57 protein-coding genes (1 of these 57 running past the window's edge) are annotated in these 57,356 nt (G+C 45.0%); 33 read left to right on the plus strand and 24 right to left on the minus strand.

The annotated features are described in order from the left end of the window. The first annotated feature begins 1,183 nt into the window (after window positions 1-1,183). Complete coding sequence (locus RIB93_RS01530; protein WP_446369624.1) at window positions 1,184-1,846, plus strand: hypothetical protein; 663 nt, start codon at window positions 1,184-1,186, stop codon at window positions 1,844-1,846. An 870-nt stretch (window positions 1,847-2,716) separates the two neighbouring features. Here RIB93_RS01530 and RIB93_RS01535 read toward each other — a convergent pair. Continuing rightward, window positions 2,717-2,899 carry a hypothetical protein gene (locus RIB93_RS01535; protein WP_446369626.1) on the minus strand — a complete coding sequence of 61 codons (183 nt, stop codon included), beginning with the start codon at window positions 2,897-2,899 and terminating at the stop codon, window positions 2,717-2,719. Window positions 2,900-3,467: 568 nt separating this feature from the next. Here RIB93_RS01535 and RIB93_RS01540 point away from each other — a divergent pair. Then, a complete protein-coding gene (locus tag RIB93_RS01540) occupies window positions 3,468-5,726 on the plus strand; it encodes a PAS domain S-box protein (protein ID WP_446369628.1) in 2,259 nt (752 codons plus the stop codon). A gap of 46 nt (window positions 5,727-5,772) precedes the next feature. On the opposite strand, the gene RIB93_RS01545 is transcribed toward RIB93_RS01540, so the two are convergent. The 3 genes from RIB93_RS01545 to ndhN all read right to left on the minus strand — a co-directional run bounded on the left by RIB93_RS01545 (window position 5,773) and on the right by ndhN (window position 7,674). Next, the gene (locus RIB93_RS01545) at window positions 5,773-6,225 is read right to left on the minus strand and encodes a salt stress protein, Slr1339 family (protein WP_446369630.1); all 453 of its coding nucleotides are present in this window, start codon (window positions 6,223-6,225) and stop codon (window positions 5,773-5,775) included. A 252-nt stretch (window positions 6,226-6,477) separates the two neighbouring features. Next, window positions 6,478-7,083 (minus strand): vWA domain-containing protein, encoded by a 606-nt coding sequence (locus RIB93_RS01550; protein WP_446369632.1) that lies wholly within the window; start codon window positions 7,081-7,083, stop codon window positions 6,478-6,480. A 108-nt stretch (window positions 7,084-7,191) separates the two neighbouring features. Continuing rightward, complete coding sequence (ndhN, locus tag RIB93_RS01555) at window positions 7,192-7,674, minus strand: NAD(P)H-quinone oxidoreductase subunit N (RefSeq protein ID WP_446369634.1); 483 nt, start codon at window positions 7,672-7,674, stop codon at window positions 7,192-7,194. 340 nt (window positions 7,675-8,014) lie between these two features. Between ndhN and RIB93_RS01560 the strand changes: the two genes are divergently transcribed. Beyond that, window positions 8,015-8,878 carry a Uma2 family endonuclease gene (locus tag RIB93_RS01560; protein WP_446369636.1) on the plus strand — a complete coding sequence of 288 codons (864 nt, stop codon included), beginning with the start codon at window positions 8,015-8,017 and terminating at the stop codon, window positions 8,876-8,878. Between the two features lie 158 nt (window positions 8,879-9,036). Here the strand turns inward: RIB93_RS01560 and RIB93_RS01565 are convergent, their stop codons facing one another. Then, window positions 9,037-10,203 carry a SpoIID/LytB domain-containing protein gene (locus tag RIB93_RS01565; RefSeq protein WP_446369638.1) on the minus strand — a complete coding sequence of 389 codons (1,167 nt, stop codon included), beginning with the start codon at window positions 10,201-10,203 and terminating at the stop codon, window positions 9,037-9,039. Window positions 10,204-11,087: 884 nt separating this feature from the next. Between RIB93_RS01565 and RIB93_RS01570 the strand changes: the two genes are divergently transcribed. Together RIB93_RS01570 and RIB93_RS01575 are read left to right on the plus strand one after the other, a co-directional pair. Next, window positions 11,088-11,561, plus strand: coding sequence for a hypothetical protein (locus RIB93_RS01570; protein WP_446369640.1), 474 nt, complete (start codon window positions 11,088-11,090; stop codon window positions 11,559-11,561). A 241-nt stretch (window positions 11,562-11,802) separates the two neighbouring features. Next, complete coding sequence (locus RIB93_RS01575) at window positions 11,803-14,385, plus strand: NB-ARC domain-containing protein (RefSeq protein WP_446369642.1); 2,583 nt, start codon at window positions 11,803-11,805, stop codon at window positions 14,383-14,385. An 810-nt stretch (window positions 14,386-15,195) separates the two neighbouring features. On the opposite strand, the gene RIB93_RS01580 is transcribed toward RIB93_RS01575, so the two are convergent. Beyond that, entirely contained in the window at window positions 15,196-15,396 is a 201-nt protein-coding gene (locus RIB93_RS01580; RefSeq protein WP_446369644.1) for a hypothetical protein, read from the minus strand. On the opposite strand from RIB93_RS01580, the gene RIB93_RS01585 reads away from it, so the two are divergent. Further along, entirely contained in the window at window positions 15,369-15,524 is a 156-nt protein-coding gene (locus RIB93_RS01585; RefSeq protein WP_446369738.1) for a DUF433 domain-containing protein, read from the plus strand. The genes RIB93_RS01580 and RIB93_RS01585 overlap by 28 nt on opposite strands. A 6-nt stretch (window positions 15,525-15,530) precedes the next feature. On the opposite strand, the gene RIB93_RS01590 is transcribed toward RIB93_RS01585, so the two are convergent. Both RIB93_RS01590 and RIB93_RS01595 read right to left on the minus strand, forming a co-directional pair. Continuing rightward, a complete protein-coding gene (locus RIB93_RS01590) occupies window positions 15,531-15,776 on the minus strand; it encodes a DUF4926 domain-containing protein (RefSeq protein ID WP_006106412.1) in 246 nt (81 codons plus the stop codon). Window positions 15,777-15,784: 8 nt separating this feature from the next. Beyond that, entirely contained in the window at window positions 15,785-16,111 is a 327-nt protein-coding gene (locus RIB93_RS01595; protein ID WP_446369740.1) for a DUF6883 domain-containing protein, read from the minus strand. A 528-nt stretch (window positions 16,112-16,639) separates the two neighbouring features. On the opposite strand from RIB93_RS01595, the gene RIB93_RS01600 reads away from it, so the two are divergent. Both RIB93_RS01600 and RIB93_RS01605 read left to right on the plus strand, forming a co-directional pair. Further along, window positions 16,640-16,861: a hypothetical protein gene (locus tag RIB93_RS01600; protein WP_446369646.1), complete on the plus strand. Its 222-nt coding sequence runs from the start codon at window positions 16,640-16,642 to the stop codon at window positions 16,859-16,861. A 99-nt stretch (window positions 16,862-16,960) separates the two neighbouring features. Further along, on the plus strand, window positions 16,961-19,825 hold the full coding sequence (locus RIB93_RS01605; protein WP_446369648.1) for a transcriptional regulator: 2,865 nt from the start codon (window positions 16,961-16,963) through the stop codon (window positions 19,823-19,825). Between the two features lie 123 nt (window positions 19,826-19,948). On the opposite strand, the gene RIB93_RS01610 is transcribed toward RIB93_RS01605, so the two are convergent. From RIB93_RS01610 to RIB93_RS01625, 4 genes are all read right to left on the minus strand, one after another. Further along, on the minus strand, window positions 19,949-20,224 hold the full coding sequence (locus tag RIB93_RS01610; protein WP_446369650.1) for a glutathione S-transferase family protein: 276 nt from the start codon (window positions 20,222-20,224) through the stop codon (window positions 19,949-19,951). 148 nt (window positions 20,225-20,372) lie between these two features. Continuing rightward, a complete protein-coding gene (locus RIB93_RS01615) occupies window positions 20,373-20,819 on the minus strand; it encodes a type II toxin-antitoxin system VapC family toxin (protein ID WP_446369652.1) in 447 nt (148 codons plus the stop codon). Further along, complete coding sequence (locus RIB93_RS01620) at window positions 20,807-21,076, minus strand: hypothetical protein (protein WP_446369654.1); 270 nt, start codon at window positions 21,074-21,076, stop codon at window positions 20,807-20,809. The genes RIB93_RS01615 and RIB93_RS01620 overlap by 13 nt, the downstream gene beginning before the upstream one ends. A gap of 248 nt (window positions 21,077-21,324) precedes the next feature. Further along, window positions 21,325-21,555, minus strand: coding sequence for a peptide ABC transporter substrate-binding protein (locus RIB93_RS01625; protein ID WP_446369656.1), 231 nt, complete (start codon window positions 21,553-21,555; stop codon window positions 21,325-21,327). 114 nt (window positions 21,556-21,669) lie between these two features. On the opposite strand from RIB93_RS01625, the gene RIB93_RS01630 reads away from it, so the two are divergent. Continuing rightward, entirely contained in the window at window positions 21,670-21,915 is a 246-nt protein-coding gene (locus RIB93_RS01630) for a helix-turn-helix domain-containing protein (RefSeq protein ID WP_446369742.1), read from the plus strand. A gap of 138 nt (window positions 21,916-22,053) precedes the next feature. Here the strand turns inward: RIB93_RS01630 and RIB93_RS01635 are convergent, their stop codons facing one another. The 4 genes from RIB93_RS01635 to RIB93_RS01650 form a co-directional block, all read right to left on the minus strand. Next, window positions 22,054-22,329, minus strand: coding sequence for a hypothetical protein (locus RIB93_RS01635; RefSeq protein WP_446369658.1), 276 nt, complete (start codon window positions 22,327-22,329; stop codon window positions 22,054-22,056). Then, window positions 22,319-22,792, minus strand: coding sequence for a hypothetical protein (locus RIB93_RS01640; RefSeq protein WP_446369660.1), 474 nt, complete (start codon window positions 22,790-22,792; stop codon window positions 22,319-22,321). The genes RIB93_RS01635 and RIB93_RS01640 overlap by 11 nt, the downstream gene beginning before the upstream one ends. Window positions 22,793-22,851: 59 nt before the next feature. Then, window positions 22,852-23,439: a hypothetical protein gene (locus RIB93_RS01645; RefSeq protein ID WP_446369662.1), complete on the minus strand. Its 588-nt coding sequence runs from the start codon at window positions 23,437-23,439 to the stop codon at window positions 22,852-22,854. A gap of 430 nt (window positions 23,440-23,869) precedes the next feature. Further along, window positions 23,870-24,067, minus strand: coding sequence for a hypothetical protein (locus tag RIB93_RS01650; protein WP_446369664.1), 198 nt, complete (start codon window positions 24,065-24,067; stop codon window positions 23,870-23,872). A 52-nt stretch (window positions 24,068-24,119) separates the two neighbouring features. On the opposite strand from RIB93_RS01650, the gene eno reads away from it, so the two are divergent. Then, window positions 24,120-25,418, plus strand: coding sequence for a phosphopyruvate hydratase (gene eno, locus RIB93_RS01655; RefSeq protein WP_446369666.1), 1,299 nt, complete (start codon window positions 24,120-24,122; stop codon window positions 25,416-25,418). A 633-nt stretch (window positions 25,419-26,051) separates the two neighbouring features. Further along, window positions 26,052-27,035, plus strand: coding sequence for a hypothetical protein (locus RIB93_RS01660; protein ID WP_446369668.1), 984 nt, complete (start codon window positions 26,052-26,054; stop codon window positions 27,033-27,035). Between the two features lie 69 nt (window positions 27,036-27,104). Here RIB93_RS01660 and RIB93_RS01665 read toward each other — a convergent pair whose 3' ends face one another. The 4 genes from RIB93_RS01665 to RIB93_RS01680 all read right to left on the minus strand — a co-directional run bounded on the left by RIB93_RS01665 (window position 27,105) and on the right by RIB93_RS01680 (window position 32,017). Further along, window positions 27,105-27,872 (minus strand): DUF928 domain-containing protein, encoded by a 768-nt coding sequence (locus RIB93_RS01665; protein ID WP_446369670.1) that lies wholly within the window; start codon window positions 27,870-27,872, stop codon window positions 27,105-27,107. Between the two features lie 13 nt (window positions 27,873-27,885). Further along, window positions 27,886-30,216 carry a CHASE2 domain-containing protein gene (locus RIB93_RS01670; RefSeq protein WP_446369672.1) on the minus strand — a complete coding sequence of 777 codons (2,331 nt, stop codon included), beginning with the start codon at window positions 30,214-30,216 and terminating at the stop codon, window positions 27,886-27,888. A gap of 188 nt (window positions 30,217-30,404) precedes the next feature. Continuing rightward, a complete protein-coding gene (locus RIB93_RS01675) occupies window positions 30,405-31,319 on the minus strand; it encodes a DUF1822 family protein (RefSeq protein WP_446369674.1) in 915 nt (304 codons plus the stop codon). 47 nt (window positions 31,320-31,366) lie between these two features. Next, window positions 31,367-32,017, minus strand: coding sequence for a sigma-70 family RNA polymerase sigma factor (locus tag RIB93_RS01680; protein WP_446369676.1), 651 nt, complete (start codon window positions 32,015-32,017; stop codon window positions 31,367-31,369). Between the two features lie 97 nt (window positions 32,018-32,114). Here RIB93_RS01680 and RIB93_RS01685 point away from each other — a divergent pair, with 97 nt between their 5' ends. The 3 genes from RIB93_RS01685 (at window position 32,115) to RIB93_RS01695 (ending at window position 32,960) form a co-directional block, all read left to right on the plus strand. Next, on the plus strand, window positions 32,115-32,249 hold the full coding sequence (locus RIB93_RS01685) for a hypothetical protein (RefSeq protein WP_446369678.1): 135 nt from the start codon (window positions 32,115-32,117) through the stop codon (window positions 32,247-32,249). A 145-nt stretch (window positions 32,250-32,394) separates the two neighbouring features. Continuing rightward, window positions 32,395-32,637 carry a hypothetical protein gene (locus RIB93_RS01690; protein WP_446369680.1) on the plus strand — a complete coding sequence of 81 codons (243 nt, stop codon included), beginning with the start codon at window positions 32,395-32,397 and terminating at the stop codon, window positions 32,635-32,637. Then, a complete protein-coding gene (locus RIB93_RS01695) occupies window positions 32,637-32,960 on the plus strand; it encodes a DUF6812 domain-containing protein (protein ID WP_446369682.1) in 324 nt (107 codons plus the stop codon). The genes RIB93_RS01690 and RIB93_RS01695 overlap by 1 nt, the downstream gene beginning before the upstream one ends. A gap of 347 nt (window positions 32,961-33,307) precedes the next feature. On the opposite strand, the gene RIB93_RS01700 is transcribed toward RIB93_RS01695, so the two are convergent. Continuing rightward, on the minus strand, window positions 33,308-34,375 hold the full coding sequence (locus RIB93_RS01700; RefSeq protein ID WP_446369684.1) for a tetratricopeptide repeat protein: 1,068 nt from the start codon (window positions 34,373-34,375) through the stop codon (window positions 33,308-33,310). 460 nt (window positions 34,376-34,835) lie between these two features. Between RIB93_RS01700 and RIB93_RS01705 the strand changes: the two genes are divergently transcribed. Beyond that, entirely contained in the window at window positions 34,836-35,705 is an 870-nt protein-coding gene (locus RIB93_RS01705; RefSeq protein WP_446369686.1) for a glycosyltransferase, read from the plus strand. A gap of 95 nt (window positions 35,706-35,800) precedes the next feature. Here RIB93_RS01705 and RIB93_RS01710 read toward each other — a convergent pair whose 3' ends face one another. After that, window positions 35,801-36,931 (minus strand): tetratricopeptide repeat protein, encoded by a 1,131-nt coding sequence (locus tag RIB93_RS01710; RefSeq protein WP_446369688.1) that lies wholly within the window; start codon window positions 36,929-36,931, stop codon window positions 35,801-35,803. Window positions 36,932-37,262: 331 nt separating this feature from the next. Here RIB93_RS01710 and RIB93_RS01715 point away from each other — a divergent pair, with 331 nt between their 5' ends. From RIB93_RS01715 to RIB93_RS01750, 8 genes are all read left to right on the plus strand, one after another. Next, window positions 37,263-37,733 (plus strand): hypothetical protein, encoded by a 471-nt coding sequence (locus RIB93_RS01715; RefSeq protein ID WP_446369690.1) that lies wholly within the window; start codon window positions 37,263-37,265, stop codon window positions 37,731-37,733. 281 nt (window positions 37,734-38,014) lie between these two features. Continuing rightward, on the plus strand, window positions 38,015-38,197 hold the full coding sequence (locus RIB93_RS01720) for a CsbD family protein (RefSeq protein ID WP_446369692.1): 183 nt from the start codon (window positions 38,015-38,017) through the stop codon (window positions 38,195-38,197). A 190-nt stretch (window positions 38,198-38,387) separates the two neighbouring features. Then, window positions 38,388-38,816, plus strand: a complete 429-nt coding sequence (locus tag RIB93_RS01725) for a hypothetical protein (RefSeq protein ID WP_446369694.1) — start codon at window positions 38,388-38,390, stop codon at window positions 38,814-38,816. Between the two features lie 20 nt (window positions 38,817-38,836). Further along, window positions 38,837-39,358 (plus strand): hypothetical protein, encoded by a 522-nt coding sequence (locus RIB93_RS01730; protein ID WP_446346093.1) that lies wholly within the window; start codon window positions 38,837-38,839, stop codon window positions 39,356-39,358. A 144-nt stretch (window positions 39,359-39,502) separates the two neighbouring features. Further along, a complete protein-coding gene (locus RIB93_RS01735; RefSeq protein ID WP_446369696.1) occupies window positions 39,503-39,640 on the plus strand; it encodes a hypothetical protein in 138 nt (45 codons plus the stop codon). Between the two features lie 34 nt (window positions 39,641-39,674). Beyond that, window positions 39,675-41,726, plus strand: a complete 2,052-nt coding sequence (locus RIB93_RS01740) for a SpoIIE family protein phosphatase (RefSeq protein ID WP_446369698.1) — start codon at window positions 39,675-39,677, stop codon at window positions 41,724-41,726. 505 nt (window positions 41,727-42,231) lie between these two features. Beyond that, entirely contained in the window at window positions 42,232-42,825 is a 594-nt protein-coding gene (locus RIB93_RS01745) for a DUF6272 family protein (RefSeq protein ID WP_446369700.1), read from the plus strand. A gap of 58 nt (window positions 42,826-42,883) precedes the next feature. Continuing rightward, a complete protein-coding gene (locus tag RIB93_RS01750) occupies window positions 42,884-43,237 on the plus strand; it encodes a slr1659 superfamily regulator (protein WP_446369702.1) in 354 nt (117 codons plus the stop codon). A 295-nt stretch (window positions 43,238-43,532) separates the two neighbouring features. Here RIB93_RS01750 and RIB93_RS01755 read toward each other — a convergent pair whose 3' ends face one another. Continuing rightward, a complete protein-coding gene (locus RIB93_RS01755; protein ID WP_446369704.1) occupies window positions 43,533-45,491 on the minus strand; it encodes a BamA/TamA family outer membrane protein in 1,959 nt (652 codons plus the stop codon). Between the two features lie 353 nt (window positions 45,492-45,844). On the opposite strand from RIB93_RS01755, the gene RIB93_RS01760 reads away from it, so the two are divergent. The 9 genes from RIB93_RS01760 to RIB93_RS01800 all read left to right on the plus strand — a co-directional run bounded on the left by RIB93_RS01760 (window position 45,845) and on the right by RIB93_RS01800 (window position 55,317). After that, window positions 45,845-46,195, plus strand: a complete 351-nt coding sequence (locus RIB93_RS01760; protein WP_446369706.1) for a hypothetical protein — start codon at window positions 45,845-45,847, stop codon at window positions 46,193-46,195. Window positions 46,196-46,198: 3 nt separating this feature from the next. Beyond that, window positions 46,199-46,753 carry a hypothetical protein gene (locus tag RIB93_RS01765; protein ID WP_446369708.1) on the plus strand — a complete coding sequence of 185 codons (555 nt, stop codon included), beginning with the start codon at window positions 46,199-46,201 and terminating at the stop codon, window positions 46,751-46,753. Between the two features lie 223 nt (window positions 46,754-46,976). After that, on the plus strand, window positions 46,977-48,770 hold the full coding sequence (locus RIB93_RS01770) for a sodium:solute symporter family protein (RefSeq protein WP_446369744.1): 1,794 nt from the start codon (window positions 46,977-46,979) through the stop codon (window positions 48,768-48,770). Between the two features lie 51 nt (window positions 48,771-48,821). Further along, window positions 48,822-48,986, plus strand: coding sequence for a hypothetical protein (locus RIB93_RS01775; RefSeq protein ID WP_446369710.1), 165 nt, complete (start codon window positions 48,822-48,824; stop codon window positions 48,984-48,986). Between the two features lie 204 nt (window positions 48,987-49,190). Further along, a complete protein-coding gene (locus RIB93_RS01780) occupies window positions 49,191-49,682 on the plus strand; it encodes a GNAT family N-acetyltransferase (RefSeq protein ID WP_446369712.1) in 492 nt (163 codons plus the stop codon). A 144-nt stretch (window positions 49,683-49,826) separates the two neighbouring features. Then, on the plus strand, window positions 49,827-50,585 hold the full coding sequence (locus RIB93_RS01785; RefSeq protein WP_446369714.1) for a HEAT repeat domain-containing protein: 759 nt from the start codon (window positions 49,827-49,829) through the stop codon (window positions 50,583-50,585). A 399-nt stretch (window positions 50,586-50,984) separates the two neighbouring features. Continuing rightward, window positions 50,985-51,563, plus strand: coding sequence for a general stress protein (locus tag RIB93_RS01790; RefSeq protein WP_446369716.1), 579 nt, complete (start codon window positions 50,985-50,987; stop codon window positions 51,561-51,563). 264 nt (window positions 51,564-51,827) lie between these two features. Next, complete coding sequence (locus RIB93_RS01795) at window positions 51,828-53,333, plus strand: pentapeptide repeat-containing protein (RefSeq protein WP_446369718.1); 1,506 nt, start codon at window positions 51,828-51,830, stop codon at window positions 53,331-53,333. Window positions 53,334-53,526: 193 nt separating this feature from the next. Next, window positions 53,527-55,317, plus strand: a complete 1,791-nt coding sequence (locus tag RIB93_RS01800; RefSeq protein ID WP_446369720.1) for an AAA-like domain-containing protein — start codon at window positions 53,527-53,529, stop codon at window positions 55,315-55,317. A gap of 132 nt (window positions 55,318-55,449) precedes the next feature. Here RIB93_RS01800 and RIB93_RS01805 read toward each other — a convergent pair whose 3' ends face one another. After that, complete coding sequence (locus RIB93_RS01805) at window positions 55,450-55,623, minus strand: hypothetical protein (protein ID WP_446369722.1); 174 nt, start codon at window positions 55,621-55,623, stop codon at window positions 55,450-55,452. A 96-nt stretch (window positions 55,624-55,719) separates the two neighbouring features. Here RIB93_RS01805 and kaiC point away from each other — a divergent pair, with 96 nt between their 5' ends. Then, window positions 55,720-57,356 carry the 5' portion of a circadian clock protein KaiC gene (kaiC, locus tag RIB93_RS01810; RefSeq protein WP_446369724.1) on the plus strand. Its footprint extends 76 nt past the window's final position, so 1,637 of the gene's 1,713 nt are visible here — the first part of the coding sequence; the start codon lies at window positions 55,720-55,722; the stop codon falls past the right edge of the window.

Raw genomic sequence — 57,356 nt, forward strand, 5'->3', positions numbered from 1 at the left:
GGCACCTTCAGCCGGGGGATTGTATCCGGCGGAAGTGTATTTAATTTCCCGTGGCACTTCTATATTATCGCCGGGACTGTATAACTATCAGTGTCCTAGCCATTCTCTGGTGCATTTTTGGGATAGCGAGGTTTGGTCAGGTGTAGGGTGCGTTAGGCGCATAGTTTTTATTTAGTTTTATCCCTCACAAAACACCCGTGCGCTGTAACGCACCGTTTTATCGCTGTTGTTTTAGACGTTCCGGCGGAACGTCTCTACTATAGGATGTGTCCTAACCGCTATGGCGGTTGCTGTAATTGGTGCGTTACGCGGCGCTAACACACGATGGCGGCATGGCACACCTTAATTGGTGGATTAGAATTGTAGGGGCGCACCGACGTGCATTGGTGTCAACTTAAGGTCGAAAACCAATGCTGGCAAGGTTTTCAGCTATGTCTATTTACTGCTCAAAATTTCCCCCTCATCCCCTAACCCCTTCTCCCTTGAAACAAAAGCGATAGCATCCTCTGTCCTCCCCCCTCTTGTAGGGGGGAACGAGGGGGGTGGGAGAAGGGGAACCGGATTCTCTGGCTCCCCTCTGGCTCCCCTCTCCCGTGCAAAAAAAGCGAAGCATCCTCTGTCATCCCCCCTCTTGTAGGGGGGAACGAGGGGGGTTGGGAGAGGGGCTGGGGGTGAGGGGTTGAGTTTAAGTTGACACGGATGACCGACGTGCGCCCGATTTAACGATAAATCTATCCCACAATTTTAGCTGTGTCAGTCCACTACTGGCATGGCACACCTTATTGGATGAATTAGAATTGGTTCGTAGTGAGGGAACTTCAGCCCTCTCCAGCTAAGCGTTATAGCACTAAAGTGCTTACTACAAACCTGAATCATGACGCTCTCTATTGTTCTAAAAAACCATCGCTCCGTACTTACATCCCATTCATCCGTACTTACGTCCCATTCATCCGTACTTACGTCCCATTCATCCGTACTTACGTCCCATTCATCCGTACTTGCGTCCCATTCATCCGTACTTACGTCCCATTGCTCCGTACTTACGTCCCATTGCTCCGTACTAAAGCACCGTGACACCGTACCCAAGCACCGTCCTATTGTATCAACGCACCGTGACACCCTAACCCTGAACCATCCATTAAAATAGACAAATCAAATTATTGTTGGGGAGAACAATTGCCAGATGAGTAGCTATATGCCCCGCTCAGATGCTGACTTCAATAATTGGCAAGGAAATTTTATTGCCACATTAACCAATTATCTCACCGATTTAGGACTCACTGCCGAAGAAATTACACCCATTACCACCGCTCAAACGACCTGGACAACGGCTTACAATAACCATATTGCCGCCCAGTCTGCTGCCGAAAGTGCCCGCCAAGACAAAGACGATAGCGGTAAACAGTATAAATCTTTATTGCGTCAATTGGTTAATCAACTTCAGGTTAATCCTCAAATGACCGATGCCATGCGCCAAGGATTAGGCATCACTGTGTCTAAATCAACTGCCAGTAGCCTGGGTGAACCGACAACTCGTCCAATTCCTCGTGTAGAAGTGAAAGGACGCTATCAATTAGAAATTCATTTTGTTGACGAAACAACACCCACTCGTAAGGCTAAACCCAGTGGCGTAATGGGGAGCGAAATTTGGCTCAAAATTGGTGATCCGCCGCCGACTGATCCGCAGGAATTAACCTTTGTGGCGTTAGATACGGCAACTCCTTATGTGATGGAATTTAAGGGTGAAGATGTGGGGAAAACGGCTTATTTTATGTTGCGCTGGGTGAATAGAAAAGGAGAGTCGGGACCTTGGAGTCAAACGGTGAGTATGATGATTCCTGGGTGATGGGGTGCTCTTTGACATTTTTCCCCCTCATCCCCTAACCCCTTCTCCCACCGGGGGAGAAGGGGAACCGGATTTTTTGGTACGGGGGAGGACAGAGGATACTTCGCTTTTTTTGCACCGGAGTTGGGGAACCGGATTTTTTGGTACGGGGGAGGACAGAGGATGCTTCGCTTTTTTTGCACCGGAGTTGGGGAACCGGATTTTTTGGTACGGGGGAGGACAGAGGATGCTTCGCTTTTTTTGCACCGGAGTTGGGGAACCGGATTTTTTGGTACGGGGGAAAACAAAGGATACTTCGCTTTTTTTGCACCGGAGTTGGGGAACCGGATTCTCTTGCTCCCCTTTTGCTCCCCTCTTGCTCCCCTCTTGCTCCCCTCTCCCAAACTTGGGAGAGGGGCTGGGGGTGAGGGCTTGGCTATAATTGGTGCGTTACGCTGCGCTAACACACGATGGCGGCGTGGCACACCTTATTTGATGAAATAGAATTGGTTCGTAGTTAGGGAACTTCAGCCCTCTCCAGCTAAACGTTATAGCACTCTTAGTGCTTACTACAACCCCACTACAAATAGTCACAGTAATCAAGCTTGCTGGGGGATGACCATCCGAAAACAATTACTATCCGTGAAAATTTGCGAGAAATGCGCGAACAATGGAATCAATAGCGTTTCTCCTTTGTATGAATTTATGGCTACCCTGGAATACCCATACATTTAAATTATTGAAAGAATAGTAATGACTGATGAAAGAGTGGCTAAATCTCCTTCATAATAGTAATATAAACAAATCCTTTTAGCTGCCACCACAAGACCGAAAATTGTTGGTTAAGACTGGAGGGAGAAGGATAACAGGTAAAGACACAATCAGTTGTGCTTACAGGGAAAAAGTGGGTTTAGCCAAGACAACAGCACAGCTAGGAGCGTGTCGGCGTCGATCAGGATTGCACTCAATCTCTAAGTTAACCCGATCTGTGGAGTTACTCTCCCCTGCGGGAACACCAAAGGGAAACGAGAAGGCTCTGCCGATATTTCTTAATTCAACCGACAACATTAGCATTTTTTATCAGCCATATCTTGCTAGTGTAAGAAGGCAAGAATCAGGAGGCAGAAGGCAGGAGGCAGAAGGCAGAAGGGAAGAACGCTTATAAGTAGTCGGATAAAAGAAAACGTCACTGTAAGCTGTCATGCATTTAAATTGGGTATTAGTAGCGAGCAAAATGCTTGATTTAGCGAGCAAGATGCAAAGCCTTCGGCATGGCTTCGCTAAACGCACTACGGCAAGGGTTACGCCATTATTGATATTAAGGTTTAAATGCCGAACAGCTTAGTTATTTCCACCACACTGCACTTGGGAAAAGATTCGCTCTAGTTCAATACAACTTGACTCGGATCAAGTGTTTGTGCTAAAAAATAAGTTTTTTTAGAGGAATTCTCGATCCTGTCCACTTAGCTTAAGCTGTCATGCATTTAAATTGGGTATTAGTAGCGAGCAAGATGCAAAGCCTGCGGCATGGCTTCGCTTAACGCACTACAAGGATTTCGTCATTATTGACATTAAGGTTTAAATGCCGAACAGCTTATCACTCTTGTTGAGTTGAATTATGTCCTCAAGTCTAGCAACAACAATGGTAGAACGACCAACCTTTCTCGATTTAACTGAACTCGATCACCCTAACCTCCAGGGTTCAGAGCAAAATGCAGCCGGCTTAAGTGATCTGGTGGCAAATATTCCCGGTGCGATTTATCGCCGCGCCGGGGATTCTCAGTGGACAACCCGATTTATTACTCCCGCCATTGAGGATATTTGCGGTTATCCCGCCAGTGATTTTATTAAGAATCGAGAACGGTCTTTGATAAGTATTATTCATCCTGATGATAAACCAATTATTGAACAAGCGCTTGAAAAACAGCTAACCCATAAACAGCCTTATTGGTTGGAATATCGGATTGTGCGAGCCGATGGATCTGTGGTTTGGATTTGTGATAAAGGACAGGGGATTTTTGACGAAACTGGACAACTTCTCTGGTTGGATGGAATCATCCTGGACATTAGCCAGCGTCAACCCGAAGTTCACGTTAACCATACGATGCAACCGTCAGAAACCATTCAGGAGTCTGACGCACTCTATCACTTGATGATGGAAACGGCGTCAGAGGGAGTTTGGATGTTTGATGTGAACAGCCAAACCATTTTTGCTAATTCTCGTATGGCGGAAATGTTAGGTTATCGCGTCGAAGAAATGATCGGGCGATCGCTCTTTGATTTCATGGATGCAGAAAGTCGCCCTCTTTATTCAACTTATGTCTTGCGTCGTCGCCACGGAATCCACGAGCGCCACCCGTTTAAGTTTCGCCGTAAAGATGGCTCAGAGTTATGGGCAATTGTGTCTGCTACGCCCATTTTAAACGCTCAGGGTGAGTTTGTTGGGGTGTTGAGGATGATTACTGATATTAGTGATACCCATCAGGAATCTACCCAACGCCAACAGGCGGAAAATGCCTTGCGAGAGAGTGAACGGCGATTCCGGGCTATTTTTGATGCGACGTTTCAATTTATTGGATTGCTTAAACCCGATGGTACCGTTTTAGAAGCCAATCAAACCGCATTAAATTTTGGCGGATTGCGGCGTGAAGACGTGGCGGGGCGTCCATTTTGGCAAACGAAATGGTGGAGTCATTCGCCGGAAATCCAGAACCAATTAAAACATGCGATCGCGGCGGCGGCGATGGGTAAATTTGTGCGCTATGAAGTGGAGGTTGTTGGCGCGAATAATCAGGTAATCACGATTGATTTTTCTCTCAAACCTGTAACTGATGAAACCGGACAAGTTGTACTCTTGATTCCCGAAGGTCGTGATATTAGTGAGCAGAAGCAAATTAGAGAAGCTTTGCGCCAGTCGGAAGGTCGATTAAAACTCAAAAATAAAAAACTCAAGCAGGTATTACGTCAACTAAAAAACGCTCAAGCTCAACTGGTTCAAAATGAAAAAATGATTAGTTTGGGTCAGATGATGGCGGGTATCGCTCATGAAATTAATAATCCAATTAGCTTTATCTATGGCAATGTTACTTATGCTCGCGACTATACCCTAGACTTGTTCAATTTGCTCGACCTCTATGGCAAACACTATCCAGAACCTGTAGCCGAAATCCACGATCAGATTGAGAGGATGGATCTGAATTTCTTAAAAGCAGACTTTCCTAACCTGCTCAATTCCATGCAAGATGGAGCAGAACGTATCCGGGAAATTATTCTGTCTTTACGGAACTTCTCGCGTTTAGATGAAGCCGAACAGAAGTTCGTCAATATTCATGATGGGATCGATAGCACTCTGCTTATTTTACAGCATCGATTAAAAAAGACCGTCTTTCCCAAAGAAATACAGATCATCAAAGACTATAGTCAACTTCCTCGGATTCAATGTTATCCCAGTCAGCTTAATCAGGTGTTTATGAATTTACTCAATAATGCCATTGACGCCTTGGAACAGAAGGAAAAACATTATCCTCACTTAGACGGTCATAAAAGGATTACGATTCAAACTAGCGTGATCACGCCTGATAATCAGGGTTTATCGACTCCAGATGAAGACATACTGAGTCCCGAAAACAAGGCAGAAATTAGAAGAAAGGCAGGCGACGACACTGATCAAAATGCTGCTTCTGTGATCATTCGCATTGCTGACAATGGTATTGGTATTCCCAAAACCTTACAAAAAAACATACTCGACCCATTCTTTACCACTAAACCTGTGGGTGTTGGTACAGGTTTGGGGTTATCAATCGCCCATGCAATTATTGTCGAAAAACACGGCGGTAAACTTAGTTATCAGTCTGAACCCGGTCAAGGAACAGAATTTATCATCGAACTACCAATACACTAACCTCTAAATTAAGATTGTAGAGACGTTGCATGCAACGTCTCTACAATCACGGCGTTTCCCGCAGTGCTTGCAGATAATCTATCGCGGCTTCCAGTTTGGAAGAATAGCTATAGGAAAACTCTTCAAACCAAAGCCCCTCATCAGAATGTGGCTTCAAATTATTTAACCACTCTTGGGCTTGTTGCTTGAGGGCTTCCCGTTTGCGCTGTTCTCGCTGTTTTACCTTGAGTTCTTCCTCTTGCTGTTGCTGCTGTCGTTTCCGTTGGGCTTCGCGCTCTTGCTCCTCAAACTCAGCCTTCAGTTCTGATAGCATACTATCTTCTACAGGCGATCGCGAAGATTGGGATGAGAAAATAGGTTGATAGGTTGACGAATTCGTTGCAGGTGATTTCAAGTCATCCTCATCCAACAGAGGTTTTTTCTCCGGGGGTTTTCCCTGGTCTTTTTCTTGATATTCGGCTTTAATTTGGGCTAATAAGTCATCGGGGGATTCTGCCATAAGACGAAACTCTCAGTTAGGAGAGATTTTTTGATCAACAGTTACAATTAAGGACATATTCTCAAATGGTCATGTCCTCTATATCTTCTATTTTAATCAGCTTTGCTATACCGACTCTGACACCGAATCCCTTGATGTTTGCTCAGAGCGATCGCCTGACGTAAGGATCGGATACTAAACCAAAACAGCATGATACTCACAGATGAGGTAAATGCACCCCCTGTGTTCTCAAACACACGCTCACTTGGTTATCTAATCGATTACAGCATTGAGTAACACGTCCGTTAAGGTCATGTCCTCCATATCCTCAATCGTCACCGTATCTACAATGTCAAACTTCGCACCCGCACCTTCGAGTTCATCATCCAGAATCTTGAGGAACTTCGTGGCTTGAGGATCACTGCCAATTTGGATAAAAGAAATGGCTAACTCTTCATCCTTATCAATTCGGCGTGACGCTTCGATAATCACCTTCATCACGGCTTTGCGGTCATCGGGTTCCCCATCCGTAACCACCAGTAGCGTTTCACCATTCAACTTCGTCTGACCGCTAGTCTTGCGCTGAAAATAGTTATTCAGGGCATCTTCCAAGACAGATGCCAAGTCTGTGCGTCCTGATGGCTCATTTTCCTGGAATACCTGCATGACTTTACTAGCCGTCACGCCATCATAACGTCTGAAGCGACCCGAAAATAGGTAAATAGTAATGCCATCAGGATCAAATTCTTCGCATTTATTCGCTAAAGCCAGAGTAGACTCTTGCATAACATCCCAGCGGCTTTTCCCAGAATACTGGTCTCGGATGGACATACTGCCGCTTTTATCAATGATTAAGGTATAATCTCGTTTCTCTAGCATAAAAACGTTCCCAAATCTACTACAGTCCTTCTCAAGGGTATCAAACCCACCAATAGGCGATCGCCAAGCGACAGATGTAGAGACGTTGCAGGCAACGTCTCTACAGCATTAGGATGCCAACTCAGATAAGGTTTCCTGAAGCGGCTGCCAACGGAAATAGCGATCGCCTCCCATTTCAATTGCCACTTTCACCCGCTTCTCCTGCTTAGGCAACGCGATGAAATATTCAAGTTCTTGGCGCGACAGACTACTGCCCTCAATCAGCCACAGTACCATCCCTTTCGACTTAGGCGGTAGCGTTTCCAGTTGATACGTCAGGATAGGCGGGATAAAGTAAACCTCACCCACCGCAGCGCTTTGACCGATCGTTTTCTTCCCCAAATGCGGCGGACGAACACCGTGAACACCCGTCAGATAAGCGGCTGGATCGCCCAATCCTTTCGCTGAGAGGGAAATCGTCGTATAACCCGTCGCCCGCAGTCGTCGCCGATAACGTCCTTCAAATCCTCCCTCCAAGGGAGCGTACAATGCCAATGTGCCGGACTGTTCTAAATCCCGAATGAACGTCTTTCCGGTGGTGATCAGTGCCATCTATTTCTCCGATTCCGCCTTAAGTTTTGTTAATTCTTATGAGCCAATTATATAGGTATAGAGGCTTCCTGGCACATCTGGGTTCATAGGACTCGGTTCGTGCATTGAAGACCCGCGCAACTCACACTCAATAGCGCATTGTTAGTATACTGTAGGGGCGGGTTGAGGAACTAGCGCTAGCTGATTACCAATAACTGAACCACAAAACCCGCCCTTGTGCTGTAGGGGCGGGTTGGGGAACTAGCGCTGGCTTGTTACCAATAACTCAACAACAAAACCCGCCCTTATTCATAAGTAAGGATTGTTAAGATAGAGCCAGTTTTCCTAACAATTTCCGTCCATGGTTTCGTTCAACTATCCTGTTCCTCAAACTGATCCACCTTGTTCACCGAGGGAAACGCTACCGACGATGTATGATCTTCCGAGTGAAGATCCAGAGGAACCCGGTTTGCCTGACGAATTCCATGATTGGCAAGCACAATTGTTGAGCTTGACATTTTGCCCTCCCCACTATTCCCTCTCACAAATCTTTTATGCCAGCGACTTAAACCTTTACTATGATGTGCGTCATCCCCTGTGGTACAAGCGCCCAGATTGGTTTGGGGTTGTCGGTGTACCGCGACTGTATGATGATGTGGATATGCGCCTGTCTTATGTGGTTTGGCAGGAGGGCGTCAATCCATTCGTTGTTGTGGAATTGCTCTCACCTGGAACCGAGAGAGAAGACTTAGGAGAATGGCAAGCGCAAGGGCGAGAATCTGAGACGGAACAAGGTGGAGAAAATGGGCAAGACATTCAGCTTCCCACTGAAGATAAACCACCGCGAAAATGGCAGGTTTACGAGCAGATTTTACATATTCCTTACTATGTCGTATTCAGCCGTTACACCAATCAGCTACGGGCGTTTAAACTGAATGGAGCGCATTATCAAGAGTTAGAGGTACAAGATGGGCGAGTATGGATGAGTGAATTAGGCTTAGGTTTAGGATTATGGCAGGGAGAGTTTCAAGGGATTAATCGCCTATGGTTGCGTTGGTATGATGCTCAAGGAAACTGGATTCTCACAGAAGCCGAACAAGAAAGACAACGAGCTGAACAAGAGAGACAGCGAGCCGAAGCCACACAAGCTCGGTTAGATGCTTTGATTGAGCGACTGCGAGAATCGGGAATTGACCCCGATACCTTTTTCCAGGATCAGAGCTGATGAAAAAGACAATTATACAACTTCTGCAAAGGTTAGTCGCTTGGTGGCTAAAGTCATCGCGATCGCCTGCTCGAAATCATGATCATACACTTAAGCCTGAAAATCTCCCCAGCGTTTAAAACGTTACCTGTCAACCCCTGACGAATGACAAATGACTCTCACTGATCCTCAAGCCACGACAACCCCGCACCCGGATAATAATGGGCTAAAATTTGTTTGTAATCATACCCTTGCATCGCCAACTTGTATGCTCCCCTTTGGCTCATTCCTTGACCGCCAAAAACATTACTGACAATATCATCTGAAGCGGCGTACAGCGATTCCACAACGCCCCCTTTATAACTGAGAAACATTCCCTGGGTTTGCTGAACCGCTTGAGTGGTGGTATTCCACTCCGACTCAATTCCCTTATACACTTGCCAACGCTGAGTATTACCCAAATCATATAACTGATTAGCCGGTCGAATATAATGCACGATCGCATAAGAACGAGCCGCGATCGCTTGGGCTTTCAGAGCGGCGGGGGGCCAACTGGGATAGATTTCGGAACCGACGACACTGGCTAGATACGTCTCCAGTTCTACATAATTAACAGCAAGGACACTCTCTCCTTGTGAGACTAAGAGTAAATCCCCTCGATACCAGCGACCATTGACAAAAACAAACCCGCCACCTGTAGGTTTTAGCCAAACGCCCCCTGGGGTTTTCCATTCACCGATGCGAAGATAAGAACCATTGGGTTGAACGTTAACTCCTTCGTTCGCCTCAAGTTTTCCTAATGTCTTGCCATTCCCATCCACCACGATTCCGGCGGTAGATGTGCCAACATTTAGGGAACTTACCCCAGTCGCGATCGCAACTCGCATCTCTATACTGGCTGTATTGGCGGGAGGAGTTTCAGATTTGGCTGAGTTGTCCGAAGCAGCGGGAGCGGATTGCGGGGGTGGGCTTTGGGCTTGAGTCTGGGCTTTGGGTTTGGGCGGTAGGGGGGTGGGGGGTTTTTGGGCTGAGGTTTGAGTGGTTCGGTTGGCTGTCGGTGATTGAGCCGCCGAGGTTTGAGTTTTCTCAGTATCTTGAGCCGTAGAGGATTGAGATGGAGTTGCCTTGGGAACAGGAGTTGAGGGACGTTGCCAGGAGAGACTTTGGGCAATCAGACGATGACGCCATTGGGCTTCAGCCGGGGACGGATTTGGCGGCGGCGGGACTTGCGATTCAGGTGATGGCTCCGAAGACGGCTGGGGAGAGGATGCGATCGGTTGAGAACCGGAATAAAAGGATTGAGCTAACATCCAGGGCAATGCGAGGGATGCTGAAACCACAACCATTGACCATAGTCTGGAACCCTTGAAAATGGGGTGGTTGTTAGGCAGGCGAATCATCAATACTGGCTCCTGATCGGGTTGGGAGAGGACGATAGCGACAGATTATCAGTCAAGCACCGCCTCTTAGTTTAATCTGCGATCGCCTGTTTGGATATGACACTCCCTGGCTGAATCAAGATGGTAACACTGATTTCTCTGATTGGTAGGAACGCTAGAGGTGGGGGGTGGGAGGCTGGTAGCACTGATTACACAGAGGCGTTAGTTCTCGCTGGCAAAGGATAAAAAGATGTAAGAATTGTTGGGGAGATTATTTACTTCTCTGTGTCAAAAGGAGTTTATCTGTGTCGGGATTAGTTTTGCTTACAATAAACCCACCATAGATAATATACCTGAAAATCGCACACTCATCTCACAATTGCTGTAACCCTTGGAAATTCGTAGATAATTCCGGAAAAGGAGTCAAAAATGAGCAATTATGACGTTTTGTTGAGATGAAGGCATGATTGAAAAAATTAAACCGTTCTGGGTAAAAGAATAGTTTAAATTATCACAGCTTGACAAATTTAGCCGAAACGACATTTGACTAAACTAAAGATAATATCAGTAGCGAAGGATACAGAAAGAGCAAAGCGGTATGTCGTGAATCGTGGTTATCAAAAGAAGTGCGATCAGCTTGTAGTAGGGAACCTTAGCCCTAGAAGAACCCGCAGCCAGGTGAAATGCCGTAGTGGAGAGTTGTTGTCCTCACTCCATACCTGGTTTTGAGGGAATACTTGACACTTCACCTACAGCTTAAAGCTAGACTAGAGGATAAAGATAAAGCAGTTAATCGATGATTCTTTGGCTTAAATCAAGCTCAATAACAACTCGGTGAGGTTTCAACACGAATGGTAGACTCTAAGAAACAATACAACTTTCATGGCGATGTTGGTAGTGTTGAAAGTCATGGTCATATCATCAGCTCTGGTAAGTCCAACACGATTAACAGTGGGGCGGGTGAGGTTAAAGGCGATTATAAAAATCTTCAGCACTTTAACAACTATGCACCAGAGCAAAAGCAAACACTAGCCCAAGCCGCCGCCGAAATTCAGCAGCTACTGGAACAGCTTAAGCAAACCTATCCGAATGCTACTGAAACTGAAAGACAAAGTGCTTTAGTGGTAACGCTGCAACAAGAAATTAAGCACAATCCGACATTCAGAACCCGACTCCGTAATGCCCTGAAAGAAGGTGGTATTGAAGCGCTAAAAGTGTTGTTTGCTCCTATTGGTATTCCTATTGAAATGGTTAGGGGGTGGGTTGAAGCTGAAGCGGATTCCTCTGCTGAAACGGCTAAAAAAGGATATAGCGTTGACGATTGAATCAGGCGCAGGTCAGTGAATTGGGCGCAGGTCAGTGCGTCCCTACGGTTTCTCTGACGTTTCACGGCATATTGTTTTGAGTGATAGAGTGTAGGGGCGGGTTTGACAACTATCCTTTCTGGATTAACCCAGATGCGACTAAACCCGCCCTGACCCAATGCAATAGTTTTTACCTTTAGCAACGCTTATCGGACAGGGTTTCGAGATGTCTTGTGAAAAGTGAGTAGGGTTTCTGGGCGTAATGAGTGAGCATGAAAGCCAGATAAAACAATACACCTTTGGTGACGATGTTGGCAGTGTTGATAATCAAGGTCATATCGGTAGTTCCGGTGATCAAAACACAATTGGTACGGCGGTTGGTGAGGTTCATGGGAATCAAAACAGCTTCCAGAATTATGGGACTGTTAATTTTGGCACTAAACCTAAATGGGTAGGCAAACCCTTCCAGGCTCCCCCATTACCCCCCAACTTTGTCGAGCGCTCCCAACCGCGTCGGGACGTGAAAAAATTACTCCTAGAAACAGCAGAAACCACACCCGGAACGTTAGTCGTGAGTGCTATCTATGGACTGGGTGGGATTGGCAAATCCGTCTTAGCCACAGCACTGGCTCATGACCCCGATATTCATCAACGCTTTGCCGATGGGATACTCTGGGTAACACTGGGTCAACAACCGGATATCCTCTCATTTCTGGCAACTTGGATTCACGCATTAGGAGACTTTGACTATAAACCCACCACTCCCCAAGCCGCTTCGACGCATCTGAGAACCCTACTTTATGACAAACGTAGTTTATTGGTTGTCGATGATGCTTGGAAATCAGAAGATGTCGAACCGTTCCAGGTGGGGGGGTCAAACTGTCGGGTTTTAGTCACCACCCGTGAAGCTCCCGTGCGGGGAGCCATTCGCTATGACTTGGACATGATGAATCCAGCCGAGGCGCTGGAGTTGTTGAATAAATGTAGACCTCTAATGCCGATGTCCGAGCAGGAGCAGAAACAAGCTCTAGACTTGGCAGAGGCGTTAGGGTATCTGCCATTAGCTTTAGAACTGGCGGCGGCTCAAATCGCTGAGGGTGTGGAGTGGTGGGAATTATTAGAGGACTTCCAGGCTGAAGTTGCACGACTAGAGACATTAGATGATAGTGCTGCTGGGAGTGCCAGTTGTGAAGAAACTCGTAAGCGTCTGAGCTTAAACGCATCATTTAATTTGAGTTTACGGCAGTTATCTCCCGAACAATTACAACAGTTTGCTTGGTTAGGCGTTTTACCCGAAGATGTTTCTATTGGACAGCAGACAGCCGCCGTTCTCTGGCAAGTGAAACCGCGACAAGCTGGGGCGATTCTGCGAACGCTGCGTTCTAAAGCACTCCTGTTATCTGGAGCGGTGCAACCGGGAGAGAAGCCAAAATATCGAATTCATGATTTAATGCATGACCGAGCTAAAGAGTTATTAACCGATAGTGTTAACCCGGTTTATGCTGAGGAATTACCAGGACTGGGATTAAGATTAAAAGAGGCTCATGCGACGTTTCTAGAGCGTTACCGTGCCAAGACTGAAAATGGACAATGGTACACATTATCGAATGATGGTTATATTCATAACTATTTGAGTTGGCATTTAGAGAAAGCAGGTCAATCCCAAGAATTACATCAACTTTTACAAGCCTCAACACCTCAAGGACGTAATGCGTGGTATGAAGCGTGCGACAGACTGGGAAAACTGGGAAACTTTGTCACCGATGTGGCACGAGCTTGGCGATTAGCGGAACAGATGTATGAGGAGAAACCATCAGAATCCATTGGACTCCAGTGTCGCTATGCCTTGATTATTGCCTCTCTTAATTCTTTAGCAAACAATATCCCGGCTGAATTAATAGCAGCGTTGGTGGAGAAGCAGATATGGACTCCAGAACAGGGTTTAGCTTATGCTCAACAGAAACAAGATCCCATGAATCGAGCAGAAGCTCTGGGTAAAATTGCACCCCATCTACCTGATACTTTACTACCTCAAGCGCTAGAAGCAGCGCTGGCTATAGCAGATGAGAATTTCCGCGTATTAGCTCTGAGTGATATTTTTCTCCATTTACCAGAAAATCTACGTCTCAAAGTGCTAGCAGCATTACTGGCAATACAAAATGAGCAGAACCAGGCATTTGTTCTAAGTAGGATTACCCCCTATTTACCTGAAAATCTACTTGATAAAGCTCTAGAAGTATCACTAGCAATAAACAATGAGCAGAACCGAGCATTTGCTCTGAGTCAGATGATCCCTCATTTACCCAAAAATCTACTTGCCAAAGTCCTAGAAGCCTCACACGCGATGCAAGATGAGAGAAACCGGTTTGGCATTCTGAGTCAGATTGCCCCTTATTGTCCCAAAATTTTACCCGAATCTCTAGAAGCAGCACTGGCAATACAAGATGAGCAGAACCGAGCATTAGCTCTTTCTAGGATTGCCCCCCATTTACCTGAAAGTCTATTTTCCAAAGCCCTAGAAGCAGCACTGGCTATACAAGATGAGAGGAATCGGCCATTAGCTCTGAGTCAGATACCCCCTCGTTTACCAGAAAATCTACTTGCCAAAGCCCTAGAAGCATCAATAGCAATACAAGATGAGTATTTCCGCGTATCAGCTCTGAGTCAGATTGCCCCCCATTTACCAAAAAGTCTACTTGCCAAAGCTCTAAAAGCGGCATTGGCAATACAAGGTGAGGGACACCGCGTATCGGCTCTTTCTAGGATTGCCCCCCATTTACCTGAAAGTCTACCCAAAGCTCTAGAAGCAGCACTAGCTATACCAAATGAGCATAACCGAGTATAAGCTCTGAGTCAGATTGCCCCTCATTTACCAAAAAATCTACTTGCCAAAGCTCTAAAAGCGTCACGCGCAATACAAGATGAGCTTAACCGCGCATTAGCTCTTTCTAGGATTGCCCTCCATTTACCTGAAAGTCTATTTCCCGAAGCGCTAGAAGCAGCACTGGCTATACCAGATCAGCCTAACCGTGCATTAGCTCTTTCTAGGATTACCCCTCATTTACCAAAAAATCTACTTGCCGAAGCGCTAGAAGCGTCACGCGCAATACAAGATGAGCCTAACCGCGCATTAGCTCTTTCTGGGATTGCCCTCCATTTACCTGAAAGTCTATTTCCCGAAGCGCTAGAAGCAACACTGGCTATACCAGATCAGCCTAACCGTGCATTAGCTCTTTCTAGGATTGCCCCCCATTTCCCTGAAATTCTACCTGAAGCGCTAGAAGCTGCATGGGCTATACCAGATGAGAGACACCGCGCCCAGGTTCTCTCAGAAATTGTACCCCATTTCCCTGAAATTCTACCTGAAGCGCTAGAAGCTGCACGGACTATACCAGATGCATATTACCGTGCCGAGGCTCTCAGTAGATTACTACCAAACCTTAAACCCTCCTATTTTGACTTTTCCTTATGGAAAGAGAGCCTTGACGTTTTAGCTTACCGTATTCGTAGAAACCTACTAGAAGATATCTCAGCATTAAGTCCTGTGATCATCGCTCTCGGTGGGAAAGAAGCATTAGCCGCAACAGCTCGTGCGATTCAGGAGGTTGGGCGACAGTGGAAGTAAAGCCATTTTCTTACCAAGCTAGAACTCAGATTAGGGATGTGATTGGCTGGGTTGAGGTGAGATTTGCGATCGCGTCTCGCCTGTTTCCCCTAGAACTTTTAGGCGACTGCTCATGAAAAGAGCGATCGCACTCCCTCCCAAACCCGCAAAACCCCCAACCCGACAACGTTTCAGGTTTCGGTTAAAGTAGCGGGTAAGCCTGTATTCGGGGAATGCGAGTTCCGGTTTCATTAGTTTTAAATTTAGTGGCAAATGGTAAAACAGTGGGGGAAATAATCGAAGATTATCCCTATTTGGAACCCGAAGATATTCAACAGTCATTGCTGTCTGCTGCATGGTTAGCGCGAGAGCAGGTTTAAGTTTTACTAACTCGCCTCAGCTAAAGAACGAACAGTGAGGATTTCATTATTTTTCAAGGCTTGAACTGCTCCCATCGGCACAGCAATTACATTAATCGATTCACCCACAGCATTGAAAACTTCCAAAATATAGCCATCTTCGCCACCGCTAGGGTGAGGCACATAATCAATCAGAGTGAGAACATCGCCTTTTTGCAGGTGATGTTCTGGTAGGTTGCGAGATAGGACAACGCGCTGGTAAAGTTCAAGCATTTCTAGTGTCACTCCTTGTTGGGAATTAAAGTAATAAACTGGAATTGGTTATCAATTTTACGGTTCAGCCAGACTGTGATTACTTCCAAGTTTGTGTTATTGACACCCATGAGTTGACCTTTGACACGGTAGAACGTCCCATATTCATTGCTTCTATCTTCTACCGCTTCTACTGTATCGGCAAGTTGACGAATGGCGGATTTTAATTGGTCGGGATTATCCCGTGTAAATCCCGCCTGTGCCAAAAAGTTTGATTTATCGTCTTGTTCTCTCTTGACTAGGAGATAGCGAGTTAATTTAGTATCAGGAATGATGGCATCATCAGGGATTTTCATGTTTTGCCGACTCTTTGTTGTGCCAGTTCGGAGAGAGTTGTCATTCTTCGGTTGTGCCACCTCCTCTTTTGCCGAGGGAGCAGGAGGAGAGCGATCGCACTCCCTCCCCATATCCGCAAAACCCCCAATCCGACAGCCGTTCAGGTCTAGGTAATCGGATAGCGATTTCCCGTTCATCGGTTAAGGACAACCTGCGATCGCGTAGTTTGTAGTCAGCGCTGTCTTCGCTTCTGGCACGCTCCTTAAACGGAATATCGCCTAAAGCTCAAGTAAGAATCGAGCTTGCTGAGTAGCTATTTGAACCCGTTTTAACGGGTTTAAGCTTTTAGCCCCAACTTTAGTTGAGGGCTTAATTCAGTGCCATTCTACCTAGGATAGATGACAATAGCTGACATTCCGTCTCGCTTGCGGTTTAATTGTCAGATTGACGCTCTCCCTCCTAGAATAAGGGAGATTCTATGGAAATTTCGTTCCATATATCCCGGTAAACGGGTTCCCAGGCACACGATATTCGCCATCTAGGGCATCGTGTTATCTCCTAACACCCTGTCGATTCAGGGCTGGGCGTTTCAAACCTTTGCGGTTTGGGTTCCGCCGAGTCCCGGCGTACCTGATAAGTTGACTTCGACTTTGCAGCCGCAAGCCAACTGCATTTTATCATACTATCCTGGGGTGTTTATCCGGATAAAAGCCGTCCTAGAAGGACGGGGCTTCAGACCCTTTATTTCCGGTGAACGCTGTAAAAATTAATACAGTTGTCGCTCCACCCATGCTGAACGTAGAAAGAATCGGTTTAGCCCTTGGAAGTCAGCAGGAGGATAGGTCAAACCCAGAGGGGAAAGGGAAACTATGAATAGCAATCCATCCAATCCTTCGGCAAATGGTGGTAAAACAATAAATATTGCTGATATCTTGGCACTTCCGGAACGTCAACGGCAAATTGTGCTATTTATCCGCCGAGAGGAAGGGCATACCCTACCTGAAATCGCTGATCACCTGAATGAAGAGGAACAGGCGATCGCAATAGAACTAGATGAGTTAGTTCAAGAGGGTTTTGTCCGAGAAATGGAAGTCGAAGGTATTCCCCGTTACTACCGCAGCGAAATGAGACGACAAGGTAGCCCGTTTTCCGAGATGATTCAGCAAGCGCTGACACCGGGAAAACCTCTGTCCATGATTGTGAATCCCTCTGGGGATGCGCCAATTACACCCGGTTCGACATTTGAGTTGTGCGTCACCATTACCAATGAGGGGAATCAAAGTGCCTTAATCGACATTTATATTGATGAAACCTCCCAATTCCTACACCAGTGGTGTATTTCCCCTTATGAACGTCTGGCGTTAGGGCGGGGACAAAGTAGTGAGGTGGTGTTCCAGATTCCGATACCACTGGATGCGACACCGGGTACCTATAATTATCTGCTGATGGTTGATGCCCAGCAGCATTACCCGGAAGATACACCCATTCAGCATCAAGCACGGCTGCAAGTCTTACCTTTTGTCCAAGAAGCCATTCGGGTAAATGATCCCACCTTCTCCCTACTCCCGATCACAAGTTCCGCTGTTCCGGCGGTGGTTCAACCGGGAGAACCTTTAGAGGTTCAGGTTCTGGTTCACAACCGTTCCGATCGCGTGGATCGATTTCGCTTAACCTGTCCCGATTTAGCCCCGATTTGGTATAGGGTGATTTATCCCGAAGGCTATACCGACACCGGAGTGGTGCGGGTGATGGATGGCTTGGAGTTGAATCCGGGTGAAAAGGGTCTAATCCAGCTCATTATCACCCCACCTATAGATACTTGGGCGAGTATCTATTCCCCCACGGTGCGTCTTTATTCCCTGAATAATCCCGACTTGGTGCTACTGGATGCGATTTACCTCCAGGTAATGCCGATTTACCTGTTAACTGTCGAGTTAGTCACCCTAGTCGGTAAAGTCAGCCATCAGTCCGGTGTTTTCGAGTTACAACTGTATAACGGCGGCAATATTACCCGCGACATTGCCCTGAGAGCCAAAAGTGCCGATGGTGATGATCTTTGCACCTATACCCTGATACCCACCCAAGTGCGTCTCCCCCCTGGCGGGTACGCGATCGCGAATTTAGAGGTGCAACCCAGCCAGAAATGGTGGCGTAGACCCTTCTATGGACGAGTTTTAAACTTTGTTATTGAAATTGAAGACCTACAACAGTTTCCCTTACTTAACAATCGCTTCCAAGGCACTTTAATTTGGGAAGGGCGTCCGTGGTGGCAATTTTTATTAGTTATTTTAGGTATAGTCGGACTGATTGGTGCATTAATCTTCCTGCTGTGGTTTCTCTTTTTTAGACCCAAACCCCGCCCAGAAATTATCGAATTTGCTCCAGCAGGCAAAAATTACTCGGCGGCTGATCAGGAAAATGTGCGCCTGAATTGGGAGATTACCAACCCCAAACGCATCCAAACCCTAAAAATACAAGGCGTATCGCCAGAGGGAGTCGTCACCAGTGGTCCAATTGCCTACAATTTTAGCCAGGGGATTCCCAATGAGTTAGAGCGTTTCTGCACAACCGATGAGATTCTCAAGTGTCAGAACGTGCCAACTGATGCTCGCGAACCGGGGGATTATGTGTTTGAACTGACTATGATTCCCCAAGGAAAAAAAAGGGGGGAATTAGAGGAACTCCAAACGAATACAGTCAAAATTACACCGTTTCCGATTCCTGAGATTGAAGAATTTGCCTCAACTCAACCCGTCTATCAAGAAGTCATTCAGCCCAACCCAGAAGCAGCAGACCAAGAAGCTAGTCCAACGGCTACTGATACTAACTCACCTGACGAGCAGCCGCAACCGGAAGACCTAGGTATTTTACTGAATTGGAAAATTAGTCACCCCGAACAAATCAGACTCTTAAAACTGGTAGGTCGCAATCCTGAAGGAATTGTCACCTTTCCCATGCAATCGATTGATTTTAGCCAAGGAATTCCTCAACCCCTCCAAGACTCCTGTGAAATACAAGATGAGGCATTAGTTTGCCTGAATCTTGCCACAGGTGTGCGCCAACCGGGAACCTATATTTTTGAATTAATTGTGGTTCCCCAACAAGGAGAACCCGAAGAATTACCTGCTCAAAAAAGTGATCCGATTAAAATTGAAGCCCAACCTGTTCCCTTTGATATTGTTGAGTTTACAGTTGGTGGTGTAGAAACCCTCACTCGTCCTAAGTTTGTGATACCAATTTCTGGAAATCAAGCGATACCTGTACCTTTGTCCTGGAAAGTTGAGGGGGGTAGAGATCTCAAAGTTGAACTTCTACCTGCACCCGGTACTGTACCACCCGAAGGCACTTTGCCTTATGAACTTAGTCCAGAAGCAGGTACGGAAACAATTACCTTGCAAGTCACCAATGAAGCTGGAGAACAAAAAAGCCGTTCAGTCACCATTGAAACCATCCAACCGCCGCCTCCAGAACCTGTGGAAATGACTCCCTTATCTCCACCAGGAGACACAGCGAATGGATTACCCACGTTTGAGCCTCCACCTCCACCCCAAGACACTTCTGCTGCACAAACGCAGACACCCCCCTCACCGTCACCCTCACCGTCACCCTCACCGGGGACTTCACCATCTGGAACAGAACCAACACCGCTACCCCTACCACCCGGCGGTTCACCTCCGCTTCCTCCAGGTGCAGATTCTCCGCCACCTGCTGAACTTCCACCTAAGTTTAGGTAAGCTGTAATGCATTTAAATTGGGTATTAGTAGCGAGCAAGATGCTCGCACTACCGTTCACTTTAATACCACCAACTTAGAAATCTGTATTAGCTCGCCTAAAAGCTTCTCTTTGCCTGAGTTTATCAGCATAAGCCTTGAGGATTTGATGTCCCTGGGGCTGGAATTAATCCTTTGTCTGAGTATTTGTCAGTTAGATAAGCACAAATCGCCGCCGACTCAAAAATGGTTACATCTTCATCCACTAGAACTGGAACTTTGCCGTGGGGATGTAACTTTTGATACTCTTGTTTGTCCGTTTGAGTGATATCTACCCGCACTAACTCGTAGGGAATACCCATTTCTTCTAGACACCACCGAGGACGCATGGCGCGTGTTTTCGGAAAGTAATAGAGTTTCATCAGACCCCCTCAATTTTTAATCCCTACAGAGCGATCGCGTACCTTATCATAACTTTTTGACAGTTGTTTTGTGCAACTGTACCCGAAATTGCGAATACACTCAGAGCCTGTACCCAAGCCAAATGCGATCGCCCCTAGGAATATGACTTTATGATGACAATACTTCGTCTAGAATTACTACAGGTAAATCAGGTATGATCCGTAGCCTTTGATCATTCGTTAAAAACTGGTTACATCCTGAAGTAATAGCTGTTGCTATATGAATGGCATCTGGTGTTCTCAGTGAAGGTGTAACTGCCCGGAGTCTGGCAGCTTTTTCTAGGATGAGTTGATTGATAGGCAGCAATTGTAATTGAGGTGATCGCAGCAATCGCTTGTAGGCATCGGTCAAAAAAGTATCGGAGTTTCGGATTGGTATAACCAATACCTCCATGAACGTTAGTTCACTGGTTAAGACTTCCAGGTTTCCAGCTTGAACTTTTGCCCAGAGATCAGCCAACAATGAACCATAAACCGGAGCTTGTTCAACGGCATAAATCACAACAACCGTGTCAATATATATTCTAGAAGAGTCAGGCAAGTTTAGCTGTCCCATGTATCTCTTTCCGCTTGCAAATCTCGATTAATTTCTTCGAGGTTTCGACTAGAGGGGCGCTGAGAGTGGATTTCTGCCAATATTTCCAGAATCGATTGCTCCGTCGCTCGGGTTGGCTTTTCTGGCAACAGAAGAATTACTTCAATGGTGTTCCCGACTGTATTTAATGCGGTATCAGGGGGTAAGTCAATTTCGATTTTATTGCCGGGTAAAACTTTAGCTTCAATTCGCAAGGCTGATTGCATTATAGGATTCATTTCTTAAGTTTCATCTAAACTATTTAAAGTTTGTTATTTTCCACAATTTCTGGCAAGCCTACGCTATACCCCAAGGGGTTAGCGTAGGTAGTTGACTATCTATAGATTACTCTGAGTATAGATACTGATAATTGGCTCGGTCTACTGACCTTCATTGTATTACAAAACAATGTGCTTCAATATTTAGGGCTTCTGGTTTCAATATTCACGTAGGGACACGGCATTGCCGTGCCTTATTTTTGACATTGCTATTGCCTGGGAACGTAACGGATGAGCATCCGCATAAGTTTACCAGGAACGGGCGCAGGCATCAGGGGACTCCATTCACTGATTTGGGCGAAGTGGTGGGCGTACAGACTGTGGATGATGTTGGTAATCCCATTGCTGGAACCGATGACTAAGATTTGTACAGGTTCGCGTTCGGGGTTGGGTGAAGTGGTTGAGATTTCTTGGGGATCTGGGAGAAAGTCTTTAGACATGAGGATTTACCTTCTATGGTTACTATGACACCGATTGGACTACATCCAGTGTAGCGCAACGTATGCCAATCGGTGTCATTTACGGTTGAATCCACATCTGACACAATTTTGGGCATGGGAAGAGCAGGAAAAGCCCTCAAGCAGGTGTTAGAGACTTACAGTATCAGCCAGAACCAAGTGGCGGTGAAGATGGGGATTGGACGTTCTAATATTTATCGCTGGGTACATGAAGTGAGAGATCCCGGCGCTGAGATGGTGATTCAACTCAGAGATGCGCTGCATCAGATTAATCCGACGGCGGCGGAAGAGTTTGTGCAGTTATATTTAGGTCATCCCCCTGGGGATGGCGATGAGGAGTAGTAGCAACAAGCTAAGTTGTAGGGGTGGGTTGTACCGCTATTGGGGATTGAAATCCGCTAATTGAATAAACCCGCCCTGAGAAGGTGTGTTGCTATAAAACTTTTGGTGTTGGTTCAATCTGAAGTGATTTATTGGTAGTTAGGATAGGGATAGAGTTTTAGACAACTCTACGAAGGAGACGACAGGGATGGGTGATGAATAAATGTGTGGCGTGGCTAACTCATAGTCTGTGACAATAAGTGGCTCAATGCTCCAATCCGTCGAAGAGTCTAATTCCAACCACCTCACAACGTCATGTAAATGATCGCGCACCCAATCAACTCGTTCTTGATGATGCTCAACAGCGGATTTTTCTCTGCCTTTCCCTTTTCGCTTTTGTCTTCCTAGAAACAACTGATCTAACTCATTCTTCATTTCGTGAGGTGCGCGAGCAAGAGCAAAGTTTTTGCATTCGATGTTCCGCCACTTCTTGCACAATTGCTTCGTGCCGAACAACCAAATGCTCTAAAAGCTTCTCAGGATTTAGTGATGCTACCAATTTTTGTAATTCTTGGTAGAAGAAACCCACGGTTTTCTGAAGAACGGCAGTTCTTTGGCTATCATCAATAGAACCTTCCTTCAACTTTTCAACTGAACTAAGGTAATTACCCAGCTCGTCTAAAAGCTCATCTTCATCTGCTTCCTGTACCTTTCGATATTTCAGTAGACCTTTGTCATCAAGTGCAGGATTGATAGCAGTATCTAAAAAGAAAAGTTTCTTTTTTCTCCCAAGTGGGGCATGATTATCAATAATTCTAGTAATTACTTCATCAGATAATTTTTTACGATGGCTATCGGGTAGTAACTCCCGAAAGCCGCCTAGAATGATCTTCATCATATACCTTTCACCCCTGTTGTCAGAACCTTGCAGAAATGAAGATATAGATGATAAGATAATTAAATTGACAGTTCCCTTTCTGGTGCAATAACTGGCTCGACTCCCCTCTCAAGACCAACACGTCGCGCTATTTCATTGCTGATGGCTAAAACCGCCGAGATTAGACCACAAGCTGCTGTTGCAAATTGTTGGTTTGGAAAAGGGTCAGAACTTAAAAATATTGCTTTAGCAAGATGCCGTAAGATAAACGTTTCCTCTTCAGCAATTCCTGGGAAAACGATGTAGGAACCCCCATGAAAGGTAAAAGCTTCAGTAAAAGGGTTATTAAATGGGTCTTCCATGCAAATGAACGGTTCTAAATCGGAAGAATGGTTGCAAATTTTTTCTAATTGCTTCAGGTTAACTTTCTTTTTAGACCCAAATCCCTTGCTACTGATTGAAGCAACGGCGCGGGTGAGCGCTTCAAATCGAACAGCACGGTCAGCATTCTCTGGCATTAACTGTAACCCAGCGAGAGTGGCTAGCAGATCAGCAGAATCATATACAGAAAGAGTTTGAGCCAGCTTGATTAGAGGGTTTTGCTTGACAGGTTTAAATCCTTGTGAGTTAATAAAATCTGAACGGGCTCTTGATTTGCTCATTACCAAAAAACCTATAAATCGAATCGTCCGGAGCTACGGTGGAAGTTATATTTATTTCCTCAATGGACTTTGGTGATCACGCAACAGCTTTATTTCATGCTGTAATCAGGTTTGCTTATCACCAATAAACACGGGAGAGCCTAATTCCTATTTGTCGTGTGTATTATTTATGTACTATAGCTCATGTAGCGGTTAAGTGTGGCTTAACGATGACCCAACGATGAAATTCTGACACCAATCACACTTAAGAGTTACTCTTGTCTGAGAAGAACAACCAGCACTTGCTTAAACCCTGACTTCTCATCCCTTGCTAGAGACTGTAAAATTAGACGCGATCGCGAAAATCTAATAACCGCTAATATGGATACTTTCGCAAATTCTTTGTAAATTACCTTGTAACAAAACTGCGATCGCATTCGTATCCAACAGGTAGCGATTACCACTCATCCCGCAGTGTCCTTTGCATCGCGACGGCATCGCCTTGCCAGGTTAACTGCCCCGCCCGATCAAAAAAGTGATAATTAGGTTTCTGTGTCTCTGAGGCAACCGGAACAGAGCGATCGCATACCCTATCATAAGTCCGGATACCAGCGCTGGGGATCGAAAACTTCCTTAAGTACGCTTGTTTGTCCACGACTTCAGACGTATCCTGAACCCTGGAGTCATTGCAACTTAGAGGAAACAGTATGTTAGATAAACCCGAATCTCCGATTGAAGCCATTGACGCCAGAGAAATTCTCGACTCGCGGGGACGTCCCACCGTGGAAGCTGAAGTTCGCCTCGCTAGTGGTTCCCTGGGATTGGCACAAGTTCCTAGTGGTGCCTCTACCGGCTCCTTTGAAGCCCACGAACTGCGAGATGGTGATTCTCATCGCTACAACGGTAAAGGCGTCCTCAAGGCTGTCCGTAACATCAAAGAGAAAATTACCCCCGAACTCCTGGACATGGATGCCCTAGACCAAGCAACCGTTGACCAGACGATGATTTATCGGGATGGAACCCAAAATAAAAATGAACTGGGTGCCAATGCTATCCTGGCAGTTTCTCTCGCCAATGCCAAAGCCGCCGCGAATGAATTACAACTTCCCCTCTATCGCTATTTAGGTGGACCCCTTGCCAATCTTCTCCCAGTTCCGTTAATGAACGTAATTAACGGCGGTGCCCATGCGGATAATAATGTGGACTTTCAGGAGTTTATGATTGTCCCAGTTGGGGCTGATTCATTTCAAGACGCACTGCGTTGGGGGGCTGAAGTCTTCGCCGCCCTGTCTCAAGTCTTGAAAGAGAAAAAGCTGCTATCCGGTGTAGGTGATGAAGGAGGCTATGCGCCGAACTTAGAATCCAATAAAGCCGCATTAGAATTTCTGATTGCCGCGATTGAAAAAGCTGGGTATAAACCTGGGGAACAGGTAGCGTTAGCCATGGATGTCGCCGCCAGCGAATTTTACAAAGACGGGCAGTATCTCTATGAAGGCTCATCTCATTCCCCTAGTGAACTCGTTGATTATCTGGATCAATTAGTCAGTCAATATCCGATTGTTTCCATTGAAGATGGCTTGCATGAAGACGATTGGGATAATTGGAAACTGTTGACGGAAAAACTTGGGTCTCGCATCCAATTAGTTGGCGATGATTTATTTGTTACCAACCCCACGCGCTTGCAAAAAGGGATTGATTTAGCGGCTGGGAATTCGATCCTAATTAAGCTCAATCAAATCGGGTCATTAACCGAAACCTTAGAAACCATCGAACTTGCCACTCGCAATGGCTTCCGTTCCGTTATCTCTCACCGTTCTGGCGAAACCGAAGATACCACGATCGCGGATTTAGCCGTCGCCACTCGTGCGGGTCAAATCAAAACCGGTTCCCTCTGTCGCAGTGAACGAGTTGCCAAATACAACCGCCTACTCCGGATAGAAGACGAACTCGGCGATCGCGCCATCTATGCTGGTAAGGTTGGTATGGGACCTAGAATTGCCAAATAATCCCCATTTCCCATAACCCAACCCACCATTTAATCCCTGTAGGGGCGCACCGACGTGCGCCCTTTATTCAATGACGCCTTTGACCCCAACGTTTTCAATAAGTAGGTGGACACAATTAAAGTTAACTGTTGAGATTAGGGAACTCTTAACAGGGAACAGGGAACAGTAAGGGTTTGAGGGCTATTTACCAAACTTAATCAGCGTGCCGTTTTATGCCAGTCCGACTACTTACGTTCAGTCTATTTGAAAATAGTTCCTACCTGAATATCGGTGGGTTACGGCGGATTGTTCATTAAAAGGTTATCACCTAAATTAAACTCCCGCCTAACCCACCCTACTGGCTGAATATCGGTGGGTTACGGCGGATTGTTCATTAAAAGGTTATCACTTAAATTAAACTCCCGCCTAACCCACCCTACTGGCTACTGGCTACTGGCGTGGCACACCTTATTTGGTAGATTAGAATTGTAGGGGCGCAAGGCTTGCGCCCGGTTTAACCGTCAAATCTATTCCAAAATTTTAGCTGTGTCAGTCCACTACAACTGGCGTTAGCGACATCTGAGTTATTATCATCTGGGGAACTCTATCCCCATAGAATCTGTCCCTAGCTAAAGTTGGTTATATTTAGAGTGCATGTTTACCCAAACCGTGATTAATCGAATCGCTACCCCATTCGCTATCAGCGGATTCATCTTATCCATTCTTACCCATACCGCCACCGCCGCCACGACGCTAGACAATAATGACAACGTTAGGGGGTTTATCCAAACCAACTCTTCCAGCTTCCGCTATCGCAACGACTTAGTACCCAACGCCCCGATGGAAACCGCTGCTGGTGAAGAATATAGGTTTAATGCCCAACAAGGGGATACCGTTCGCATCAGCGTTAAACCGGAAGAAGGTAGTACTCTATCACCCATTTTAGTCCTGAGTTCCTCACAAACGGGCAACCAAGTCGCCTACAATGACAAAACCAATCTGTTAGTTTATCAAGTCCCCATCAGTGGCGAATATAAACTCCTCGTCTTAGGTGACAATAATACCAGAGGCAGATATACGGTTTCCCTTTCCGGAATTACACCTGGAGTTATCGTTAATAATCCCTCAAATCAACCCTCCTCTTCAAATCAAACCCCAGATAAACGAAAACAATTATTACGAGATGACTTTGGATTGAGAGTCTTGGAAAACTGTCCAGCGGCGACGGGTTCGTTAGTGGTTGTGTCGTTTCCGGAATCGGATCAAACCTATACCTATTGTGCCAATCCTAACCGTTTTCTAGAAGCGGGACAATATACCTACGACATGAGTACGGAAACCTTAAAGCCGGGACGCCCGGGAACTCAAACCGCCGCCAATCAAACAACCGATCCTCGCCAAGAAAAATTGGAAGACGAGTATGGATTAAATGTACTCGATACCTGTCCTCCAGCAACCAGTTCTTTTGTCGTTATCTCCTATCCCGAAGGTGGACAAAGCTATCGCTATTGTGCCGATCCTAACCGAGTTTTTCCAGCGGGTGAATATACTTACAACGCCAGTACTCAGAGTTTAGAACCTGTTAAACAACCAGAAGCTTGTACCGTACAAGTCGGGGGTGTTTGTATTGTTCGCTAACGGATAGCAAAAGCTGTCCTTGTTTCTAGACGTGCCATGGCGCGTCTCTACATGACTCCCCCAGATTCCCTATTCCCGGTTTCCTAAGATTTCATTAGAATCCCCAATGGGTTCAACTGAACCTGCGATCGGTTCTTTTTTGAGTTCTTCCAAATCTATCGTTCTTAATAAATAACGCCAAGCCAGAGGAAAGTCATAGATTTGGACTAAATCGGCTGAAATATCGTACCAAAGACGATTATCTTGATAAAACTTCATCTGATCCATTACCAACGCTGTTGCTGTCTGAGGTTCTAAATGCTGAGGATCAAGGCGTTCAATTGAGCCATTATGCCAAATGCTTTGAGATAAATCCGTCGGATCATTGGATGTACAATATAGGGTGAACTGCCAACGATATTGTTTATTCAATTCTAGGGGAATGGCAGTAATTGGTAAGCTAATTTTGACAAAGCCTGGTGTTTCTGGAAGCTGGAAACTAACCTGATAGTTTCGATTCTCATCCTGTGAATTTTTGATAACGAAGGCTCCTCGATTAATTGTGTTACTCGGATAGGGAATATAAAACCAAAATGTGGGGTAAGCTTTTAATGTAAAGCCAGAAAACTTGACGCCGGAGTCGGTAATGGGTAATAACGGTGTAAACGGTTGTTCAGTCTGTTCACAAGGTCCACGAGTTCCGGCAGGTTTGCGATCATCATTCGGTCTATCCCGAACGGGTGGATCTTGTTTAAGACTTGCCAATTTTTGAATAGGATGGGCTTGAACCAGTGGTCGATGAATTGTCAATTCAAGAACTGTTATCGCCAGGATTAAAGCAAGTTTGTGTGCAGTCATAGGTTTAAGGGGTTTAATCGGATCGCGACGTTTTAAATGCCTGGTAAGCCACTAGACTTCCACTTGTCGCAAATACAGCTAGCGTTGCTGGAACCATGGATAATATACTCCCAGTTTGAATGAAAATAAACCAGCTAATACCATTAATCGTTATCATAGAGACTCCTACTGCTAATCCCAGGCGTAACAGGGACTCTCGATAGTGCCATGCGATCGCACCTCCAATAACTGACCCTATCCACACCCAGACGAGATCTCCCCATAGAGGTAAAAACCTCAGCAAGGGGCGTTCTCCCACAGCCGCACTAATAATCTGACTGACCATCTGACTATGCAGGAATAGCCCCCGCATTTCATGATTACCAGGCGTTTGGAATTCATCTTTAATTGTGGGATCAGTTATGCCAATTAAAATAATTTTATCCTGCAAAAAATCAGGATTCACGCGATTTGCCCAAATATCACTCAAGGTTACTCGTTCTACCATGGTTTTTGCCAATTCTGGGGAACGGTAATTAAGTAAGAGTTGAAATCCTTCTAATCCGACACCGCGCTGGTAAAATCCGGGGTTGGCATTTAAATTGGTTAACGTCACTGAACCCAATTTCCACTGATCTTGGGAAATAAATTCAGGTGAGATTCCCTCGGCTTGTAGATAGTGTAGGGCTACTTGAAAACTCAGGGAATAGAAGGTGGAACAAGAGGATACGGCTGGCGGTTTCATGGCGATGAGATGACGCCGAACAATCCCATCTGGATCAACAACAATATCAGCAAATCCTAAGCGTTCTTTGGGGACTTCTGGGGGTGCAGCAACGCCTTCGGGGATTTGGGGAGACGGGATGACACAGATGGGAATCACGCGATCGCTCGTTTGCAGATATTGTACCAATTCATCCCGCCCTTCCCCCTCTGGGCGATCGCGAAAGATATCTAAGCCGATGGCGCGGGGTTGATAGGTTTGGAGTTTTTGCAGTAGTTTTAGCAGGGTGCGATCGTGTAGCGGATATTCACCCCCTAAATTGTTGATATCTTTAGCCGTTACCTCAACCATCAATAACCGAGGATCAAGGGATGGCGTGGGGCGCATTTCTAGGAGTTGATCAAAGGCTTGCTGTTCAGTCGATTGTAACCAACCTAGCGATCGCACTCCCATGACTAAACTGGTAACCATGACACTCGCACCCAGTACCAATTGCCAACCTCGCCGTCTCCGCTTAACGGGTTTGGCTTTAGGGTTGCTAATCCAGTCGTTCCAACTGGGCGGAACTTGGGTGGGATTCTGGACAATTACGGGTAACCAACTAGCACAAGGAAATTGAGTCTCTAATCCCTGTAATCGTTCTCTGGCGTCTCTTACAGCTAAATAGAAGGGTTGACCTTGAGCAAAGGCAGTGAGAAAATACTTCAAGAACTCTTGCGCCACGCGATCGGGAACTAACTCCCGCATGACAATCATTTGTGGTATCTGCACATCATCCAGTTGTCGGGCTAATCCTAAGCCATCGCAGGAGTTGAAAATAGCTAATTTTAACCCTCGTTCTACGGCTTTTCTCAGCGCATACCAAAGTTCATCAATGGTTAAACTATCGGTTTGATTAATATAAATCCGCCCGGTTTCCCCTTCGGTTTCACTATGTCCGGCAAAAAAAATGATGTCCCAATGTTTTTCCCAAAGTTGGTCGTTAATCTCTCGGCGGCTTTTTTCGACTAAAAAGGTAATATCGGTATGGGGTAAGCTTTCAAGTAACTGGCGATCGCTGTCAATATCAATTCCCTGGCTATGACCGAGAATGGCTAAAATTTTTACCTTAGGTGTGCGCTGATTTGAGGTGAATTGAGATGGGCGTTCAAACTGAGGATCGGTTAAGGCGAGTTCCGCTTTCGGATAATGGTCAAAAAAATCCCACAAATGCCAAGGAAGTTTTTGCAGGTGTGGATCACTGGTGCTGACTAAGAAGCGAATTGTATCCTGACGACTGAGGGATTCCCGTAACCGCCGATCCAGGGGGCGAAACCCTTCCCCATCTAACCAGGTTCGCAAGCGATCGCCTAATTCATTGGCGGAGTCTTGACAGTCTCTCAGGCGCTGGCTGACTGAACCATCATAGATAATTTTTTTCGGTTTAATTCGATAGGGGGCGCTAATGCACCGATACTTATGTTGCCAATGAGACTGGATGCGATCGGCAAATTCAGGCGCTGCGTCTAATACTCCTTTGAGTTCAATATCTGGGGGTGCGCCATCCCAACCAATGGCTAATGTGACCCGAAATCCGTGGCTTTGGAAATCACCATCGAGTTTCAAAATTACTAATTTCTTGTGGGTGGTGTCATTTGTCATTTTTCAGGGAACAGGGAACAGGGAATAGGGAATAGGGAATAGGGAACAGGCACTAACGATGAATATAGCTATTTTGTAACACTTAAAACTGGGACGGGTTGAGTTTCATCAGGGTTAGGTAAGAAATGATAGTAGTCAAACGCGCCCCTACATACAACCCTGCCCGAATAACGAAGCGAAGGGTTTCTTCAAATTATAAAGGTTTCTGTCATGCTGATATCAGCTAACGCTACCCTAACTTTGAAGCATTCTCCGGGTTCTCCACTAAACTGTAATTGAATTTGCTTAGTGCTTCTGGCTTCAGCTTGCATCACGGTTTCTCCGGTGTCATCGAGAATCATCAGTCGCAAATTTTTAGGTAAATAGGTTTGACCGTTCGTTGGATATATTTCAACCGAAATATCTAGTTCTGATACGGAGGTTGGCATCAAATTTATGACTAATATGACTTGTTCATCATCATATCGTCGTCCTAATGTCAGCCGCTTCCCGCGTGTGATTTTCAGATCGGATGGTTCGGATAAGTGGGTGGCTATTTGCGTATACGTTCTAAAATTAAAAGCGAGTTCTGTTGGCGAGGAGTCGAATAATGTTTCCACAGTCTGCCAACCGGCATCAAAAATATTTTGTAGCCATTGACTAAGTTGTATTGGTTGTCTAGATGGGTTAAGATGGTCTAATAAATGTTCCAGTGAGATAAGTTGACTTAGGGAGACGTCCTCGGTTTTAACGCTGGGGAAAAATCCCAGTAACTTGGCTTCAGTTAAGGCTTGATTCAATTCAACGGCTACATAACCAATCCGGTCAGACCAAACTTCTGCGGGGATATGACAGCTAGCGGCGTTGGGTAAGACGGGACGGCATTCTAATTTGCCAAGATCTTTAATCAATAAGTCGGCTGTATTAGTCAGGGTTTGCATGATTGGATTCCAACTATCACTCGCCTGCCAGTTTGTCGGAATTTCTAGGCATTGTAGAGAGGTCTTGACAGCATAAACGGCTAACGTATTTAGGTAAACTTGTTTTGCCTTTTTTTGGGAATGCTTTTGGTGAAACTGTTGAGCGATTTGATGGGCTTCTAACGTCAGGGGTACGGTCAGCATTAGGGGTTCATTCGTGGTGTGAAACATTGTATTCTGTGCCTCAGGGATTATGATGATAAGTATTCTCTTAACTTGGGGCTAAATTTAGTTAAGCAACGCTGGTAGAAACTGCTTAAGGTGGAAATATTAATTCCTAGTTCTTCAGAAATTTCTTTCCAGGAATAACCGGATAAAAGTTTCAATGCTAAAAATTGGAAGTTGGCGGCAGGTTGATTTGACGTATAGGTTTGATTAAAGAGTCCTTCGGGGTCAGTTTCTAGATAATGAATGATTTCTTGGGACAGGGAAGGCGTCAACTGCGGATCAACTTCGGCTGGATTGTTTTTCTCTAAGTCATCCAGGGTTAAACGCTTGACTCGTTTAGCATCGACTCCTTTATGCAGCGTTGGCATCATAGAACGACTGGCTTCCATGAAGAACCGTTGCTTGAGCAGAAAGTTTACCCATTGTAAAACTTCAAAACTGGGATTATAGTCATCAATCCTTTCGCAAATATAACAAAATAAACGTTGCTTGGCTTCATCATAAATATCCTCATAAAATCCATGAAATTGTCCGGGATAGGGACGAGTCAGTTTACCTGACTGCTGAATAGCACCTAATAGCTTGGCTAAAGCTTGCTGTCGTTGTTTACTACGGGGAGGATGCTGCTGTGCGTCCTGTGCCAGTTGCTTTAACTGTTGGTCTATGGCATTCATCGATAGCGGTAGGGTTCGTACATCAGTTACCTGAGATTGCGTTGATACACCGACTTAACTCTGCTCATAGAAGTCTCACGAACTCAGGGGCGATTTTATGCAAGGTGGGACAAATCTTTACAAAACTTTAACAAAAGTGGCGGTATGGAGGTGCGAAGCAGGGGGAGATGGGGGAGCAGGGGGAGCAGGGGAAGCAGGGAGAGCAGGGGAAGCAGGGGGAGCATGGAGATGAGGAAGATGGGGTAGCCAAAGACGAATGACCAATGACATAAGACCAATGACTTATGTAAATATTTGTAACAAATGTCCGACTTTTGCATAAAATGCACCTGCTGAACTTGAGAACCTAATGAAAGGGTAAACTGGGGACTAGAATCATGTTGATTCGCGAGATTGTTCAACAGGCACTAACAACACGGTATCTCACCAGGGAAGCTGAAGACCAACTGCGACAGCTACTTAGAAGCAAATACGACTCACAAGACCTCCAAGCGTTCATGACGTTGCAAAATGCTGTAATGGAGGGTCAGGTGCAACAAGAGTCCCGCCTTTTTCCAGACAACCTCTTGATTTTCAGGGATGATAATACGGTAATTGTTGATTTGGCAGGAGTGAGTTGATGAGAGAACTGAGAGTTAACGTTTTAACCGTCAATAATCTTCAAATTTTAGGGATATTGACCATTAATCTCTCCTTAAATGGCTATCGTTCCAGTTTTAATATTTCGGACTTATTGAATAGTTCTCGTAATTTTATTACTCTCACGGATGTAGAAGTGTATAGTGAGCATCAGCATCTCTTGGTCACAATGCCATCTCTTTGTATTAACAAGCCAGCGATTGCTTGTTTATCGAGCGAAGAATCTGAGCAGAATGGTGTTGAATTATCATTGAACACGGCTGTCCAGCCCTCTGAAATAAACAGTGTGGCTGTTTTTTCATAATTTAAAGAGAGTCGAAACTGTTGACATCTCTAGTTAGTAGCGAATTTATTCGCCAATCTTTTTAACTATTAAAATCGTTTTTATGGTAAAGTAATGGACTAGAAGCTGTAGGGCATACGGTGGTTAAGCTTTCTGGGGATAAAGCTACAGCAGATTTCAGGTTGATGAAGTATAGCCTTAAGCAAGATCCCCGACGTCTTGAAGAAGTCGGGGATCTGTCTGTGTACCTCACTTACTACCAAAAGCGCTGTAACCTTCACCGACGATGTAAAACTCTGGGTTCCTCTGACGAAAAAATCATCCGCGTCCCTTCACTTCGTTCGAGGGCATGTTTAACCGAGTGAGTGTCAATAGATTAATTTTTGAAACCGCTGATCATGGCGAATACTAGCCAAATCAGAGTCATTTGTGGCTAACTCTCGGTATTGATCAGGATTCAGATTGAGGGTTTTTTGCAGATTTTCGATAGCTAGGTCAACATTGCCCTGCAAAGCATAACAGCAAGCTTTGTTGTAAAAAACATTAGCATTGTCGGATTTAAACTCTATCGTTTTGTCGAAACTAGCCAAGGCTTCTGGGTAGTCTCCCAATTGCAAAAGCGCATACCCTCGATTATACCACGCCTCATATTTGTCGGGCTTAATTTTTAGGGCTTCGTCGTAACTCGCTACGGCATCTTGAAAGTATCTTAAGTTCACAAGGGCATTGCCCCGATAATACCAAGAACTGGGTTGTTGATACTTAAGTTTCAGTGCTTCATTATAACTTGCCACGGCTTCTGGAAAACGGTCAAGGCGATACAGCGCCCCTCCTCGGTTATTCCAAGCTTCGTGAGCATCGGGTTTAATTTTTAGGGCTTCGTCATAGCTAGCGATGGCTTCTTGGAACTGTTTTAAGTGTACCCAAGCATGTCCTTGATTGTACCAAGCTTCGTATTTATCCGGCTTAATTTTTAGGGCGTCTTGATAGCTAGCGATGGCTTCGAGACAGCGTTGTAAGCTAAACAGAACATTACCTCGGTTGTACCAAGCTTGATGCAGGTTAGGTTTAAGTTTTAGGGCGTTATCATAGCTAACCTTTGCCGCTTCATATTGTTTTAAATTCACCAACGCATTGCCCCGATTATACCAAGCCGGATAAAAGTCTGGTTGCAATTTCACCGCCTGATCATAGCTAGCGATCGCCTCTTCATGGCGTCCCGCCTTATCCAGCGCAATTCCCCGGTTATACCACAGTTGATATAAATCCGGTTCACGTTCTAAAACTTGGTCAACTGTCGCGATCGCTTCTTCAAACTGTCCGGACTGGATCAGTATAATACCCAAGTTATACCACGCTTCATGGGTTGTGACTTCCAAGGGACAGTTGTAGCTAAGGTTGGCGGCTTGAGGGTTTTCTAGAAGGAGAGTACTCATCGATGTTTTTTTGGCTATGAGAGGCTTTTAACCTGGGTTCACAGGTGGCTGCGTTGAGGGGGAACGTTCTCACGATTCTCGATTGAGTGCAATACATAAAGGAGTCGGGAAAGAATCAGGGTTTAGGGTTTAGGGTTAGCAATCAGAAGCGCGATCGTTCACGGCTTAGGGTTATCTCCTCACTTGTTTAATCAACGCCTTTACTTGCTTATTCGTCCCCAACTCCCTTAAATCCGGATTAGTATGGACAGGACAGTAATAATTTCCTTTTACCTTGTTCCCTTACTCCTTCTCTGGGAGCCACTTGCCTTGGGCGGCACTAAAGTGTAAGTAACCAACCCGACATGATAGGATTATGGGGCGAGACAAGTTGACAGTTTCTTAATCAGGTTAGAAACTAGAAGCATAACCCTGTTCATAAATCTAGAAGTGAATTTTACAATCAATGGAACCATCGATAATGTTTGAACATTTCATTATTACTCGAATGAATGTGGATTGGCATCTATCAAGGCAGCGGCATGATCGGAACCATCCTGATTTTTTAACTCATAGATTTAATTTGTTTGAAGAGGTTTGCTATCCCTCGGTTTTAAGCCAAAACAACAAAAACTTTACTTGGATAATTTTATTTGATGCAGCTTTACCGATATCATTTAAGCAGAAAGTTGAAAGTTACTGTTTAAATGCCGAAAAAATTAAAATTATACCTGTTTATATTCAAAGTAAAATAACATTGTTAAATACCGTCAAAGAAACTATCCAGCGCAACTTAAGCAACAAAACTGAATACTTAATAACGACGAGTATTGATAGTGATGATGCAATTAGCAAAAACTTTGTTTCGCTAATCCAAGAAAACTTTAGTAGTCAAGAATTGGGATTTATTAATTTTCCTTTTGGTTATTTGTATCGAACAAAAGAACAAACTCTATACCTAAGAGAATGGCTAACTTCCCCCTTTTACACATTAGTAGAAAAAGTCAATAATTTTGAAACCGTTCTTCAGTATGGTCATACTGAGATTAAAAATCATAAAAATCGTCAAATAATAACTAAACCTGTATGGCTCATGATTGCCCATGGAGAAAATGTACGTACTAACTTTGATGTAAGTGCCGCATGGCAACCACTCTATAGATTGGGTTCTGACTTTACTATTAACTTAGAGTTTCCTTCTAAAAGTAGAGTCTCTTATTTGAAAGAAATACTTATGGCACTTCATCAAGTATACGTGAGCCGCAAAACGTGGGACAATAAAAAAGTTAAGGTCAGAAAAACCATTAATATATTGTCCCCTTCATTGCTACGTTTTGTCAGAAAACTATAGATATTTAGTCAGACATCATCCAGATGCAATTTCTTTTTTGACAGGTAATGTCAAAGGTAAAACTATTAAGATGAGTAATCATTTTGACGTGCTTATCACTTACCATTCCCACCTCCAATTATCTTCTGAAACCGTTTATTTTTCCGTAACCGTTCCAAATCGGGGTCAGTTTTCGCCACAGGCAGATATTTCTGTGGATTCACCTTAATTGCCTGTTCAATATAATTCACCGCTAACGTCACCTTACCCTGGGCGGCATAACAATACCCCTTGTTATAAACCGCATTCACATGATCAGGATTCACTTCTAACGCCTTGTCAAAACTTGCCATCGCCTCCCGATAGCGTCCCATCTTGACTAAAGCATAGCCACGATTGTCCCACGCTTCATAATTTTCAGGCATACATTCTAACGCCCGATCATAGCTAGCGACAGCATCTTTTAAACGTCCCAATCGCCGCATAGTAAGTCCTCGATTATTCCAGCAATGAGTTTCGTTGGGGTCGAATTCTAACGCTTTCTCGTAGTAGAGTAATGCCTCTTTTTCACGACCCATTTCCGAAATGACGATCCCTTTATTAATCCAACTGCCGATATGATTGGGTTTGAGTTCTAGGGCTTTGTTAAAAGACGCGATCGCATCGTCTCGTTTCTGGAGTTGCATCAACAAACAGCCTTGGTTATACCATATTTCTGGGTGATTGGGACTAATTTGCAAGGCTTTGTCAAAACTCTTGAGGGCGGCTTTGTGGCGTCCGAGGTTGGTTAAGACGTTACCGCGATTACTCCAGGCTTTATCGTAATTGGGATTACAGGCGATCGCTTGATCGAAACTGGCGAGGGCTTCTTTGTTGCGTCCCAAAATCATTAGGGAGGTTCCGCGAGAATTCCACGCTTCGGGATGGGCGGGTTCTCGTTCGATCACTTGATCAAAACTCGCGATCGCGGCTTCATGCTTTCCCCAGTCTGACAAAACTATGCCTCGATTCAGCCATATACTCGCATCCTGGGGATTTAACACCCCCGCTTGGTCAAAACTCGCGATCGCCTCTTCATCGCGCTGTAGATGTCCTAGGGCGAGTCCTAGCCCTGTCCAAGCCTCCCCATTTTCAGGGGTAAGCTTTACCGCATCCTGGAATAGGGCGACGGCGGCGTCAAAGTCTCCCCCCTGCAAACAGCGCATTCCTTGTTGAATGATGAATTTAACCGCTTTGGGATCAGTCATAGAAGTAACCTGGGTGATAAGTAGGTGGACACAATAAAAGCTAACGGTGGAAATCGTCCTAAGCTAACCATTTCGCGGTATCGCGTAGGTTCTTAGTCGCCCCGACGCATCAGATAGGATACAGAACTGACGCAAGCCTCAATGGTCACAGTCGATTTCTCTCTATCTTTGCAAATCTTTACAAGTTTGTATTGTTTTATACCTATTCGTTAAGATAGATATACGTTTATAATAATTCTAAAAATCTGAGTCAGAGTAGTGATAATGCCCCAAAGGGGGTTAAGTCTCCTACGCCCTAGCCAATGCCGTTAGAAATTTAAAGGAATTGTTTATGGCAAATAACGCCATTAGCCAAAGAAAAGCTAATAGTAAAACGAATAGCCGTACCCCTAAAAAAAGCGAGGAAACACCCATGGCAAAAGATAAGGAAACGCAATCAACCAAGCTAGCTATTCAAAAGCAGCAAGCCAGGAAAGTTTCTCTGGTTGAACCTTCAATCCCTCTACCGGGAAATCGTCCCATAGCCACCAGTTCGCTAAAAGTGAGTGATCAAGGTTCAATAAGGGGGATACGTCCTGTTGATACCAGCGATTTACAAATTGTTGGCACACTTTCATCCATGGGTGAGCGCCCGATCTCAGCGAGTAACATGCAAATCCGAGATGTTATGGTTGTGTCTGGAAATCGCCCGATTTCTGTGAGTACCCTGCATCTTGAGAACACAGAAATGATTCTGGGAAACCGTCCCATCGCTTCCAATGTCATGGAAGAAGCTGATGAAATGATGGGTTATCTGGATTAACGGTTAGTAAAAATCTATCGTCCAGGTTGTAGATACGTTGCACACGTATCTACAATTTTGTATGGAAGTCTCTAAAAAATGAGTCGTCAACCCAGAGAAGGTATAACCCATTCCTACTTTAGACATAAAGCGGGGATCAGACTAATCTACCTGTAGATTGACGATTTTAATGAAAAATACAGATACATTGGACATTAACCAAAAAGAAATTGTCCCCAAAATTATTCATTCTTTTTTTAGGGGCGAATTCATAATCATCATAATTCGGAGAATTTCAAAATATGAGTACTGAAGATAGAGCTAAAGCCACTGCCACAAACCTAGAAGGTAAGGCACAGGAAGCCATGAGTAATGTCACGGGTGATCCTGAGGATAAGGCAGAAGGTAAGGCAAAGCAAAATGAAGCTGAAGCTCGTCACGCTGTTGAAGACGTGAAAGATAAAGCTAAAGAAATAATCGATTAATTGTCTTGTCAGAAATAGTAAGCAGGTTAATCATTTTGCGCGATTGGGAACGCCAAAAAAGCCGTATCTGATTTGAGTCGGCTGATTAATTTATACCTGCCTTACTAGAATCAGAAGGTCTAGGCAGTCTTAATCTAGACCTTCTGGTCATTTATTGAAAATCCACTAATAGTTTCATCAGGAGGTTGCTGTGAGTTTAGGTAAAAAAACTCGCCAGTTTTTCACAGCTTTGGCTTTAATTTTAGTCCTAGCGACCACATCGGCTTGCCAAGCAAACCAAACCAAAGCAAAAGCGCCAACGGCATTGAATCCCAGTGTAACCTATCAACAATTAGAACGAGGCAATACGGCAGCAGGTCAAGAGTTCGGTAGTTGGGCGGTGCAAACAGCAAAGGGATTAATTAGTGACGCCTACGTGCGCGATAACGATAAGTTAGGGATTGTAATTACCCCTCAAGTTCGTCCGCCAGAGGTTAAGGATTTAGCCCGCTCTTTAGTTCAAGGGTTCCACCAAAATTTTCCGAATCGAGATCTGAAAGTATTGGTATACGCCCCGGATAAAGAACTTATTGTAACAGCGAATTACAATAATCAGTCCAATCAAGTTACGTATCAATAAAAAAAAGGAGATAATAAAGGATGGCAACGAGCGACCAGTATAAACGTCAGATCATGAAGGATTTGGCGGGTGGTAATACCGAATCTCTGGAACCCGTTCCAGAAACACCCGAACAAGAGTATCAAAACTTTGATGACTTTGCTCAACGTTCTTCGCGAGATGAACGACGCCAATTATTTGGCAGATCCCTGCATCCCGATCGCATACCTCCCAGTCAGATGGAACCTGAATTGCGACAGGCGATCGCTCACATTAAGCCCAAGGAACGGGATGATGTGGCGCGTGAATTTTTCAAGCAACTCAAGAAACGCGGATTGAGCGATCGCGACTTGGAAAAGCAACTGGGACTTTCAACTCATCACGCCAGTCGGATGACGGAGGATGATGTGGCTAAACTTGCCACGTTTACCTATCATTCTCATCCGGATATCTTTCAGGACGTTTTAGCCGATCAACCGGCCATTGTCAAATTCCTCAGCAATCCCTTAGTGGGGGCGGTTATGGGAGCAATTGCCTCAAAATGGTTCGGACATCGCCGCTAATTACTTCAATCCTTTTCAGTCATTACCATAAAACCATGAACCTGCGTCAGCAGGTTTTTTTATTGTTTTCTACATTCTTCTTTTTGAAACGTTCCAGCTTTTGTAGCAAACCCTACATAACTAAGGAATCGGCATTTAAGCGCCATGGCTATTCAAGAAGCGGTGATTAATGATGTCCTGAACTATATTGGCAACCAAAAAAATTATGATAATATTACGTTGCTTGTGCTAAAACAGAAACAGATGTATGAAGAAATTAAGGTTGAGAGAAATAAAACATAAAGTTAGCCAAATATCCGGCAGCTTGCCGCTACGAATGGTTTTAGTCATTCCTTTTGTCATGCAAGTTTTTGCTACGGTGGGACTAATTGGCTATCTGTCTTTTCGCACAGGACAAAGAGCGGTGAATGAATTGGCGATTCAGTTAACAACTAGGGTAACTGAACGAATCAATCAACATCTTAAAGCCTATTTGGAAACACCGCATTTTATGCATAATATGACCGTGTCGTCGATTCGGAATGGCAATCTAAATATTAGTAACTTTTCTAGCTTACAGCAACAGTTTTGGTCAGACATTAAACTTTCCAATGCTGTCGATTATATTTTCTTAGGAACTCAAGAAGGTTACTTTATTGGGGTGCAAGACTATGGGGATGGTCGCCAAGTCGTGAAGTTTCGCGATCGCGCTACCGCTCCCAAGCGGCTGATTTATGCGCTAGACGAGGACGGAAAGCGGACTCAGTTGCTCAAATCCCAAGACTATGACCCCCGTATTCGTCCCTGGTATACAGCTACGCTGAAGGCGCAACAACAAACCTGGAGTCCCATTTATATTTCCGCTGATTTAGGGGTTTTACAAATTACACCCACAACGCCAATGTATGACGCAGAAGGAACGCTGCAAGGGGTTTTGGGAACCAACTTGATTTTATCTCAAATTAGTGATTTTTTACAAGAATTAAAAATTAGCCAATCTGGACAAGCGTTTATTCTAGAACGCTCCGCTGATATTGTAGCCAGTTCCACCGATGAACAGCCTTATCTCTCTACAGCGTCAGAACCCATTCGTCTCAATGCTCGAAATAGCCAACAGCCTGGAATTAAATTGACAACACAAGAACTACTTCAACAAGTTGATGATCTAAATCAAATTAATCAGCCTTTACAATTTACCTTTGAAATCAACAACAAAACCCAACTGGTACAAGTCTCACCCCTAACTGATATACAGGGATTAGATTGGCTGATTGTGGTTCGAGTTCCCGAAGCAGATTTTATGGCACAAATTACGGCGAATACTCGCACCACTATTTTTTTATGTCTGGCGGCTTTAGGAATAGCAACGGTGTTGGGAATTGTCACAGCACGGTGGGTCACGCAACCCATTTTATCCCTAAATACGGCTGCCAAAGAGATTGCTCAAGGAGAATGGGGAAAAGTTGTGGAACTTCATCGTTCCGATGAAGTGGGAGAATTAGCCAAGTCCTTTAATAGCATGGCACAACAGCTTCATGAATCCTTGGAAACCTTAGAAGAAAACGTGGAACAACGAACCGCTCAACTAGCGCAAGCCAACGCCGAGATCCATGAACTCAACCAACGCCTTAAAGCGGAAAACCTCCGCATGAGCGCCCAACTCGATGTCGCCAAAACATTACAACAAATGGTTTTACCAAAACCAGCGGAATTAGAATCAATTGAGGGATTAGATATTGCGGGGTTTATGGAACCCGTTGACGAAGTAGGAGGAGACTATTATGATATACTGCATTACGATGATGTGGTCACAATTGGTATTGGTGATGTTGCTGGACATGGGTTGGAAAGTGGTGTGGTTATGCTGATGGCACAAACCGCAATTAGAACCCTTCAGGAAATGCAGGAAACGGACTTTGTTAAATGTTTGGATGTGATCAACCGCACGATTTACCATAATGTTCAGCGGATGAACTCCGATAAGAATATGACCTTGGCAATTCTCAACTATTGTCGGGGACACATTAGTATTAGTGGACAGCATGAAGAGATGATCGTAGTTAGAGCATCGGGTGAGATTGAACGAGTCGATACGATAGATTTAGGTTTTCCGATTGGCTTAGATGAAGACATTATCAAGTTTATCAGCCAGACTTGTGTGCAATTAGAGTCAGGGGATGGTATTGTGCTATATACGGATGGGATTACTGAAGCTGAAAATTTAGAACGGCAACAGTACGGCTTAGAACGCTTATGTCAGATTGTTAGCCAAACTTGGCAGGGTGCAGCAGACGTGATCAAAAATCAAGTGATTCATGATGTGCGGCGTCATATTGGTTCTCAAAAGATTTACGATGATATTACGGTGTTGGTACTCAAACACAAATAAGTACGCTTTTCTGTATCAACTGCAACCCTTAACACCTATAGCGTTTTCAAATGAAACATAAAAATGCCTCGGAGTTTTTCAGGTTAGAAAATCTGACTTGGAATGCTAAACTATCAAGGATTACAGCTCATACTAGATCGTAAAAGTCGAACGCCTTAGTTTTACATCTCAAATGTAAACGCTATATTCCCACCACCAAACTTATTCAGCAACCGCTAAGTCGGTGAGAAAATTAAAATTAAGGATGAAAATGAACAATTTTATGAGAATATAGAGAGTAGGTTACTTCAGCAAGGCGGCTGTTGTCCAAGACTCGGTGACCGCTCAACGGGAGTAACTGCTTGGTTTCTTATACGGATCTCCCTTATTCATGGAACGAATCGATTCCTTCGCTACCCCGTTTTATTCATCACTCCACTATCATACTGGCTTACTTCTCAACATTCTTATAACCCCATTGGGCAAGTTATGAAAAAATAATTACTTTTGATTGGATGTAATCGCTATGCATAAGATATTTGGAGAATTTCAAGAAAATCTGTCTGATGAAGAAGAGTTTTTAATTCTTGGCTTCTCACCGAGTTCCATTCCCATTCAGCAACGCTGGCGCAACAATGGTTTATCGGCTGATTTTGTCGCTGATTACTTGACTACCTTTTTCCCCGCTATTGACGAAGATCCTGACCCTGAGGGAAAGCGAGTTGAAATAAAAGGAGCGGTGAGTTATATCGCTAATGAATTACTGGAAAATGCGATGAAGTTTAATGACGATAATTCATCCTATCCGATTAAATTTGGGTTACACATTTTAGATATAGCGACTGAAATCACTTTGGTTTTATTGGCAACTAATAGTGTTTCTAAACAATCTCTTAATAAGTTCCAATCCTTCATTCATGAATTACTCGAATCCGATCTGGATGAACTCTATATCCGTCAGTTAGAAAAAAGTGCTGAAGATGAAACCGGGGCAGCTTCTGGACTGGGGTTATTAACCATGAAAAATGATTATTTTGCCAAGTTAGGTTGGAAATTTGAAACCGTTCAACAAGAACCCGAAGTGGTTACGGTGACAACAATGGTGCAACTTAAGGTATAGACTCAAAACCTTCAATAAGTATTATTGGCGATTTGTAGTTTTAGGAGCTAAATTATTCATGGAAAAGCAAAACGTTCAGGGTGAAAATTACCAAGTAATCGGTGATCCAGAAACAGCAACTGTATATTTTAAAGGGTCACTGCGACTGGGTGGAATGAAGGAGTACGAACCGATCATCAAAATCCTCGATGAGATGATTCAGCAAGACCCTTCCCTGATTACGTTAAACCTGCGAGAGCTAGAATTTCTGAATAGTTCGGGAATTAGCATGTTGTCTAAATTTGTCTTGAATGTACGCAAAAAGAAGACGATACAGATCGAAATTAAAGGCTCCGATAAAATTCCTTGGCAAGGAAAATCGTTAAAGAATTTACAGCGATTAATGCCAGGATTAAAGTTGGAATTGGAATAATTATAGTCCTGATTTATAACATGCGTTGGTGTTCTCGTAGGGGCGACCCGCTGCATCCAATTAACACCACCCAACCTTGAATTGGCTCGGGTCGCCCTGTACCGGATATCGGGAATTATCTAACACCGCATTTAGAAAAGGGCGAGTCGATACAAGTTAATTCTCACACCACCTACTATGTGCAGCGACTCGCCCCTACAACCGCGATAATCCCAATAATCCCAATAATCCCAATAATCCCGACAATCATGACAAAGGTAACTAAACCCGCCCTTGTTGGACACCATTTTAAGGCTTAGAACCGTTGACCCAAACCAAACTGGACTCGGCTATCTCCTTGGTCATTAAATCCTAAATCGGCGCGAATTATACCCACAGGGGAATTGACGCGCAATCCCGCACCGTAACCAAACCCACTTCCCGGTTTACCCCGCACCACACCCGGTTCTCCCGGTACAGTTTCACTCGAACCCAAATCCGATGCAAAGTCAGCAAAAACAACCGCGCCCACTGGATTAAAGATGGGAATCCGATACTCCGCCGACGCTAAAACATAACTGCGCCCTGTTCCGACATCCCCTGTACCATAGCCTCGCACCGAATTTTGACCGCCGAGGTTAAAGGCGTTGTAGGGGGGTAAATCACCAATCGTGGTTCCTCCCTGAACGTTAAATGCCAAGACTTCTTGACTATTACCATTAAAGACATCAACGGGAACATACTGGGAGTAGTTTGCCTCCAGGCGATTCATCAAAATACTACCATTACCAATCGGTACAGACTGTTCGGTACTCAGACGCACCACAGAACCTTGGGTGGGATTGACAGGATTGTCTCGTTTATCCCGCGTCACTCCAGCAGAAACGGTAACTAAATCATCAATTCCGTTATCACTGAAGGAGAGACGATTCCCGAATTCATCAACCGCATTAATGTCGCCGTCACTATCACGAATACTGGTACGGGTATAGTTGACGCCTACCGACGCATCCCATTCCTCATTCACGGGTTTGGATAAGCTGACACCACCGCCAAACTGTCCTTCACGGGGATCATCACCATTGGCGAGATCAACATCATCATCGAATGTTTGGGATACAGTACGACGCCGAAACGTATTCACGTTATATCCGGGTTGTTCTGGATTACTGGCCCGATAGGGTCTACCATAGTTGCCATCAAACTGGAAATCACGACGGCTAAACTGTATATTCAATCCCAGTTTCTGGTTCACACCACCAAGATTAAAGTCGTTATAGCTGAGAGTACCAAAAACACCACTGTCATTGCTATATCCAGCACCTGCATTTACGCCACGAGCTGATCGTTCAATCAGATTATAAATAACATCGACATTTCTAGCATCACCATTCAGGGAAATGTCTACCTGCTCAAATAATCCCAATTGGTAAAGCTGTTGCAAGTCTTGGCGGACAACCTCTACATTAAAGACTTGACCCGGTTGTAGGTTCAATTCCCGATTGATAAAATCCTCGTGAGTTCGTCCGTCTGTGGGTTCGCCTTCTTCGTCGAGGAAGCGGAAATTAACATCACTGACGACGCCTTCGGCTACTTCAACTGTAATTACCCCATCGGGTGTCGATCGCACGTCTAAAACCTGTGCCAAGATATAGCCATTGTCTTCATACCATTGTTCTAACTGTTGTAAGCCTTGACGTAGGTTAGCGGGACTAACGGGTTGACCCAATTGCGGATTGAAAATAGAATCAGCTATGTCTGGGGTAAGAACCTGGTTACCGGATAGTTCGAGCGATCGCGCGATAACGGGTTCAACCTGATAAACCACCGCCCATCCCGTGGAGTTAGCGGTTGGCGTGACACTGGCGTTAGCAAATACCCCTGTATCTAAAATCGCTTGAATATCCTGAGCCAATTGGCTTTGACTGGTTTGACCCCCTGGACGAGTGCGAATCGTTTTTAAGACAAGCTGCTGCAATTCTTCCGACACACCAACGACTTGCACGTCTGTGGCGAGAACAACTAAATCGTTAGACCGTTGAGATTGATTTAGGGTGGGAACAGATTGGGCAAATTCTGGGGTTGGCGTCGCTTCTGGAGAGGCGACGGTTCTAGGGGAAGGCGTTGCTGAGGTGGCTTCTGTGGGGACAACATAGTTTCGGGTTTCCGATGGTGGGTTAGTTGTCGGGGAATCGGGAGTCGCCATTGCTTGCTGAGTTAACTCGCTACCCACCAGCACAGCCAAAGTGGAAAAGGCAACAGCTCTATATAGCATAAAATTAGCCTCAATCGTCCTGTTCGTTGGTTAAATTTCTTTTACGTTTGGTTAACCTGACCGAGGCTAAACCTGTGGAGTTCCAACCGATGTGCCACCTTTATATCTGACACAATCTGTTCAGGACTTCAATCCTTTCTTCTGCGGCTGTACTCGATCTGGGTAGATTTTGCTGCTACAATACTGGAATCCAAGCCCTACCTACTAACTGTCAGAATTAGGAGAGCGCCTGCTCTCCAGGAAATCACCATTGCGGAGTTTGACATATATTTATTAACTTTATGACCAACTAGATATATCACTCGTGTGGTGTCCTACTTCTTGCTATTGTTTAGCATTACACCAAAGTTACCTTGTTTGGCAAATTAGAAAATCAAGAGTTTATTGTCGAAAAAGAAAGAATAGAAGTTATAAAGAAACATATTGAAGAATTCTACCCTTGGCAGCCTAATGATATGATGATCAAAAGACTACAGCAAGCTTTAGATAATAATCAAAAAATTAGCGGGGCAGATGCGTGTTTTTATTTTCACGAACTAAAAGAAGCTGAATTAATGGCAAATGGATATACCTACGTAGCAGCTCACAATCAAGCTATTCAGGACTATGAAGTGTCACCATTTAGTCTTTATCATCCCGATGTGATATTAGCGTTTCCTGATGATTTTAATTCAAATTGGAAAAAATTCCGGGGAATTGAATAAAAGATGCAAAGTATTAAACTAGATCGTCATGTACAAGCCCGTGTATGGATTGACGAAAACCCACGAGCTATATATCCCGCAACTGAGACTATATCGAAAAATATCGCAAATGGATTAACAAAAAAAAATAAAAATAAAAATAAAAGAGGAAGTATCGAAATAATAATACCTGTTGGGGCTAGATTTTTTTACGGATTTTTGGGGGCTGAATTTTTCCCTAATGATTCAGGTAGTTTTGGAATAGAGCTATTAGTATCCACAGAGCATGAAAATATTTATGCTGAATCAATCGCTTCTGAATTCGATCAGATAAGACTGGGACTTCCCAGCGAATACAGCCAAAGTGTACTGGCTGGTGCTATTGAGTCTTTAGCTGAAAAAAAACTTGGAGAATTTGGGTCGGGTATCCTGAGATTTGATCAAGCTGCTCACAGTCAGATAGGTTCTTCAAACAAATTTTTTAGACATATTGCAAGAACTGTCGTTCAGTTACTAATGCTTGATCGCAGTAGGAAGGAAGAAATTAGCGAAATCGTCAAAACATACAGCTTAGTTTAAGAACGGGGGAAGGAGGTATTGATTATCGGAATAGGTAAAACTGTTTGTTCGGATTTTGCAACCTAAAAATCTAGATTTAATAAGGGGCTTAAATTCCAATTGCTCATCTGAATCGATACGGTAGCTAAACCAAAAACTCCGCCAATGAAACTCTAACCAGTGAAATGACATGACCGAAAGTGGTGTACTATATCCAACTCAGGTCAAACGTTATCGCAAAACTATGCAACAGGTTGATTGGCTGATTGTCCTGCTCTACCTGATTGGTTCAATGGGGTTAGGACTTTATCTATCTCGCAAAGCTTCAGGGAGTTTGGTCGATTTTTTCGTCTCCGGGCGATCGCTCCCTTGGTGGTTAGCGGGTACAAGTATGGCAGCGACGACGTTTTCTATTGATACACCGCTTTATATTGCTGGGGTTGTGGGTAATCGCGGAATTGCCGGAAACTGGGAATGGTGGAGTTTTGGCATCGCCCATTTGGTGATGATTTATATCTTTGCCCGATTGTGGCGACGTTCGGAAATTGTCACCGACGCGGAATTGACTGAACTGCGGTATGGCGGACGAACAGCCGCAATTTTACGGGGAACCAAAGCCTTTTTATTTGCCGTACCGATTAACTGTATTGCCATTGGCTACGCTATGCTTGCCATGATTAAAGTGGTGGATGCCTTGGAACTTTGGCAGAGTTTGGGGATTGAACCGGGGGAAAATCTGAAAATTTTGAGTGTGGTTGGTGTTAGCATTCTGGTTTTAATTTACTCAGGTTTTGCGGGGCTTTGGGGTGTAGTCACTACCGATTTTTTTCAGTTCTTTTTAGCACTATTTGGGGCAATTGTTGTCGCGATCGCGGCAGTCAATCATGTCGGTGGAATTCATGTCCTTGTGCCAGAAGTGCAGCAGATAACCGGACATGATATTTTATCCTTTTTTCCGATAACTGATAATTTCCGCTGGAGTGAAACCGCTGGAATTACCGCGAGTACCTTTTTTGCCTATATCTTTCTCCAGTGGTGGACATTTCGTCGGAGTGATGGTGGTGGGGAATTCGTGCAGCGTCTAGCGGCGTCTAAGGATGAAGCGGAGGCAGAAAAAGCGGCGTGGTTATTTAATATTCTCCATTATGTGATCAGAACTTGGCCCTGGATACTCGTGGCGCTGGTGGCGATTGTCGTCTATCCCGATTTATCCGACCGAGAATTGGGGTATCCGAAACTGATGCTGGATTTCCTTCCCCCGGTGATGTTGGGGTTAGTGGTTACGTCTCTACTGGCTGCGTTTATGAGTACGGTATCCACATCGATTAACTGGGGCGCATCTTATTTAACCAATGACCTGTATCAGCGCTTTATCAGACCGAATGCTCAACAGTCAGAGTTGGTATTAGCGGGGCGGATTGCTTCAGTGGTGGTGACGGCATTAGGGGCGATGGCGGCGTTCTTTTCTCAGGATGTGGCAACCGTATTTCGGTTAGTGATTGCCATTGGCACCGGTCCTGGCTTAGTCTTAATCTTACGCTGGTTTTGGTGGCGAATTAACGCCATAGCTGAACTGACGGCAATGGTGGGTGGGTTTATTGTTGGGTTAACCACCAGTATCGTCCCGATTATCCAGATTGAGGAGTTTGGTTTGCGTCTATTGGTGACGACAGTTATTACCAGTGTGTTATGGATTACAGCCCTGTTAGTGACGCCGCCAGAATCGGAGGCAACTCTAGATGAATTTTATCGTCGGGTGCGTCCAGCAGGTCCCGGTTGGCAACGTCAACAGGAAAGTACGGGGTTATTACCTGTTCAAAACCTGGGACAGGATATTAAACGGGTATTTGCCGCCATTTTATTGTTGTTTGGTACGATGTTTGCGATCGGAGGATTTCTGCTGCTACAACCCCTGACGGGTTGGGTATCCCTGATCATCGCTGTGGGTGGGGCAATGTTGCTGCGTCAGCTTAATCGGAAAAAAGCTGTACCGATGCCTAGACCGGGATTAGATGATGGGGATTATGATTCCAAGTAGTTATAAGATAGATAACAATGGCGTTACAAATCTTTATCCAATTGGATACCTATGTCTATTTTCCGTCAGTATATTGCCCCTTTTCTGATCGTCTTAGTCTTTGTCGTCGCGTTACTCGCCGTTAGCGCTCGTATCTTTTTGCCCAATGATATGGCAGCACCTGCACCTATTGAAGATGCCAATTCAGTAAGTATGAGGGGATTGGGGATGTTTTGAGTATTGAGTGTGTAGGGGCGGGTTTAGGAACTTTCGTCTCGCTGTTCATGATAACTGTTGTTCAAAACCCGCCCATGGCTTACGCATGGACGAGGTTTCTTACGCTTCTTATAGCCCAGTTGCTCGTGCGAAACGTTATTGGTAAAACCCGCCCCGACAACCACGCACCCCCGCTCCCTTATTGCCTCAACTCCTGTTTATCAGATGCGTAAATTTTTAATACCGGGCTATCAGCTACGAGTTGGCTCTCGATTGGAGAAGGCAACCTTGTTGAAGTTTCTCCAACTGAGTTACCAAGAGCTTTTCCCGCAACAGCAGGATTTTTCTCATTTAGAAGAGACAATACGACGGTATTTTTGTCAAGACACACCCTTGTGGTGGGTAGACTTAGCCAATCCTGAGGGTGACGCCGCACCATCAAATCAACCTGTCGCTGGTTTATGGCTGGGAAATGCCATTGATCAGGTAAGTGGGGATCGCCATGCCCATGTTTTTTTACTCTACGTGATGCCAGAGCATCGGCGTCAGGGTATTGGTTCGGCACTGATGTATCATGCTGAAAACTGGGCTAGAGTTCGGGGCGATCGCCAAATTGGGTTGCAAGTGTTTGAGTCAAATCCATCGGCTGTGCGTCTTTATGATAAGTTAGGATTCCAAACCCAGTCCCTTTGGATGGTGAAACCGCTATCTGGATAAGAGTTCTGAGTGTTGACGCTTCACTTTTTCCCAGGGCATACTTTTGAGTGCGAGAATGTTCAGATGGATAAGTTGACAAAGGAAAAATAACAAATAACAAAGGACATAGGACAAATAACCGCTGAATAAGATATTTTTTTAAATATGTATGATAATAACGAGCTAAGATTAATCGAGGCGGCAGGTGAGCTAGACAGCCCTCTGGATGAAATCGAGCCAATTGATGACCACTCAGAAGAGACTCAACCCGATCCAGAAGCGATGCTGGCTCTGCTAACCGCCCCAGAAACGCCCCAACGGATGCTGGCGGCGCGGGCTTTTTGTGAACTTCAAGATGAACGGGCAATTCCTCATCTGATTAATCTATTAAACGATGTCTGTCCGTTGGTACGAGTTAGTGCGGCTTATGCATTAGGACGCAATCCTGATCCAACAGCCGTAGATCCTTTAATAGAGCAACTGAACCGGGATTGGAATGGTTATGTGCGTAAAGGGGTTGTTTGGGCATTAGGTAATTGCCGCGATCGCAAAGCATTGCCCAGTTTGATTGATGCCTTATGTACAGATATCTCTGCTGTGCGTTTGTGGGCAGCAAGTTCCCTAGCACAGATGGCAAAGCTAGACTATGAGGATATCGTCGCCTGTGTTCCCCCATTAATTACTGCCTTAAAGCAAGACCCCATGGCAGCAGTACGCAGTAACTGTGCTTGGTCATTAGGGCAGCTTTGTCGAGAACTCCCCTCGAATGCTATCTATGCAGGTGCAGTTGACGGTTTAATTGAAGCCTTTGCCGAAGATGAAGATATGGGCGTGCAGGAAGATGCAAAAGCTGCCCTGTTGAGAGTGGGCGATCCCCGTGCTTTACAGATGATTGAGGAAATTGAGATAGACGGATTGTTTTAGGGGATTTGTCTTATGTCATTCGTCATTTGTCTTATGTCATTCGTCATACTCGCTTCCCTTCAGAAGCAAGCTACGTCTTATGTCCTTTGTTGAAGGTGACTTGCACTCTAATCGGGGCGGGTTTAGTGATATCAGGGTGACAACCTTCCCGTTAATGGTAAAACCCGCCCCTACACGCTCTCCCTCTGCTTCCCCAGCTTCCCCTGCTTCCCCAGCTTCCCCAGCTTCCCCTGCTCCCCCAGCTCTCTATTCCCTATTGCCTATCAACAGCTTCTCTCTACAGACTGATGAACTTTTTGTGTTCTCTTACCAAAATAGAAAGGTGAATAAAAACGCAACAATAATCCGAGTCCTGCATTCTGACAGGTTGATCGGTTTTGAAGTATAGGGAGAAAAAATATGGCTGTAGCCCAATCACAATTAAGACATGCAATTGGCGTCTTTCCTAGTCGTCAACAGGCAGAAAATGCGCTCATGGAACTCAGAGATAGAGGATTCGATCTGGATCGAGTTTCCGTGATTGCTAAAGACGCTAGTCTCAACGAGAAAATTGGCGGTACTGACCTGCATAAAGACGGTGGCAACCAGGCTAAAGAAGGCGCTAAAGCGGGAGCGGCTGCTGGCGGTACGGTAGGCGGTTTCCTAGGTTTAATTGGTGGTCTAGGCGTATTAGCAATTCCTGGAGTCGGTGTAGCTACAGAATTAGGAATTGTTTTAGCGAATACCCTCTTAGGAGGTGTTATTGGTGGCGCTGGTGGTGGTTTAGTTGGTGCATTGATTGGTTGGGGAATCCCCGAAGATGCTGCTAAACATTATGATGAACGAGTTTCCGTCGGCGATTACGTGGTGATTGTAGAGGGTACAGAAACCGAGATCCTGAATATGCAACCCATTTTCCAAAATCGAGGAATTCAGGATTGGGCTATCTATAATGCACCTGGCGTCAATACCAATCCTCAGATGGGTACCAGGGTATAGGTATAAGGATGGACAATGTTCATCCGATAAGATTTAAGAAATGGTGGGGATAAGTCCTCGCCGTTTGTTTTTTGATATCCTCCCCAACCTCTCTCCCAATGGTCGATTGAGGTTGGGGAGGATATCATTTCATTACTGATGAGACGTCCTGGTTCATAGTTCTAGGCAACCCATTCATCAAACCCTTATTATGGAAGCATTTCAATTAAGTGTGTTTCTTCCATCTATAACGGATGTGTAAAGCGGAACTTGTCTAACGATTTTATGTCTCCACAGACGAATGAAGACTATCTTGCCTTACTCAGGCAAGGGGTGGAGGTATGGAATGCGTGGAAAGCGCACCACCCGGATATCCGACCCAATCTCAGCTTTGCTACGGGTAAGGGCGTTGCCATCCAAGGGGCGAAACTCAGTGGCGTTGATTTGAGTCGGGCAAATCTAAGTCAGGCAGATTTGAGTAAAGCGGATCTGATTGGCGCAAACCTGAGTGAAGCCTATTTGAGTGAGGCATATTTAAGTGAGGCGGATTTGATCGGTGCAAACCTCACGGCGGCAGATCTGAGAAATGCTGACTTAATTAGTGCCAATCTCATTGGTGCGAACCTGAATAATATCTATCTGAGTGGTGCTGATTTGACGAAAGCCAACCTCAGTGGTGCTGATTTAGTGGGGGCAAAACTGATTGGCGCTAAACTGAGTGGAACCAATCTCAGTGGGGCGAATCTTAGTGGGGCGAATCTCAGTGGTGCCCACCTTGTCGGTGCAAACCTCAGGGGAACGAATCTCAGTGGTGCTAATTGTAGTCAAGCCAATCTGCGGGGTGTTAACTTACAACGCTGCAAAGCCTTCAACACCGATTTTCACCAAGCCATATTCACCGCCGCCTGTCTGGAAGACTGGCACATCAATAGCGGGACAAATTTAGCTGAGGTAATTTGTGAGTATGTTTACTTACAAACAAATCAACACGAACGCCGTCCCCATCAGGGAACATTTACCCCGGGAGAATTCACGCGGGTGTTTCAAGTTCCCTTAGAGACGGTTAATTTAATTTTCCGCAATGGTATTGATTGGCAAGCATTCTTTGCCACCTTTCACGCCTGTAAAGCCCAGGATGGGAGTAACATCCTCACGATTCAATCCTTAGAAAATCGCCCTGATGGGGTATTAACCATCCGGATTGCCATTCCTATCGATGCCGATCGGTTGGAGATTGAGCATTTCCTTAATCGTGAGTACGATGCCCAACTTGAGGTGATTGATAAAGACTATCGTTATCAGTTACAGGTGAAATATGAGCAAGTGGCTACCTATCGTCAGCAGAGTGCCAACTTAACTGAGATTCTACAACGGTTGGCTGAGAAAACTGTGAATCCCGGTCAAACGATTAATGTAGAAGCAAGACGGTTAGTTGAACCTCTAATCCCTCACCAGTCCGAACCGGGAAAGTCCGTGGAAAATTGTCCCTCTGGAAATTCTGCGATCGCACCCCCCTATACCCTAGAACAAAAGCAACAACTGACCGATACCGCAACCAAAATTCAAAAGTTACTCCAACAGCTCGATCAAACCTATCCCACAAATACGCCTCTGGAAAAACAAAGGGTGGTTATCGAGGTGCTAGAGAGGATTGAGAACAATCCGATATTGAAAGCTTCAGTCGTTGAAGGCTTAAAAGGCGTGCAGACTGAGGTATTAAAAGAATTGATTGATCATCCTTTAGTCAATGTACTGCTGGCAGCGTTAGAAGAGTATCAGAAGATACAGTAAGCGGTCATGCATTGAAATTGGGTATTAGTAGCGAGCCAATGTTTGGCTGTCAGTTAGGGCTGAGGCAGTTAAAGTCGTTTTCTATTAGCTTTGCGATCGCATCCCTCCCCAAAATCCCCAAACCGTATCTCCTATCGACTTTTACGGGGATTGGCATTTATGATCAATGCAGGATCACAAGCTGGTTTAAACAATGCCGCGATCGCTCCAAGTTCACTCTCACTCTGTTTCCCGCGTTAAATCGTCCCTCTTGCGGAATGGCTTTCCCAGTCAGAAGCTTTTGGCTGAAGCCTTGAGTATCTCCCAATCCACCGTGAGCAACTTCCTCAACGGCAAACCCGTGGATTATATCAATTTCGTGGAACTGTGCGCCGCATTAGGGCAGGAATGGCGAGATATCGCTGATTTGGAGACTCCATCTCCCGCTTTGGAGGTACGGGAAATCAGAGCAAAAGTGCTGATGAGTGGATACCCGCCCCATTTTAATCTGACACAAACAATACAACAGGCAATTTGTCAAGCGGGTCATGACGTTTTTTTGGCGCAGCAAAATACTGCCCTGGATAACTACTTAAAGCTATCCGATTACTTGCTGCTGCTATTATCCCAAACCACCGCCGTTAGCGAAATGGTACTCGAACAAGTTCGGCTGGCTAAGACGTTACACCATATCACGCCCCAAAAACCCGCAATTTTGCCGATTTTAGTGGACGTTTGTCAGAATGGAAATGGTATCAGTACCCCCTTACCTTTTGATTTACTCGGCTATCTCCAAGGCACTCAACCCTGGCACTGGCGTTGTCATGATGATCCGACGATTCTCGCCTCAGAAGTTCTCCAGGTTCTCAGCCAAGGGCGTACCGCTTTGCCAACGGATCATCAATTGGCGATTTCTTGGAGTAAACTGACTCCCCAAACACAGAAAAATACATCACTTCATGCGCCTCTCCCTGTCGCTGCACCAGAATTACCCGAAGGGCAAGTCGATCTTGACTCTACCTTTTACATTAATCGCCCGCCCATTGAATCAGTTTGTTATGAAACCATAACTCGACCGGGGGCATTAATCCGAATCAAAGCCCCCCGACAAATGGGAAAAACCTCTTTGATGGCGCGAATTCTGCGTCATGCTGAACAGCAGGGTTCTCAAACCGTAGCCTTAAGTTTACAACTGGCAAATCAGCGGATATTGGCAAATTCCCATACATTCTTAGAATGGTTTTGTGCCAGTGTCAGTTTAGCCTTGGGGCGACTCGATCCCGAACAACTGGCAAAATATGCCCAGTTAGCGGATATGATTGGCAGCAATCAAAGCTGTAAAGCCTATTTTGAACAGTATTTACTTCCCCATATTTCCACCTCATTGACATTAGGATTAGATGAAGTGGATCGCCTCTTTGCCTCTCCGGAAATTGCTGATGACTTTTTCGGGTTATTACGGGCATTGCATGAGGAGGCGAAACGGCGCGAGATTTGGCAGAAATTTCGGTTAGTAGTGGTACATTCCACAGAAGTATATGTTCCCTTGGATATGAATAAATCGCCCTTTAATGTAGGATTACCGATTGAATTGCCAGAGTTTAATCAACAACAGGTGATGGAATTAGCCAGACGCCATGGATTAGAATGGTCGATTGAAACGGTAGATTCTCTGGTTACCTTAGTTGGTGGACATCCTTATTTGGTGAGACTGGCACTTTATCATATTGCCCGTCAGGATATGACATTAGAGGACATCCAGCAAACCGCGCCCACGGAAGCAGGAATTTATAGTGATCATTTGCGCCGCCATTTGTGGAATTTGCAAACCCATCCGGAATTATTGGACGCGATGAAAGCCATAGTAATGGCATCGACGCCAGTCCGTTTACCCTCGCAACAGGCGTTTAAATTAAACAGTATGGGACTGGTAAAACTCTTTGGTAATGATTGCACGCCTCGGTGTCAATTGTACCAGAAATATTTTCGCGATCGCTTGGCGTAAGTGTGGGGAACAGGTGATTCTATTCGCCAACCGAACTTTTCAGGGCATATAAATGTTGACTCTTGGCAACGTTTTTCGGGTATGGTGTGTGAGTCTGTAGGGGCGGGTTTCACTACTATCTTTTCAATTGCACTAATGTACTGCTGGAGTTCCATGATTAATGGTTGAGGGGGAAATGTCGAGAAGTAGATAGACACAGCTTAAAACCTTACCAGCATTGATTTTCTCGCCTGTAGTTGACACATAAGACCGACGTGCGCCCGATTTAACCACAATGACGTAAATCCCCCTGCCTCCAATCGTCATAAATTCCTCATTTTTTCCCGATAAGATGAGGTAATGGATAAGGGTGGCTCATTTTCACCAGTCCACGACTAACCAAATTCTGAGGAAGGGCAATCCATGTCAAAAACCACATTAGCCAAAAATCAACTTCGCAAATGCCCAACCGGGATCAAAGGATTAGACGAAATTACTGATGGCGGATTGCCGTTAGGACGAACAACTCTGATTTGTGGAACAGCCGGGTGTGGAAAGACGTTAATGGGGATAGAGTTTCTAGTACGGGGTATCCTGGACTACTCAGAATCGGGTGTGTTCATGGCGTTTGAAGAAACGGCGGCAGAATTGACCCAAAATGTCGCGTCTTTGGGTTGGGATTTGGACGAATTGACGGCAACAGAAAAACTCTCGATTGATTATGTTTATATTGACCCGCAGGAGATTGAAGAAACTGGGGACTATGATTTAGAAGCTTTATTTATTCGCCTCGGTAGTGCCATTGATGCCATCGGTGCCAAGCGAGTTGTCCTGGATACTGTTGAAGTGCTGTTTTCTGGCTTGTCCAATACCGCGATTGTCCGGGCAGAGTTGCGGCGGTTATTTCGCTGGTTGAAAACGAAAGGGGTTACGGCAATTGTCACCGGGGAAAAAGGGGAGAACTCTCTGACTCGTTATGGCATCGAAGAGTATGTTTCTGATTGCGTGATTCGCCTCGATCACCGTCTCTACGAAGATATTTCAACCCGTAAGTTGCAAATTGTCAAGTACCGGGGGTCTAGTCACGGGACAAATGACTATCCCTTTCTGATTAATTCAGACGGGATTACTGTATTGCCGATTACATCCGTGGGATTAGATCATACCGTAACCCACGAACGGATATCGAGTGGGATTGAACGCCTCGACACTATGCTGGGAGGGGAGGGATATTTTCGTGGTAGCAGTATTCTGATCACAGGTACAGCGGGAACGGGGAAAACGACGTTGGCGGCACATTTTGCTGAAGCCACCTGTCGGCGGGGTGAACGCTGTCTCTATTTTGCCTTTGAAGAAGCCCCGCAGCAAATTATCCGCAATATGCAATCGGTTGGCATTAATTTACCGGAATTTGTCAACCAAGGCTTGTTACGGTATCAGGCGAGACGTCCGACGGCTTATGGCTTAGAAATGCACCTGGTACAAATCCACAGTTTAATTCAAGAGTTTCAGCCCACGGTTGTGATTATTGACCCGATGAGTAATCTGACTATGGGCGGTACTCTATTACAGGCAAAAGCCTTTCTCTTCCGTCTGATTGATCTGCTAAAGTCCCAACAAATTACGGTGTTTTTGACGAATTTAATCCAAGGGGGGATGCCTGTTGAGCAGACTGAGATCGGCGTTTCCTCGTTAATGGATACCTGGCTGGAGGTGCGTTTTGTGGAGAGTAATGGCGAACGCAATCGTGTATTTTTTATCCTCAAATCTCGTGGGATGGAACACTCCAATCAGGTGCGGGAATTGAAATTAACCAAGCAGGGAGTCGAGTTAGTCGATGTCTATTTGGGAGAAGGGATGGTGCTGACGGGTACGGCGCGAAGGATTCAAGAGGAAAAAGAAAAAGCCGTGAATTTGACTCGAAAACAGGAATTTGAGCGCAAGCGCCGTGATTTTGCCCGCCAGAAAGCGATTATCCAATCCCAAATCACCGCCTTACAAGCACAGCTAGAACGGGAAGAGGAAGATATTGAACAGATGATGCAACAGGAGCAATCACA

This window comes from Coleofasciculus sp. D1-CHI-01, assembly GCF_040218875.1.
Lineage (GTDB): Bacteria > Cyanobacteriota > Cyanobacteriia > Cyanobacteriales > Coleofasciculaceae > Coleofasciculus.

What these genes read in the sequence shown, in the direction of transcription:
- RIB93_RS01530 (WP_446369624.1), top strand. Translation starts at nt 1,184, where the DNA reads ATGAGTAGCTATATGCCCCGCTCAGATGCTGACTTCAATAATTGGCAA.
- RIB93_RS01535 (WP_446369626.1), bottom strand. Translation starts at nt 2,899, where the DNA reads ATGCTAATGTTGTCGGTTGAATTAAGAAATATCGGCAGAGCCTTCTCG.
- RIB93_RS01540 (WP_446369628.1), top strand. Translation starts at nt 3,468, where the DNA reads ATGGTAGAACGACCAACCTTTCTCGATTTAACTGAACTCGATCACCCT.
- RIB93_RS01545 (WP_446369630.1), bottom strand. Translation starts at nt 6,225, where the DNA reads ATGGCAGAATCCCCCGATGACTTATTAGCCCAAATTAAAGCCGAATAT.
- RIB93_RS01550 (WP_446369632.1), bottom strand. Translation starts at nt 7,083, where the DNA reads ATGCTAGAGAAACGAGATTATACCTTAATCATTGATAAAAGCGGCAGT.
- ndhN (WP_446369634.1), bottom strand. Translation starts at nt 7,674, where the DNA reads ATGGCACTGATCACCACCGGAAAGACGTTCATTCGGGATTTAGAACAG.
- RIB93_RS01560 (WP_446369636.1), top strand. Translation starts at nt 8,015, where the DNA reads ATGGTTTCGTTCAACTATCCTGTTCCTCAAACTGATCCACCTTGTTCA.
- RIB93_RS01565 (WP_446369638.1), bottom strand. Translation starts at nt 10,203, where the DNA reads ATGGTTGTGGTTTCAGCATCCCTCGCATTGCCCTGGATGTTAGCTCAA.
- RIB93_RS01570 (WP_446369640.1), top strand. Translation starts at nt 11,088, where the DNA reads ATGGTAGACTCTAAGAAACAATACAACTTTCATGGCGATGTTGGTAGT.
- RIB93_RS01575 (WP_446369642.1), top strand. Translation starts at nt 11,803, where the DNA reads ATGAGTGAGCATGAAAGCCAGATAAAACAATACACCTTTGGTGACGAT.
- RIB93_RS01580 (WP_446369644.1), bottom strand. Translation starts at nt 15,396, where the DNA reads ATGAAACCGGAACTCGCATTCCCCGAATACAGGCTTACCCGCTACTTT.
- RIB93_RS01590 (WP_006106412.1), bottom strand. Translation starts at nt 15,776, where the DNA reads ATGCTTGAACTTTACCAGCGCGTTGTCCTATCTCGCAACCTACCAGAA.
- RIB93_RS01595 (WP_446369740.1), bottom strand. Translation starts at nt 16,111, where the DNA reads ATGAAAATCCCTGATGATGCCATCATTCCTGATACTAAATTAACTCGC.
- RIB93_RS01605 (WP_446369648.1), top strand. Translation starts at nt 16,961, where the DNA reads ATGAATAGCAATCCATCCAATCCTTCGGCAAATGGTGGTAAAACAATA.
- RIB93_RS01610 (WP_446369650.1), bottom strand. Translation starts at nt 20,224, where the DNA reads ATGAAACTCTATTACTTTCCGAAAACACGCGCCATGCGTCCTCGGTGG.
- RIB93_RS01615 (WP_446369652.1), bottom strand. Translation starts at nt 20,819, where the DNA reads ATGGGACAGCTAAACTTGCCTGACTCTTCTAGAATATATATTGACACG.
- RIB93_RS01620 (WP_446369654.1), bottom strand. Translation starts at nt 21,076, where the DNA reads ATGAATCCTATAATGCAATCAGCCTTGCGAATTGAAGCTAAAGTTTTA.
- RIB93_RS01625 (WP_446369656.1), bottom strand. Translation starts at nt 21,555, where the DNA reads ATGTCTAAAGACTTTCTCCCAGATCCCCAAGAAATCTCAACCACTTCA.
- RIB93_RS01630 (WP_446369742.1), top strand. Translation starts at nt 21,670, where the DNA reads ATGGGAAGAGCAGGAAAAGCCCTCAAGCAGGTGTTAGAGACTTACAGT.
- RIB93_RS01635 (WP_446369658.1), bottom strand. Translation starts at nt 22,329, where the DNA reads ATGAAGAATGAGTTAGATCAGTTGTTTCTAGGAAGACAAAAGCGAAAA.
- RIB93_RS01640 (WP_446369660.1), bottom strand. Translation starts at nt 22,792, where the DNA reads ATGATGAAGATCATTCTAGGCGGCTTTCGGGAGTTACTACCCGATAGC.
- eno (WP_446369666.1), top strand. Translation starts at nt 24,120, where the DNA reads ATGTTAGATAAACCCGAATCTCCGATTGAAGCCATTGACGCCAGAGAA.
- RIB93_RS01660 (WP_446369668.1), top strand. Translation starts at nt 26,052, where the DNA reads ATGTTTACCCAAACCGTGATTAATCGAATCGCTACCCCATTCGCTATC.
- RIB93_RS01665 (WP_446369670.1), bottom strand. Translation starts at nt 27,872, where the DNA reads ATGACTGCACACAAACTTGCTTTAATCCTGGCGATAACAGTTCTTGAA.
- RIB93_RS01670 (WP_446369672.1), bottom strand. Translation starts at nt 30,216, where the DNA reads ATGACAAATGACACCACCCACAAGAAATTAGTAATTTTGAAACTCGAT.
- RIB93_RS01675 (WP_446369674.1), bottom strand. Translation starts at nt 31,319, where the DNA reads ATGCTGACCGTACCCCTGACGTTAGAAGCCCATCAAATCGCTCAACAG.
- RIB93_RS01680 (WP_446369676.1), bottom strand. Translation starts at nt 32,017, where the DNA reads ATGAATGCCATAGACCAACAGTTAAAGCAACTGGCACAGGACGCACAG.
- RIB93_RS01685 (WP_446369678.1), top strand. Translation starts at nt 32,115, where the DNA reads ATGCAAGGTGGGACAAATCTTTACAAAACTTTAACAAAAGTGGCGGTA.
- RIB93_RS01690 (WP_446369680.1), top strand. Translation starts at nt 32,395, where the DNA reads ATGTTGATTCGCGAGATTGTTCAACAGGCACTAACAACACGGTATCTC.
- RIB93_RS01695 (WP_446369682.1), top strand. Translation starts at nt 32,637, where the DNA reads ATGAGAGAACTGAGAGTTAACGTTTTAACCGTCAATAATCTTCAAATT.
- RIB93_RS01700 (WP_446369684.1), bottom strand. Translation starts at nt 34,375, where the DNA reads ATGAGTACTCTCCTTCTAGAAAACCCTCAAGCCGCCAACCTTAGCTAC.
- RIB93_RS01705 (WP_446369686.1), top strand. Translation starts at nt 34,836, where the DNA reads ATGTTTGAACATTTCATTATTACTCGAATGAATGTGGATTGGCATCTA.
- RIB93_RS01710 (WP_446369688.1), bottom strand. Translation starts at nt 36,931, where the DNA reads ATGACTGATCCCAAAGCGGTTAAATTCATCATTCAACAAGGAATGCGC.
- RIB93_RS01715 (WP_446369690.1), top strand. Translation starts at nt 37,263, where the DNA reads ATGGCAAATAACGCCATTAGCCAAAGAAAAGCTAATAGTAAAACGAAT.
- RIB93_RS01720 (WP_446369692.1), top strand. Translation starts at nt 38,015, where the DNA reads ATGAGTACTGAAGATAGAGCTAAAGCCACTGCCACAAACCTAGAAGGT.
- RIB93_RS01730 (WP_446346093.1), top strand. Translation starts at nt 38,837, where the DNA reads ATGGCAACGAGCGACCAGTATAAACGTCAGATCATGAAGGATTTGGCG.
- RIB93_RS01735 (WP_446369696.1), top strand. Translation starts at nt 39,503, where the DNA reads ATGGCTATTCAAGAAGCGGTGATTAATGATGTCCTGAACTATATTGGC.
- RIB93_RS01740 (WP_446369698.1), top strand. Translation starts at nt 39,675, where the DNA reads ATGGTTTTAGTCATTCCTTTTGTCATGCAAGTTTTTGCTACGGTGGGA.
- RIB93_RS01745 (WP_446369700.1), top strand. Translation starts at nt 42,232, where the DNA reads ATGCATAAGATATTTGGAGAATTTCAAGAAAATCTGTCTGATGAAGAA.
- RIB93_RS01750 (WP_446369702.1), top strand. Translation starts at nt 42,884, where the DNA reads ATGGAAAAGCAAAACGTTCAGGGTGAAAATTACCAAGTAATCGGTGAT.
- RIB93_RS01755 (WP_446369704.1), bottom strand. Translation starts at nt 45,491, where the DNA reads ATGCTATATAGAGCTGTTGCCTTTTCCACTTTGGCTGTGCTGGTGGGT.
- RIB93_RS01765 (WP_446369708.1), top strand. Translation starts at nt 46,199, where the DNA reads ATGCAAAGTATTAAACTAGATCGTCATGTACAAGCCCGTGTATGGATT.
- RIB93_RS01770 (WP_446369744.1), top strand. Translation starts at nt 46,977, where the DNA reads ATGCAACAGGTTGATTGGCTGATTGTCCTGCTCTACCTGATTGGTTCA.
- RIB93_RS01775 (WP_446369710.1), top strand. Translation starts at nt 48,822, where the DNA reads ATGTCTATTTTCCGTCAGTATATTGCCCCTTTTCTGATCGTCTTAGTC.
- RIB93_RS01780 (WP_446369712.1), top strand. Translation starts at nt 49,191, where the DNA reads ATGCGTAAATTTTTAATACCGGGCTATCAGCTACGAGTTGGCTCTCGA.
- RIB93_RS01785 (WP_446369714.1), top strand. Translation starts at nt 49,827, where the DNA reads ATGTATGATAATAACGAGCTAAGATTAATCGAGGCGGCAGGTGAGCTA.
- RIB93_RS01790 (WP_446369716.1), top strand. Translation starts at nt 50,985, where the DNA reads ATGGCTGTAGCCCAATCACAATTAAGACATGCAATTGGCGTCTTTCCT.
- RIB93_RS01795 (WP_446369718.1), top strand. Translation starts at nt 51,828, where the DNA reads ATGTCTCCACAGACGAATGAAGACTATCTTGCCTTACTCAGGCAAGGG.
- RIB93_RS01800 (WP_446369720.1), top strand. Translation starts at nt 53,527, where the DNA reads ATGCCGCGATCGCTCCAAGTTCACTCTCACTCTGTTTCCCGCGTTAAA.
- RIB93_RS01805 (WP_446369722.1), bottom strand. Translation starts at nt 55,623, where the DNA reads ATGACGATTGGAGGCAGGGGGATTTACGTCATTGTGGTTAAATCGGGC.